Source organism: Luethyella okanaganae, from assembly GCF_042660285.1.
GTDB classification, from domain to species: domain Bacteria; phylum Actinomycetota; class Actinomycetes; order Actinomycetales; family Microbacteriaceae; genus Luethyella; species Luethyella okanaganae.
The window spans coordinates 929,812-986,667 of sequence record NZ_JBHSTP010000001.1 but is presented as its reverse complement, the minus strand read 5'-3'; the positions used below and the strand labels follow the sequence as shown (position 1 = coordinate 986,667).

Annotated in this window: 51 protein-coding genes, 2 tRNA genes and 1 pseudogene (1 of these 54 only partly in view); 20 read left to right on the top strand and 34 right to left on the bottom strand. The window is 65.9% G+C overall.

All coding sequences use genetic code 11. The annotated features are described in order from the left end of the window. Positions 1–174: 174 nt before the first annotated feature. Both ACFQB0_RS04620 and ACFQB0_RS04615 read right to left on the bottom strand, forming a co-directional pair. Entirely contained in the window at positions 175–1,110 is a 936-nt protein-coding gene (locus ACFQB0_RS04620) for a transketolase family protein (protein ID WP_386728149.1), read from the bottom strand. Further along, positions 1,107–2,000 carry a transketolase gene (locus ACFQB0_RS04615; protein WP_386728147.1) on the bottom strand — a complete coding sequence of 298 codons (894 nt, stop codon included), beginning with the start codon at positions 1,998–2,000 and terminating at the stop codon, positions 1,107–1,109. The genes ACFQB0_RS04620 and ACFQB0_RS04615 overlap by 4 nt, the downstream gene beginning before the upstream one ends. Before the next feature lie 155 nt (positions 2,001–2,155). Here ACFQB0_RS04615 and ACFQB0_RS04610 point away from each other — a divergent pair, with 155 nt between their 5' ends. Together ACFQB0_RS04610 and ACFQB0_RS04605 are read left to right on the top strand one after the other, a co-directional pair. Further along, complete coding sequence (locus ACFQB0_RS04610; protein ID WP_386728144.1) at positions 2,156–2,938, top strand: IclR family transcriptional regulator; 783 nt, start codon at positions 2,156–2,158, stop codon at positions 2,936–2,938. Beyond that, entirely contained in the window at positions 2,935–3,693 is a 759-nt protein-coding gene (locus ACFQB0_RS04605; RefSeq protein ID WP_386728141.1) for an IclR family transcriptional regulator, read from the top strand. Before ACFQB0_RS04610 ends, ACFQB0_RS04605 begins: the two co-directional genes overlap by 4 nt. A 100-nt stretch (positions 3,694–3,793) precedes the next feature. On the opposite strand, the gene ACFQB0_RS04600 is transcribed toward ACFQB0_RS04605, so the two are convergent. The 4 genes from ACFQB0_RS04600 to zapE all read right to left on the bottom strand — a co-directional run bounded on the left by ACFQB0_RS04600 (position 3,794) and on the right by zapE (position 8,204). Next, positions 3,794–4,336, bottom strand: a complete 543-nt coding sequence (locus ACFQB0_RS04600) for a type II toxin-antitoxin system PemK/MazF family toxin (RefSeq protein ID WP_386728139.1) — start codon at positions 4,334–4,336, stop codon at positions 3,794–3,796. Between the two features lie 40 nt (positions 4,337–4,376). Further along, positions 4,377–5,549 (bottom strand): ammonium transporter, encoded by a 1,173-nt coding sequence (locus ACFQB0_RS04595; RefSeq protein ID WP_386728137.1) that lies wholly within the window; start codon positions 5,547–5,549, stop codon positions 4,377–4,379. Between the two features lie 181 nt (positions 5,550–5,730). Next, positions 5,731–6,987: an ammonium transporter gene (locus tag ACFQB0_RS04590; RefSeq protein WP_386728135.1), complete on the bottom strand. Its 1,257-nt coding sequence runs from the start codon at positions 6,985–6,987 to the stop codon at positions 5,731–5,733. A gap of 155 nt (positions 6,988–7,142) precedes the next feature. After that, positions 7,143–8,204, bottom strand: coding sequence for a cell division protein ZapE (gene zapE / locus ACFQB0_RS04585; RefSeq protein WP_386728132.1), 1,062 nt, complete (start codon positions 8,202–8,204; stop codon positions 7,143–7,145). Positions 8,205–8,392: 188 nt separating this feature from the next. Between zapE and ACFQB0_RS04580 the strand changes: the two genes are divergently transcribed. Further along, the gene (locus tag ACFQB0_RS04580) at positions 8,393–9,292 is read left to right on the top strand and encodes a sulfurtransferase (RefSeq protein ID WP_386728130.1); all 900 of its coding nucleotides are present in this window, start codon (positions 8,393–8,395) and stop codon (positions 9,290–9,292) included. 39 nt (positions 9,293–9,331) lie between these two features. Continuing rightward, on the top strand, positions 9,332–9,772 hold the full coding sequence (locus ACFQB0_RS04575; RefSeq protein WP_386728128.1) for a SufE family protein: 441 nt from the start codon (positions 9,332–9,334) through the stop codon (positions 9,770–9,772). Positions 9,773–9,774: 2 nt separating this feature from the next. Here the strand turns inward: ACFQB0_RS04575 and ACFQB0_RS04570 are convergent, their stop codons facing one another. Next, positions 9,775–10,938 carry an alpha/beta hydrolase family protein gene (locus ACFQB0_RS04570; protein WP_386728126.1) on the bottom strand — a complete coding sequence of 388 codons (1,164 nt, stop codon included), beginning with the start codon at positions 10,936–10,938 and terminating at the stop codon, positions 9,775–9,777. Between the two features lie 117 nt (positions 10,939–11,055). On the opposite strand from ACFQB0_RS04570, the gene ACFQB0_RS04565 reads away from it, so the two are divergent. From ACFQB0_RS04565 to ACFQB0_RS04550, 4 genes are all read left to right on the top strand, one after another. Then, entirely contained in the window at positions 11,056–11,652 is a 597-nt protein-coding gene (locus ACFQB0_RS04565; protein ID WP_386728124.1) for a DUF3000 domain-containing protein, read from the top strand. After that, positions 11,645–12,856, top strand: a complete 1,212-nt coding sequence (locus ACFQB0_RS04560; RefSeq protein ID WP_386728122.1) for an HRDC domain-containing protein — start codon at positions 11,645–11,647, stop codon at positions 12,854–12,856. The genes ACFQB0_RS04565 and ACFQB0_RS04560 overlap by 8 nt, the downstream gene beginning before the upstream one ends. Positions 12,857–12,934: 78 nt before the next feature. Next, positions 12,935–14,140: a thiolase family protein gene (locus tag ACFQB0_RS04555; protein WP_386728119.1), complete on the top strand. Its 1,206-nt coding sequence runs from the start codon at positions 12,935–12,937 to the stop codon at positions 14,138–14,140. Between the two features lie 7 nt (positions 14,141–14,147). Then, positions 14,148–16,286, top strand: a complete 2,139-nt coding sequence (locus ACFQB0_RS04550) for a 3-hydroxyacyl-CoA dehydrogenase NAD-binding domain-containing protein (protein ID WP_386728117.1) — start codon at positions 14,148–14,150, stop codon at positions 16,284–16,286. Between the two features lie 121 nt (positions 16,287–16,407). Here ACFQB0_RS04550 and ACFQB0_RS04545 read toward each other — a convergent pair whose 3' ends face one another. The 7 genes from ACFQB0_RS04545 to dut form a co-directional block, all read right to left on the bottom strand. Then, positions 16,408–17,394, bottom strand: a complete 987-nt coding sequence (locus tag ACFQB0_RS04545) for an aldo/keto reductase (protein ID WP_386728115.1) — start codon at positions 17,392–17,394, stop codon at positions 16,408–16,410. 55 nt (positions 17,395–17,449) lie between these two features. Next, complete coding sequence (gene dxs / locus ACFQB0_RS04540) at positions 17,450–19,366, bottom strand: 1-deoxy-D-xylulose-5-phosphate synthase (protein WP_386728114.1); 1,917 nt, start codon at positions 19,364–19,366, stop codon at positions 17,450–17,452. A 114-nt stretch (positions 19,367–19,480) separates the two neighbouring features. Continuing rightward, entirely contained in the window at positions 19,481–22,327 is a 2,847-nt protein-coding gene (gene acnA, locus ACFQB0_RS04535) for an aconitate hydratase AcnA (protein WP_386729651.1), read from the bottom strand. Positions 22,328–22,526: 199 nt separating this feature from the next. Further along, entirely contained in the window at positions 22,527–24,920 is a 2,394-nt protein-coding gene (locus ACFQB0_RS04530) for an HAD-IC family P-type ATPase (RefSeq protein WP_386728111.1), read from the bottom strand. A gap of 2 nt (positions 24,921–24,922) precedes the next feature. Next, positions 24,923–25,702 carry a DUF3159 domain-containing protein gene (locus tag ACFQB0_RS04525; RefSeq protein WP_386728109.1) on the bottom strand — a complete coding sequence of 260 codons (780 nt, stop codon included), beginning with the start codon at positions 25,700–25,702 and terminating at the stop codon, positions 24,923–24,925. Between the two features lie 17 nt (positions 25,703–25,719). Beyond that, the gene (locus ACFQB0_RS04520) at positions 25,720–26,349 is read right to left on the bottom strand and encodes a DUF3710 domain-containing protein (protein WP_386728106.1); all 630 of its coding nucleotides are present in this window, start codon (positions 26,347–26,349) and stop codon (positions 25,720–25,722) included. Further along, positions 26,346–26,834, bottom strand: a complete 489-nt coding sequence (gene dut, locus ACFQB0_RS04515) for a dUTP diphosphatase (RefSeq protein ID WP_386728104.1) — start codon at positions 26,832–26,834, stop codon at positions 26,346–26,348. The genes ACFQB0_RS04520 and dut overlap by 4 nt, the downstream gene beginning before the upstream one ends. A gap of 38 nt (positions 26,835–26,872) precedes the next feature. On the opposite strand from dut, the gene ACFQB0_RS04510 reads away from it, so the two are divergent. Continuing rightward, entirely contained in the window at positions 26,873–27,319 is a 447-nt protein-coding gene (locus tag ACFQB0_RS04510) for a DUF3093 domain-containing protein (RefSeq protein ID WP_386728102.1), read from the top strand. Positions 27,320–27,491: 172 nt separating this feature from the next. On the opposite strand, the gene ACFQB0_RS04505 is transcribed toward ACFQB0_RS04510, so the two are convergent. Further along, on the bottom strand, positions 27,492–27,785 hold the full coding sequence (locus ACFQB0_RS04505; protein WP_386729648.1) for a DUF4193 domain-containing protein: 294 nt from the start codon (positions 27,783–27,785) through the stop codon (positions 27,492–27,494). A gap of 201 nt (positions 27,786–27,986) precedes the next feature. On the opposite strand from ACFQB0_RS04505, the gene sepH reads away from it, so the two are divergent. Next, positions 27,987–29,120 (top strand): septation protein SepH, encoded by a 1,134-nt coding sequence (gene sepH / locus ACFQB0_RS04500; protein ID WP_386728099.1) that lies wholly within the window; start codon positions 27,987–27,989, stop codon positions 29,118–29,120. Positions 29,121–29,216: 96 nt separating this feature from the next. Here sepH and ACFQB0_RS04495 read toward each other — a convergent pair whose 3' ends face one another. Then, entirely contained in the window at positions 29,217–29,588 is a 372-nt protein-coding gene (locus ACFQB0_RS04495; protein WP_386728096.1) for a hypothetical protein, read from the bottom strand. A gap of 119 nt (positions 29,589–29,707) precedes the next feature. Here ACFQB0_RS04495 and ACFQB0_RS04490 point away from each other — a divergent pair, with 119 nt between their 5' ends. Beyond that, positions 29,708–29,851, top strand: a complete 144-nt coding sequence (locus ACFQB0_RS04490) for a hypothetical protein (protein ID WP_386728093.1) — start codon at positions 29,708–29,710, stop codon at positions 29,849–29,851. A gap of 115 nt (positions 29,852–29,966) precedes the next feature. On the opposite strand, the gene ACFQB0_RS04485 is transcribed toward ACFQB0_RS04490, so the two are convergent. Then, positions 29,967–31,067 (bottom strand): ROK family protein, encoded by a 1,101-nt coding sequence (locus ACFQB0_RS04485; protein ID WP_386728090.1) that lies wholly within the window; start codon positions 31,065–31,067, stop codon positions 29,967–29,969. Positions 31,068–31,249: 182 nt separating this feature from the next. Here ACFQB0_RS04485 and ACFQB0_RS04480 point away from each other — a divergent pair, with 182 nt between their 5' ends. Continuing rightward, positions 31,250–31,411, top strand: a complete 162-nt coding sequence (locus ACFQB0_RS04480) for a hypothetical protein (protein WP_386728087.1) — start codon at positions 31,250–31,252, stop codon at positions 31,409–31,411. A 38-nt stretch (positions 31,412–31,449) separates the two neighbouring features. Here the strand turns inward: ACFQB0_RS04480 and clpX are convergent, their stop codons facing one another. From clpX to ACFQB0_RS04450, 6 genes are all read right to left on the bottom strand, one after another. Then, positions 31,450–32,724, bottom strand: coding sequence for an ATP-dependent Clp protease ATP-binding subunit ClpX (gene clpX / locus ACFQB0_RS04475; protein ID WP_386728084.1), 1,275 nt, complete (start codon positions 32,722–32,724; stop codon positions 31,450–31,452). A 279-nt stretch (positions 32,725–33,003) separates the two neighbouring features. Beyond that, positions 33,004–33,672 (bottom strand): ATP-dependent Clp protease proteolytic subunit, encoded by a 669-nt coding sequence (locus tag ACFQB0_RS04470; protein ID WP_386728081.1) that lies wholly within the window; start codon positions 33,670–33,672, stop codon positions 33,004–33,006. Positions 33,673–33,701: 29 nt separating this feature from the next. Then, a complete protein-coding gene (locus ACFQB0_RS04465) occupies positions 33,702–34,289 on the bottom strand; it encodes an ATP-dependent Clp protease proteolytic subunit (RefSeq protein ID WP_386728079.1) in 588 nt (195 codons plus the stop codon). Between the two features lie 109 nt (positions 34,290–34,398). Continuing rightward, positions 34,399–34,893: a tetratricopeptide repeat protein gene (locus ACFQB0_RS04460; RefSeq protein WP_386728076.1), complete on the bottom strand. Its 495-nt coding sequence runs from the start codon at positions 34,891–34,893 to the stop codon at positions 34,399–34,401. Positions 34,894–34,977: 84 nt separating this feature from the next. Next, the gene (tig, locus tag ACFQB0_RS04455) at positions 34,978–36,390 is read right to left on the bottom strand and encodes a trigger factor (RefSeq protein ID WP_386728074.1); all 1,413 of its coding nucleotides are present in this window, start codon (positions 36,388–36,390) and stop codon (positions 34,978–34,980) included. Between the two features lie 49 nt (positions 36,391–36,439). Continuing rightward, positions 36,440–36,517: transfer RNA gene (locus ACFQB0_RS04450), tRNA-Pro, on the bottom strand. 168 nt (positions 36,518–36,685) lie between these two features. Here ACFQB0_RS04450 and ACFQB0_RS04445 point away from each other — a divergent pair. After that, positions 36,686–36,756: transfer RNA gene (locus ACFQB0_RS04445), tRNA-Gly, on the top strand. Positions 36,757–36,938: 182 nt separating this feature from the next. On the opposite strand, the pseudogene ACFQB0_RS04440 reads toward ACFQB0_RS04445, so the two are convergent. From ACFQB0_RS04440 to ACFQB0_RS04400, 9 genes and pseudogenes are all read right to left on the bottom strand, one after another. After that, positions 36,939–37,034, bottom strand: a pseudogene (locus ACFQB0_RS04440) (DNA-binding response regulator); the annotation flags it as partial. Between the two features lie 317 nt (positions 37,035–37,351). Beyond that, positions 37,352–38,035, bottom strand: coding sequence for a hypothetical protein (locus ACFQB0_RS04435; RefSeq protein ID WP_386728071.1), 684 nt, complete (start codon positions 38,033–38,035; stop codon positions 37,352–37,354). A 1,415-nt stretch (positions 38,036–39,450) separates the two neighbouring features. Next, entirely contained in the window at positions 39,451–40,131 is a 681-nt protein-coding gene (locus ACFQB0_RS04430) for a response regulator transcription factor (protein WP_386728068.1), read from the bottom strand. Between the two features lie 22 nt (positions 40,132–40,153). Next, positions 40,154–41,599 carry a sensor histidine kinase gene (locus ACFQB0_RS04425; protein WP_386728066.1) on the bottom strand — a complete coding sequence of 482 codons (1,446 nt, stop codon included), beginning with the start codon at positions 41,597–41,599 and terminating at the stop codon, positions 40,154–40,156. Further along, the gene (locus ACFQB0_RS04420; protein ID WP_386728063.1) at positions 41,589–41,744 is read right to left on the bottom strand and encodes a multicopper oxidase domain-containing protein; all 156 of its coding nucleotides are present in this window, start codon (positions 41,742–41,744) and stop codon (positions 41,589–41,591) included. The genes ACFQB0_RS04425 and ACFQB0_RS04420 overlap by 11 nt, the downstream gene beginning before the upstream one ends. A gap of 74 nt (positions 41,745–41,818) precedes the next feature. Beyond that, the gene (locus ACFQB0_RS04415) at positions 41,819–43,291 is read right to left on the bottom strand and encodes an amidohydrolase (protein ID WP_386728060.1); all 1,473 of its coding nucleotides are present in this window, start codon (positions 43,289–43,291) and stop codon (positions 41,819–41,821) included. Next, positions 43,288–43,920 (bottom strand): FMN-binding negative transcriptional regulator, encoded by a 633-nt coding sequence (locus tag ACFQB0_RS04410; RefSeq protein WP_386728058.1) that lies wholly within the window; start codon positions 43,918–43,920, stop codon positions 43,288–43,290. Before ACFQB0_RS04410 ends, ACFQB0_RS04415 begins: the two co-directional genes overlap by 4 nt. A 42-nt stretch (positions 43,921–43,962) precedes the next feature. Next, on the bottom strand, positions 43,963–44,982 hold the full coding sequence (locus ACFQB0_RS04405; protein ID WP_386728055.1) for an Fpg/Nei family DNA glycosylase: 1,020 nt from the start codon (positions 44,980–44,982) through the stop codon (positions 43,963–43,965). Between the two features lie 9 nt (positions 44,983–44,991). Next, positions 44,992–45,513, bottom strand: coding sequence for a ribose-5-phosphate isomerase (locus tag ACFQB0_RS04400; protein WP_386728053.1), 522 nt, complete (start codon positions 45,511–45,513; stop codon positions 44,992–44,994). A gap of 98 nt (positions 45,514–45,611) precedes the next feature. Here ACFQB0_RS04400 and ACFQB0_RS04395 point away from each other — a divergent pair, with 98 nt between their 5' ends. After that, on the top strand, positions 45,612–47,099 hold the full coding sequence (locus ACFQB0_RS04395; RefSeq protein WP_386728050.1) for an SDR family NAD(P)-dependent oxidoreductase: 1,488 nt from the start codon (positions 45,612–45,614) through the stop codon (positions 47,097–47,099). Positions 47,100–47,149: 50 nt separating this feature from the next. Here the strand turns inward: ACFQB0_RS04395 and ACFQB0_RS04390 are convergent, their stop codons facing one another. Beyond that, the gene (locus ACFQB0_RS04390; protein ID WP_386728047.1) at positions 47,150–48,229 is read right to left on the bottom strand and encodes an arsenic resistance protein; all 1,080 of its coding nucleotides are present in this window, start codon (positions 48,227–48,229) and stop codon (positions 47,150–47,152) included. Then, positions 48,223–49,350 (bottom strand): NAD(P)/FAD-dependent oxidoreductase, encoded by a 1,128-nt coding sequence (locus tag ACFQB0_RS04385; RefSeq protein ID WP_386728045.1) that lies wholly within the window; start codon positions 49,348–49,350, stop codon positions 48,223–48,225. Before ACFQB0_RS04385 ends, ACFQB0_RS04390 begins: the two co-directional genes overlap by 7 nt. Positions 49,351–49,586: 236 nt before the next feature. Here ACFQB0_RS04385 and pepN point away from each other — a divergent pair, with 236 nt between their 5' ends. The 6 genes from pepN to ACFQB0_RS04355 all read left to right on the top strand — a co-directional run. Beyond that, the gene (pepN, locus tag ACFQB0_RS04380) at positions 49,587–52,142 is read left to right on the top strand and encodes an aminopeptidase N (RefSeq protein WP_386728042.1); all 2,556 of its coding nucleotides are present in this window, start codon (positions 49,587–49,589) and stop codon (positions 52,140–52,142) included. A gap of 82 nt (positions 52,143–52,224) precedes the next feature. Further along, on the top strand, positions 52,225–53,136 hold the full coding sequence (locus tag ACFQB0_RS04375) for an ABC transporter ATP-binding protein (RefSeq protein WP_386728040.1): 912 nt from the start codon (positions 52,225–52,227) through the stop codon (positions 53,134–53,136). Then, complete coding sequence (locus ACFQB0_RS04370) at positions 53,133–53,969, top strand: ABC transporter permease (protein ID WP_386728037.1); 837 nt, start codon at positions 53,133–53,135, stop codon at positions 53,967–53,969. The genes ACFQB0_RS04375 and ACFQB0_RS04370 overlap by 4 nt, the downstream gene beginning before the upstream one ends. A 10-nt stretch (positions 53,970–53,979) precedes the next feature. Continuing rightward, the gene (locus ACFQB0_RS04365) at positions 53,980–55,287 is read left to right on the top strand and encodes a sensor histidine kinase (protein WP_386728034.1); all 1,308 of its coding nucleotides are present in this window, start codon (positions 53,980–53,982) and stop codon (positions 55,285–55,287) included. Beyond that, entirely contained in the window at positions 55,284–55,967 is a 684-nt protein-coding gene (locus ACFQB0_RS04360) for a response regulator (RefSeq protein WP_386728031.1), read from the top strand. The genes ACFQB0_RS04365 and ACFQB0_RS04360 overlap by 4 nt, the downstream gene beginning before the upstream one ends. Before the next feature lie 57 nt (positions 55,968–56,024). Then, positions 56,025–56,856, top strand: the 5' portion of a protein-coding gene (locus ACFQB0_RS04355; RefSeq protein WP_386728028.1) for a mechanosensitive ion channel family protein. 197 nt of this gene lie beyond the right edge of the window; only the first 832 of its 1,029 coding nucleotides appear in the window; it begins with the start codon at positions 56,025–56,027; its stop codon lies off the right edge, out of view.

Here is a 56,856-nt window from a genome sequence, read left to right as displayed (position 1 = left end):
CGCTCGCCGAGGACCCGACGAGCCGCAGCCAGGCTTCGAGGTCGAGTGCTGATGCCGATTGGTTGATGTTCGTGGAAGGGTTATTACAGGCATGGACCGTTGATGACGGCGAGCGAGTCTTCGCGGCTCCCTCCAGATAGAACTCAACTCTGGCGGCACGGTTGACAGGATTCCCTACGTCTCTACGAGCCCGAGGGCAGTGCGGACGCTGTCCGCGACGCGGCGCGGCGAGAGTCCGTACTTGTCTAGGAGGAAGTCGTTGGGGGCCGATTCCGACCACCGGTCGTCGAGGCCTATCCGCGACACCCGGAATCGACCGGCGGCGGCGGCGATCTCGGAAACGAGTCCGCCGAGGCCACCGATCCGGCTGTGGTCCTCGACGGTGACGACGTGCTTGGCGCCACCGATCATCGCGAGCAGCGCCACCTCGTCGAGCGGTTTGATCGAGGGCAGGTGGATGAGCTGCACTTGGATGCCGCCGGCCGCGAGCAGTTGCGCAGCCTCGAAGCTCCGCGAACTCTGCACGCCGGTGGAGATCAAGGTGACGTCCTCGCCTGCCAGCAGCTCGACCGGTTGAGCGGGGACGAAGTTGTAGCTGTCATCGAAGACAGGCTTGACGGCATCCCTGGCGAAGCGGATGTAGACGGGACCGTCGTATTCGGCGGCCCAGCGGATGATCGCAGCAGCCTCGAACTCGTCGGCGGGCGCGAGGACGGTCATGTTCGGCATCGCCCGCATGATGGCGAAGTCCTCGATGTCCTGGTGCGTCTTGCCGCTGGAGCCGTTCAAAAGACCACTGTAAGCAGCGGCGATTCGCACGGGTGCCTTGGTCTGCGAGACGAGCATACGGATCTGATCGAGAGAGCGGTGGGTGAGGAACACTCCGAAGGTGGACAGCCACGGACGGTAGCCGAGGGTCGACATCCCGAAGGCCATGCCAACCATGTTCTGTTCGGCGATGCCGATTTGGATGAATGCGTCCGGAGCCTTGTCGGCGACGATGTCAGCGCGAGTGGAAGTGGCGAGGTCGCCGTCGAGCACGACGACCCGGGAGTCGGTCAGAGCAAGTTCGGCGAGCGTCTCTCCCCAGACTTGGCGCTGAGCCTTCATGCGTACATTCCTGTCTCCGTGAGGCGCAACTCCGCGCGAGCGGTCTCGAGCTGTTCGGGGGTCGCAACACCGTTATGCCACTTGTAGGTTCCACTGGTGAACGAGATGCCATTCCCCTTAGTGGTGTTTCCGATGATGACCGTCGGCTTGCCGGAGAGGCCGCGGTGGGCCTCGGCTTTGGCGTAGCCGGGGAGGATGTCGTCGAAGTCGTGCCCGTCGATCGAAATGACGTTCCAGCCGAATCCGGCAAAGACGGCAGGGAGATCGACATGACCCATCGGCTCGCTGCGGTCGAAGCGGTCATTCTCGGCGGCGGGCCAGCCATACTGCTGCAGACCGTTCAGGTCGATGATCAACGTCAGATTGTCGAGCTCATAGCGCGGGGCGGCGATGATCGCCTCCCAGACCATCCCCTCCTCGATCTCACCGTCGCCGACCATGACCCAGGTGTGGAAGTCCTTGCCGAGTCGCTTCGCGGCAAGCGCCATTCCTGCGCCGGCAGAGAGCCCCTGGCCAAGCGATCCCGAGGAAGAGTCCACACCCGGAGTGATGAGCATATCCGGGTGTCCTTGCAGGCGGGAGTCGCCGTGATCGAAGGTCAGGAGCTCCTCGACGGGGAAATAGCCGCGCAACGCGAGCACCGAGTAGAGGCCGATGGCGCAATGCCCCTTGGAGAGGATGAACCGGTCACGGTTCGGGTCCTGCGGCGATGCCGGATCCACCTTCATCTGGCGGAAGTACAAGGCGACTAACATGTCGATCGCCGAAAGGGGGCCACCGATGTGACCAGCCTTGCTGGAGGTGACCGTCTCGATCACGCGCCAACGCGCTTCTTGGGCGATACCGGCCAACTCCACGGTGGTGAGTTCGTTGTCGATGTCTACGTTCATACTGCTCTCTCGTCTGGTGAGGGCGACGTTGCCTTGATAGTAAAACTACCGTAAAATGAACGGACTGTCTATTACGTGGGAAAATAAGAGAAAGTCAAAGATATCCCGGCCGATGACATAGCCGCTGCACTGTCCGGTGTGTGAGAAGATTATGTATGAGCATTGCTGTATCCGCCCCAGGGGGGCTGGAGATCCTGTCTAAGGCGGACTCAGTCGTTCAACTCCTGGAGCGGCACGGCGAGTTGACCGCGGCCGCAATCGCCGAGGGCGTCTGTGAGCCGGTAAGCTCCACCTACCGCCTTCTCACAAACCTCACGTCGATCGGCTGGATCGATCAAGGTTCGCGCCGAGGTCTGTTTCGACTGGGTGTGTACTTCATGCGCGTTGGAGGGCGCCTCGAGGATCGCATCAGTGTTCGCGATGCCTCCGTGCCGTCGCTGAAGTCCCTCCTCGCAGCAACGGGAGCGACGAGCTTCCTATGCTTGCGTCGCGGCATTCGAGCGGTGTGCGTCGAGCGATTCGAGGGGTCAGACGTCCGTTCTTTGGCACTGGCTCTCGGGGACTCCCTCCCCCTCTACCTCGGTGCAGCGCCAGTGGCGCTCTTCGCTCACTTGCCTGCCAGTGAACGGGAGGCCATCATCGATCAATTTGATGCTGCCCGGGCCGGGGACTCCGCCATCCCGAGCAGAGACGAACTCGCTCGAATCGCCGAGGAGACCCGTGCGCGCGGCTACTCCATCTCGGATGGGGATGTCACGCCCGGAATCGCGTCCGTCGGCGCTCCTGTGTTCAACCATCGTGGTGAGCTCGAGGCCGCCGTGTCGATCAGCGGCTTGCGAACCACGGTCCTCTCGAACACCGTTCCGACGGTGGCACTGGTGCTCGACGCAGCGCTGACCACCAGTCGGGCGTTGGGGTATCTCGGAGGGGAAGAATGAGCCCGGTCAAGCCGATCCGCGTCCTCGCGAACACCCGCGACCTGGTCGACCTGCTCTCACGGGTCGGGCCCCTCACGCCAGCGGAGATCGCCGAGAAGATCGACGTCCCGCGCCCGAGCGTATACCGCCTCGTCGACGGCCTCAATGCGATCAATCTCACCGAAACACTCTCAGATTCACGCGTCGCCCTGAGCCTGCGTTGGCTGCACATCGCCGACGAGACCCGGGCCGCGATGCAGGAGTGGTCCGGAGCGAAGGCGGCACTGACCGCCTTGGTCGACGCGACCGGCCAGACCGCGTTCCTCAGCGTACTGAGAGACGACAGCGCCGTGTGCATCGACTGGGTGCAGGGTCGCGGTATCGGAGTACTCATCCTGAAGCCAGGCAGAGCACTCCCTTTGTACGCCGGCGCCGCTGGACGACTCCTGTTGGCCTACGCCGCAGATGCCGACGCCTACCTCGAGAACGCTCCGTTCGAGCAACTGACGCCGTCCACCCTCACGTCGGCGGAAGAGTTGCGCAGGGACATCGCTGAGACGCTCGAGCAGGGGTTCACCGTCTCCGATGAGGACGCCACCGTCGGTATCGGGGCACTCGGCATGCCTATCCTGGAACCTTCCGGCACAGCTCGTGCCTGCGTGTCGATCGGCGGTCTCGCCGAGGACATCCGGACCAGGCGAGCCGAGTTCCTCTCTGCGCTGGGCACTGCCGCCGCTGTGCTCTCGGCCTCGGCCAACGCTATCGACCCGGAGTGAGTGACCGACGGCTGTTGCTCGCGGCTCAGACGCAGAGCGCATCAGCAGTCTCAGTTGTCCGGGGCGACCACGAGTCCAGTATCGCCCACCAGAGCACCCCTCAACGCCAGTTGTAGCGGTTGCGCAGCGCCTGGGCGACGAGCAGGAACCGTTCGGCGTCGAGCGACGCGGCCTCACGACGCATGCCATCCGGGTGCACCCGGAAGATGCGGTCGAGATTCACCCAGCTCGGTCTGCCCTCAGCATCCCACACGCCCCGCCCGAGCGAGACGAAGCCGCTCCGACCCGTGCGCTCCTTGCTCGTGAGCTGCGCGGCCAGCACGGTTCCGCCGCCTTCGGCCGCGACGATCACGACCGGACGGTCCTTTCCTCGGCCGTCGCGTTCTTCGAACGGGACCCAGGTCCATACGATCTCGCCCGGGTCCGGATCCCCGTCGACAACGGGCGAATAGCTCATGCGCACGCTTCCGACACGACGCGGATCGACCTCGACGGTCGCGCTCGCGCCGAAACGACCGGGCGACTCGATCTCTGCGGCATCCGGATCGACCACGCGCCGTACCGTGACATCCATCGACGCACGATCGTCGCTACGGAGCAACAGACGGGTGAGGGCGCCGAGGAAGGCGCTGGTGCGAGACACATCGGCACACTACACCAAGCCCAGGGCCGGGCGGTTGTCCTCAATCGAAAACGTCGCCGTCGCCCCTCCCCCGGAAACCCATCGTCTTCTCGATCGTGAAACCGATGAGGAGGGTCACGGTGAAGGAGTATACAAGCACGATCGCCGCCCCGAGCGCCTGCTTGCCTAACTGCGTCCAGTCCCCCGTGATGAGACCGCCGACATCGGTGCCGAGAAGCCCGATGAAAAGGGTCCCGACAAGGCCGCCGACGAGATGGATGCCCACGACCTCGCGGGCGCCGCCAGCGCGGTGACCGGACGTCACCGTGACCACGATCGCGCACGCGGCGCCGGCGACGAAACCGAGCACGATCGCCCAGAACGGAGTCAGCATGTTGCCTGCCGGCGTGATCGCGACAAGGCCGGCGACCGCTCCGGATGCCGCGCCGACCGCCGTCGCCCCGCCATGGTTGATCTTCTCAACCACGAGCCAGGCGAGAACGGCCGCGGCTGGGGCGGCGACCGTGTTGATGAAGACGAGCGCGGCGATGCCGTCGGCGACGGTCTCCGAGCCCGCGTTGAGGCCGAACCAGCCGAACCACAGGAGCGAGGCGCCGAGCAGTACGAAGGGAACGGCGTGCGGTTTCGAGACGTCTTCTCGACGGTCTGTCCTGCTGCCGAACACGAAGGCGAGAGCGAGAGCGGCGGCTCCCGCATTGATGTGCACGACCAGGCCCCCCGCGAAATCGTAGACGCCGAGGCCTGCTACGAGCCAGCCGTCGTCGAGGTTGAACACCCAGTAGGCCACGGGAAGGTAGACGAGGGTCGCCCATACGCCGGCGAAGATCATCCAGGCGCCGAACCGCGCCCGGTCGGCGATCGCGCCGGAGACGAGCGCGACGGTGACGATCGCGAACATCGCCTGGAAGGCCGCGAATGCGATCGCCGGGGAGGTGCCAGCCGGTTTCGCGGAATCCGGCAGCAAGCCGTCGAGGCCGAACAGAGACGGATCCCAGCCGAACCAGCCGACGACGCCGCCGTCGCCGAACACGATCGCGTAGCCGTAGAGCACCCACAGCACGGCGACGATGGCGAGGGCGCCGAAGCTCATCATCATCATGCTGACGACGCTCTTGGCCTTGACCAGGCCGCCGTAGAAGAACGCGAGTCCCGGTGTCATGAGCAGCACGAGCGCCGCGCATATCAGGACGAATGCGGTGTTGCCTTGATCCATCTCGAACCTCCCTCAGAAGTGCCAGGAGGTGCATCGGGCCCGCTCATCGGCTTCGAACAGCATAGGAGAATGGGCGGCGAAAGAGGCGTCGACACGAACATCGACACGCTCCCCGCCGCCCATCGCCGCCGGTTCCAGACGGCGTCGACCGCTGTGACGCGGCCGAGCGTGAGACCCGCCGCTAGATGCGGTCGAGCACGTAGCCCTCCTCGCCGTGCACCGTGGTGTCGATTCCGGCGATTTCATCCTCGTTCCTGACCCGGAAGCCGATCGTCTTCTGGATGACCCAGCCGATCGCGTAGCTCAGCACGAAGGAGTAGATGAGCACCGTGAAGGCCGCGATCGCCTGCTTGCCGAGCTGATCGAACGTGCCGCTGAAGACGAGTCCGACATCGGTGGCGAAGAAGCCGAGGTAGAGGGTTCCGATGAGACCGCCGACGAGGTGGATGCCGACCACGTCGAGCGAGTCGTCGAAGCCGAGCTTGAACTTCAGCTCGATCGCCAGGGCACAGACGACACCTGCGACGAGTCCGAGCACGATCGCCCACAGCGGGGTGACGTTCGCACAGGCCGGCGTGATCGCCACGAGACCGGCGACGGCACCGGAGGCAGCGCCGACCGAGGTGGCCTTGCCGTCCTTGAGCTTCTCCACGACAAGCCAGCCGAGCACGGCCGCTGCCGGAGCGGCGACGGTGTTGATGAATGCAAGCGCGGCGATGCCGTCCGCAGCGAGTTCGGAGCCGGCGTTGAAACCGAACCAGCCGAACCAGAGCAGGCCTGCACCGAGCAGCACGAACGGCGGATTGTGCGGAACGTGCACGCCCTTGCCGAAGCCGACGCGCTTGCCGAGCACGAGGGCGAGAGCGAGGGCGGCGGCACCGGCGTTGATGTGGACAGCGGTGCCACCCGCGAAGTCGATCGCGCCGACGTTGTAGGCGATCCAGCCGCCGTCGACGACGCCCCCATCACCGAGCGTGAAGTTGAACACCCAGCTCGCGACGGGAAAGTACACCACGGTCGCCCAGATACCGGCGAAGATGAGCCAGGAGCCGAACTTCGCGCGGTCGGCGATGGCTCCGGAGATGAGCGCGACGGTGATGATCGCGAATGTGGCCTGGAACGCGGCGAAGGCGAGCGGCGGGAACAAGGCGCCCTCCGGAGTGGTGAGGAGTCCCTGGAGGCCGAGATTCGCGGTGTCGATGCCGATCACACCGTCGATTCCGACGAAGGTGTCTGTTCCGCCGTTCGAGAAGGCGATCGCGTAGCCGTAGAGCACCCACAGCACGCCGATCAACCCCAGGGCGCCGAAGCTCATCATCATCATGCTGATGACGCTCTTGGCCTTGACCAGGCCGCCGTAGAAGAACGCGAGTCCCGGTGTCATGAGCAGCACGAGCGCCGCGCATATCAGGACGAATGCGGTGTTGCCTTGATCCATCTCGAACCTCTCTCAGAAGTGCCAGGAGGTGCATCCTGTGCGCTCATCTTCACCACAGCAGGTTTCGACGGCTGGCTCACCGTGTTTCGGTTGTGTTACACGGTGTCCCGCCGTGTAAAGAGCATGTTTCGCCGTACAGGAATCCCGCGTCGAACTCAGTCGTGCGGTGGCAGTTCGCCCGTCGTCAGCGCGATGAGGCGCGACATCGCACGCAGGTATTTCTTGCGGTAACCGCCACCGAGCATCTCGTCGTCGAACACCTCGCTGAGGGGGGTTCCGCTGGCGATGATCGGAATCTCGGCGTCGTAGACCCGGTCGATGAAGGCGACTAAGCGCAGCGCATCCGTCTGGTTGTGCAGGATATGAGCGTCGCGGAGCGCGATGATGTCGAGCCCGTCGATGAGTTTGATGTACTTCGACGGATGCACGGTCGAGAGATGCCGCATCAGCTCGTCGAAGCCATCTGCGGCGACCGTCTGACCGCGCGCTGCGAGCGCCGCGACCATATGGTCGAGGATTCCGGCGTCGACCGCGACGGCGTTCCCCTCGACGTTGCGGCGACGGTAGTCGAGGCCGTCGATGCGGATCGTCTCGAAGTTCGCAGCGAGCGCCTGGATCTCGCGCAGAAAGTCGACGGCGGCGAAACGCCCCTCGCCGAGCGAATTCGGCGGAGTGTTGGAGGTCGCGGCCACACGGGTGCCATTGGCCATGAGCTCCCCGAGCAACCGGGTCATGAGCATCGTGTCGCCCGGGTCATCCAGCTCGAACTCGTCGATGCAGACGAGGCGGGTCCCCGTGAGAAGCCTCACGGTCTCGGCGTAGCCGAGCGCGCCGACGAGCGCCGTGTACTCGATAAAGGTGCCGAAGTACTTCGGTCCGGGCGCCGCATGCCAGAGCGCGGCGAGCAGGTGGGTCTTGCCCACGCCGAAGCCGCCGTCGAGGTAGATGCCCGGCAGGGCGGACTTCGGCTTGCGATTGCGGGAGAAGAACCCTCCGGGGCGCTGCGCCCGCCAGAATCCGACGAACTCGTGCAGGCTCGCCACCGCCCCGGCCTGCGAAGGATAGTCGGGGTCCGGCCGGTACGACTCGAACGATGCGTGCTCGAACTGCGGTGGCGGCGTGAGCTCCGACGCGATCTCGGCGCCGCTGATGCTCGGGTTTCGGCTCGTCAGGCTCAGCACGGCGGTCTGCACATTGCTCTGGCTCTCCGGGGTCATGCGTGCCGTTCTGCTCTGGCCGACTCGGTGCTCTCGGCGTGTTCGATGTGGAAGGTTCTGTGTCAAAGGTTTACAAGACGACTGCTTAACGCAGCGGGGACGCGTAGATTCGTCATGTGGACAGGTGACAAGCCTAATCCGCTCCCCACCGCTCACTCCGCCCGATCGGGCGTCACTTGGAGGTTGCCATGCCCGTTGAGATCGACAACTCGGAGAAGTTCTTCGAGTACGCCCATCCCGAGCGTCTCGTCACGACCCAATGGGTGAAGGAGCACCTCGGCCAGCCGGGTCTCGTCGTCGTCGAATCCGACGAGGACGTGCTGCTCTATGAGACCGGCCACATTCCGGGAGCCGTCAAGATCGACTGGCACACCGACCTCAACGACCCCGTGGAACGCGACTACATCCAGGGCGAGGCATTCGCCGCCCTGCTCGGCTCCAAGGGCATCGCCCGCGACACGACCGTGGTCGTCTATGGCGACAAGAACAACTGGTGGGCGGCCTACGCGCTCTGGGTGTTCACGCTGTTCGGACACGAGGACGTGCGTCTCATCGACGGCGGCCGCGACCTCTGGATCGCCGAGGGGCGGGAGCTCACGACGGAGGTGCCGACCCCCGTGCCGGTCGAGTACCCGGTCGTCGAGCGCGACGACGTCGCGATCCGCGCATTCAAAGACGACGTCCTGGCGCACTTCGGCAATCCGCTCATAGACGTACGCTCCCCCGAGGAGTACAGCGGTGAGCGCACCACGATGCCGGCGTACCCCGAGGAGGGCGCGCTGCGCGGCGGGCACATCCCGACGGCCGCCTCGGTACCATGGGCACGCGCTGCCGCGCAGGACGCCACGTTCAAGACCCGCGCCGAGCTCGATGCGATCTACACGGGTGAGGCCGGCCTGGCCGAGGGAGACAACGTCATCGCCTACTGCCGGATCGGCGAGCGCTCGAGTCACACCTGGTTCGTGCTGACCCACCTGCTCGGTTTCGAAGGTGTGCGCAACTATGACGGCTCCTGGACCGAATGGGGAAGCGCCGTGCGTGTCCCCATCGTGAAGGGCACGGAACCCGGCGAGCTTTCCGCGCGCTGAGCGGTCGCCGAGCCGACACCGCGTGGGACAATGGAAGGGATGACCGAGCAGCAGCTACCAGCCCAACTCGCCGAGATCCGCGAGGACTTTCTCGCGCTCGAACAGCGCGATAGGCTGCAACTGCTGCTCGAGTTCTCGAACGAGCTGCCCGAACTGCCCGAACGTTACCGGGACCATCCAGACCTGTTGGAGCGCGTCGAGGAGTGCCAGGCGCCCGTCTTCATCTTCGTCGAGGTGGACGATGCCGAGACCGTGCACCTGTACGCGACGGCACCACCTGAGGCGCCGACGACCCGCGGCTTCGCCTCGATCCTCGCCCACGGTCTGGACGGGCTGAACGTCGCCGAGGTGCTCGCGATCCCCGACGACTATCCTCAATCGATCGGACTCACCGAGGCCGTGTCGCCGTTGCGCATCCGGGGTATGACGGCCATGCTCGGGCGTACGAAACGTCAGTTGCGCGCTCGAGCCGCCGCGTAAGGCTATCGCGCACCCCGCCCGGCAAGCAGCTCGAGCCAGGAGGCGATCGCGCCGTTCCATCGTTCGGGATCGTAGTTCCACAGCTTGGTGTGACGGGCGACCGTGAACTCCTCGAATGTGACGATGTCTGGTCGCGCCTCGGCAAGGGCACGCGATCCGTCCGCCGGCACATAGCCGTCGTCGTCGCTGTGCATGAGCAGGATGGGACGTTGCAGCGCCGCGGCATTTGCGACGACGTCGAGCCGTGCGAAGTCGATCGGTTCCGCGAGACCCGTCGCCACCCGTCCCCAAGGCTCTCCGATCGTTCGTATGACCGCCTGCCTCATGAGCGACGGCAACCCATAGCCGGCGCCCTGGAAATCGAGGATGTCCACCCAGTCCACGGCGGGAGAGTCGAGCACGATCCCACGCACGACATCGCGCAGCTCCGAGCGCGCGACGAGCTGCATCACGATCGCGCCGCCCATCGACCAGCCCATGAGCACGATGTGCCGCGCACCGCGATCGAGCGCGAAGCGGATCCCCGCCTCAACGTCGAGCCACTCGGTGTCGCCGAGGCCATAGCGGCCGTCGTCGCTCTCGGGCGCCTCCCCGTCGTTGCGGTAGGAGACGAGAAGCGAGTGGTATCCGGCGGCGTGGAAGACCGGAACGGCGCGCAGGCACTCTTGACGGCGCACCGCGCGACCGTGAACCTGGATCACCCAGCGCTCGTCCGCGACGCCGGCCGGAACCCACCAGGCCGGTGCCGGGCCGACGGGGCTGTCGATCGTGACGTTCTCGAACGGCAGTTCGAGTTCCCAGGGACCGAGGTAGAACCAGCCCCCGAAACGGCCTCGGCGCGCCGACACGAAGTCACCGAAGTCGACGGCGAGGATGCGCCGGGTGACGGTGTCCGGGGTGCTCGTGACGATCTCGCCGAGACGCGCGTGACCGGAGTCCCCCGTGAACCAGAAGCTGTAGTCACCGGGAAGGCACGCATCGGCGCTCGCGCCGAGAACAACGGTTCCCGCGGCGAGGTCCACGACATGCACCTCGGTGTCTTCGCTGCGTTTGCGCGGCGGTATGACGACGGCACGCGCGAAGAGCGCCGTGACCAGTGTTGCGAGGGCAACGAGCACGAGCACGAGCCCCGCGAGACCCGCCGCGACGACACCGATCACCCTCATCGATCCGTAATGCCGCGCGCTGCGTCCGGTCCCTCGCGAGTTCACCGTCACCTCCGTCACCCCCGATGGTCGGCGTGCCTGAGAGACAGCGCCCGTAAAAAACTCTAGTCTGCACTCGTGCCCGAATCACGGTCTGAGCAATCTCTCCCGCCGGAGTTCGGTGCGGCGCTCGATGCGGTGCGCCAGGCGAAGACCCGCCCGGAGCTCGTCATCAACGAGATCGCCGCACCGTCGAGTCTCGCCCCGCACGCCATAGCCCTGGCGGCGGATGTCTCGCCTGCACGGCACGGCAGCGACTCCGAGCTCGGTACTGGACGGTTCATCCTGCTCTACGACCCGGATGAGCCCGAGGCCTGGGGCGGCCGGTTCCGCGTCGTGTGCTTCGCGCAGGCTCCTCTCGAGACCGAGATCGGCCTCGACCCGTTTCTCGCGGATGTCACCTGGTCGTGGCTCATCGACGCGCTCGACGCTCGCGGCGCCACGTACACGGCTGCCTCGGGGACGGCGACGAAGATCCTCTCCACGGGTTTCGGGGAACTCGCCGCACAGGGCGACGGAGCGCAGATCGAGTTGCGCGCCTCCTGGACGCCGCTCGACCACGACGTCACCTCGCACGTCGAAGGCTGGGGCGAGTTGTTGTGCATGCTCGCCGGTCTGCCACCGACCGGCGAGGGCGTGCGGCTGCTGTCACCGCGACGGAGCAAGCGTGGCTGACGACTCCCCCGCTTCACGTCAGGTCATCGAGACGCGCTCCGCCTATCTCGACGCCATCGCGGCGATCGCCGCTGGGAACGGCCCCATCGCCATCGATGCCGAGCGGGCGAGCGGCTTCCGCTACTCCCAACGCGCCTATCTGATCCAGGTGTACAGACGCGACGTCGGCGTCGTCCTCTTCGACCCGCCGGCCGTCGGAGCTTTCACGGAGTTGCAGGCTGCGATCCACGACGTCGAGTGGGTGCTGCACGCCGCGAGCCAGGATCTCGCCTGCCTGCGCGAGGTCGGCCTCGACCCCGCACGGATCTTCGACACCGAGCTCGCCGCTCGCCTGCTGGGGTTCCCCAGGGTCGGGCTCGGAACCGTCGTCGAGGAGCTTCTCGGCACCCACCTCGCGAAGGAGCACTCGGCAGCCGACTGGTCGACGCGGCCCCTTCCGCAATCATGGCTCGAATACGCGGCGCTCGACGTCGAATTGCTCGTCGACCTGCGCGATGCTATGGCGACGATGCTCGCGGATGCCGGCAAGTCCGACATCGCGGAGCAGGAGTTCCAGGCTGTGCTCGAAAAGGACTCGAAGCTCGTGCGTGCCGATCCCTGGCGCCGGCTCTCCGGCATCCACTCGGTGCGTGGACTGCGGAATCTCGCGGTCGCCCGAGAGCTCTGGCTCTCCCGTGACACGCTCGCCCGGGAGCTCGACATCGCACCCGGGCGTCTCGTGCCGGATGCCTCGCTCATCGCCGCGGCGAAGGCCATGCCTGCGACACGCCGGGTTCTCTCCGAGATGCGTGACTTCTCGGGGCGGGCGAGCCGCACGGAACTCGATCGCTGGTGGGCGGCCGTCGAGGCGGGTAGGACCACGACTGACCTCCCTGTCGTCCGTCAGAACGGCGACACGCTCCCGCCACCACGGGCCTGGTCGGATCGCAACCCTGAGGCGGATGCACGTCTGAAGGCTGCCCGCGCGGCTGTCTACACTCTCTCCGAGCAGCGTGCCATTCCCGTCGAGAACCTGCTCACCCCCGAGTTCTTGCGCCGCGTGGCGTGGAGACCACCGCAGACGATCGATGCGGCCTCCATCGGTGCGGCACTCGAGGAGCTCGGCGCACGCGCCTGGCAGATTGCGGAAACCTCACAGCTCATCGCCGAGGCCTTTGTGGAAGCCCACCAATCAATGGACGAGTCCGCCGAGTCTGCTTCGTAGGTTCCGCCAAACGATTCTGCTCCGCATTTTCCGCCTGCTTAAGATCGGAGCACCAGACAGGATTGATGGAGGCGCGAAGTGGCCGGAAGAGCAGAAGTCGTGTTCGTAGACGGTGTCCGCACCCCGTTCGGACGGGCCGGTGAGAAGGGCATGTACTGGAACACGCGTGCCGACGACCTGGTGGTGAAGGCCATCATCGGTCTCCTCGAGCGCAACCCGAGCGTGCCGAAGGACCGTATCGACGACGTGGCCATCGCGGCGACGACGCAGACGGGCGATCAGGGCCTGACCCTCGGCCGCACCGCTGCGCTCCTGGCCGGGCTCCCGAAGTCGGTCCCCGGCTTCGCGATCGACCGGATGTGCGCAGGGGCGATGACCTCGGTCACGACGATGGGTGCAGCCATCGGCTTCGGCCAGTACGACCTCGCCATCGCGGGCGGCGTCGAACACATGGGCCGCCACCCGATGGGTTTCGGCGCCGACCCGAACCCCCGCTTCCTTGCCGAAAAGCTCGTCGGCCAGGACGCCCTCGTCATGGGGGCGACGGCGGAACGCATCCACGACCGTTTCCCCCAGCTGACCAAGGAACGTTCAGACCGCTTCGCCCTGCGCAGCCAGCAGAAGGTCGCCGCGGCCTACGAGGCAGGCAAGATCCAGCCAGACCTCGTGCCCGTCGCCATCCGCAGCGAAAGCGGCTGGGGCCTCGCCACCCGCGACGAGGCTCCACGCCCCGACACCACCATGGAGGTCCTCGCCACCCTCAAGACCCCGTTCCGGCCGCACGGCCGCGTGACCGCGGGGAATGCATCAGGCTTGAACGACGGAGCGACCGCGGCCCTTGTCGCGAGCGCCGACGCCGTGAAGGAGTTCGGTCTCAGTGCCAAGATGACGATGGTGAGCTTCGCCTTCGCCGGTGTCGAGCCCGAGATCATGGGCATCGGACCCGTCCCGTCAACCGAGAAAGCCCTCAGAAAGGCGGGCCTGTCGATCACCGACATCGGGCTGTTCGAGCTCAACGAGGCGTTCGCCGTGCAGGTACTCAGCTTCCTCGACCACTTCGGCATCGACGACGACGACCCTCGTGTGAACGAATACGGCGGCGCGATCGCGATCGGCCATCCGCTCGCCTCCTCCGGCGTTCGCCTGATGAGCCAACTCGCGCGCCAGTTCGAGGAGCACCCCGAGGTTCGCTACGGGCTCACGGCAATGTGCATCGGCCTCGGTCAGGGTGGAACCGTGATCTGGGAGAACCCGAAGTTCACCGGCAAGAAGAAGAAAGCCTAAGACGACGATGACCGACTACTCCACAATCGACTTCTCCGCACTGAAGCCACTCACGGCCGACGAGGTCGTCACGCACTCCTTCGTCCGCGATGTCCCCCTCTCCGACGGAAGGACACTCGCGCTCGTCACTCTCGACAACGGTCGCGACCACACGCGTCCGAACACGTTCGGCCCAGCCAGCCTGCTCGAACTCGGACGCAGCTACGACGAGCTCGCCACAAGGGCCTCCCGAGGCGAGATCCATGCGGTCGCGACGACGGGCAAGCCGTTCATCCTCGCGGCAGGCGCCGATCTCTCCAAGGTCGGCGAGATCCCGAGCCGTGAGATCGCCAAGCAGATGGCACAGCTCGGGCATCTCGTTCTAAGCAAGCAGGCGAAACTCGGCGTGCCCTCCTTCGTGTTCATCAACGGGCTCGCCCTCGGCGGCGGCCTCGAGCTCCCGCTCAACGCCGACTATCGCACGGTCGACGCCTCCGCTCCCGCGCTGGCGTTACCGGAGGTGTTCCTCGGTCTCATCCCCGGCTGGGGCGGCACCTACCTGCTGCCGAACCTCGTCGGAATCGAGAACGCGCTCAAGGTGGTCATCGAGAACCCGCTCAAGCAGAACCGCACGCTGAAGGCCCAGGATGCTCTCGAGCTCGGCATCGCGGATGCCCTGTTTCCTTCGGTGAACTTTCTCGAGGACTCGATCCGCTGGGCCGATGCAGTCGTCAGCGGCACCGTCAAGGTCGAGCGGAAGAACACGCCGAGCAAGATCGAGCGCATGGTCAAATGGGACGCTGCGATCGGCATCGCCCGTAAGATGCTCGAGGACCGCATCGGGACCGTCGCGAAGTCCCCCTATGCAGCGCTCGAGTTGCTGAAAGCGGCCAAGAACGGCAGCAAGGAGGAGTGTTTCGCCCTGGAGGACGACGCGCTCGCCGACCTCATCGCCGGCGACCAGCTCCAGGCCAGCATCTATGCTTTCAACCTTGTGCAGAAGCGTGCGAAGCGTCCGGCCGGCGCGCCCGATAAGGCGCTCGCCAAACCGGTCACGAAGGTCGGTGTCCTCGGCGCAGGGTATATGGCGAGCCAGTTCGCCCTGCTCTTCCTCCGCCGCCTGCAGGTACCGGTCGTGATCACAGACCTCGACCAGGCGCGGGTCGACAAGGGTGTCGGCTATATCCACGACGAGGTCGGCAAGCTCGCCGAGAAGGGGCGCATCTCATCCGACGAAGCGAACCGACTCCGCGCGCTCGTCACGGGCACGACGGACAAGGCCGACTTCTTCGACTGCGACTGGGTCATCGAGGCCGTCTTCGAGGAGCTCTCGATCAAGCAGGATGTCTTCGCCGAGGTGGAGAAGTTCATCTCACCCGACGCCGTGCTCGCCACGAACACCTCGTCGCTCTCCGTCGAGCGGATCGGCGCGAAACTCGAACATCCCGAGCGGGTCGTCGGCTTCCATTTCTTCACCCCGGTTGCGGTCATGCCGCTCATCGAGGTCGTGAAGACGCTGCACACCGATGAGGCAACGCTCTCGACAGCCATGGTCACGGCGGCGAATCTCAGGAAGAACGCGGTCATCACGGCCGACACCCCCGGCTTCGTCGTCAACCGGGTGCTCGCCAAGCTGCTCGGCGAGGCCATGCATGCCGTCGACAGCGGCACCTCCTTCGAGACCGTCGACAAGGCGATGGCGCCGCTCGGCCTTCCGATGCCGCCGTCGATGCTGCTCGACCTCGTCGGCCTGAAGGTCGGCGCGCATGTGCTCGACACCCATCATGCGGCTTTCCCCGACCGTTTCTACCGCAGCGAGAACCTGCACAAGCTCGCCGAATACGGAACGCTTCTCGAAAAGGACGCGAAGGGTAAGGTCAAAGGCTTCGACAAGGGGGCACTCAAGATCCTCGCCGGCGGCAAGAGCCCGATGAAGGAGACCGAGATCCTGCGCCGCCTCGAAAACGGCCTCGCCGACGAGATCCATCGTATGCTCGAGAACGAGGTCGTCGCAGCGGTCGAGGACATCGACCTCTGCATGATCCTCGGCGCGGGGTGGCCGTTCCAGATGGGCGGCGCCACACCGTACCTCGACCGTGTCGGTGCGAGCGAGCGAGTGTTCGGCGACACCTTCCATCACCCGCCTATCACGGGCGTCGGAGCCTAGATCGCCACTCGGACGCATCTCGAAGACCCAGTACTACGTCGCCACCTCGACGAGATGCTGGTGACGCTCATGCCCGTCGTTCTCGGAGCCGGGCGACCGCTGCCGCCGTTCACACCGCCCCTTAGCGATTGACGGTCGACATATCCGCATAGCGGTCGCCGACGCCGGGCTCGATGGCGCCGAGCGTCACAAGCTGCTCGGCGGAGAGTATGAGCCTCTCCGCCGCGACGTTCTCCTCCAGGCGTTCGATCCGCTTGGTTCCCGGGATCGGCGCGAGGTCGTCGCCCTGGGCGAGAAGCCACGCGAGTGCGACCTGGGCGGGCGTCGCACCGGCCTCCCGCGCCACCGCGTCGACCTGTTCGACGATGCGGATGTTGGCATCGAGGTTCTCTCCCACGAAACGCGGATTGCTGCGTCGGAAGTCCTTCTCGTCGAGTTGATCGAGCGAGCGGATCTCCCCCGTCAGGAATCCGCGGCCGAGTGGCGAGTAAGGCACGAAGCCGATCCCGAGCTCGCGGACGAGCGGCAGGATCTCTGCCTCGGGATCGCGCGTCCACAGCGAGTACTCGGTCTGCAGTGCCGTCACCGGGTGCACGGCGTGCGCACGCCTGATAGTGGTCGGTGCGGCCTCCGAGAGACCGTAGTGGCGGATCTTTCCCTCGATGATGAGCTCCGCGAGCGCACCCACCGTGTCTTCCACGGGAACACCGGGATCCATTCGATGCTGATAGTAAAGGTCGATGTGGTCGGTGCCGAGCCGGGCGAGCGAACCCTCGACCGAGAGGCGCACGTTCTCGGGGCTTCCGTCGAGACCGTACGAGCCATCGGTGCGGTGCCGCAGGGTGCCGAACTTGGTCGCGAGGACGAGCTGATCGCGTTTTCCGGCGAGCGCTCTTCCCAGCAGCTCCTCGTTGAGGTAGGGACCGTAGATCTCGGCCGTGTCGAAGAAGGTGATGCCCAGGTCGATGGCCCGGTGCAGCGTGCGGACCGACGCCGCGTCGTCCGCTCTCGCACCCGAGTAGAACGCGGACATGCCCATGCAGCCGAGGCCGAGGCGTGAGACGTCGAGACCGGACGAGTCTCCCGAGCCGAGTGTGACGTGTTTCATGATCGTGCGATCCTTTCGGTGGGGAGGGAGATCTTTAGCGCGGGCGCGCTCTACGTCAAACGGCGGCGTCTTCGGGCAACGGGCGCGCATGCGGGAGCTTGCTGCCCGAGATCATGGCGGTCACGTCGAGGGCGACCTGCTGCGGCGTGAGGCCGACCCGTTCGAGGATCTGGCTGCGGGAGGCGTGGTCGAGAAACTCGTCGGGCAGTCCGAGTTCCGTCACGGCGGTGTCGACGCCCGCCTCACGCAGATCCTGCCGGATACGGGTCCCTATTCCGCCGACGCGGATACCGTCCTCGATGCTCACGACGATGCGGTGCTCCGAGGCGAGCTCGATGATGCTCTTCGGCACGGGCACCACCCAGCGCGGGTCGACGACAGTGGCTCCGATACCCTGCGCGGACAGACGGTCGGCAACGTCGAGTGCGAGACCGGCCATCGATCCGACCGCGACGAGAAGCACGTCCTTGCCCGACTCGCACAGCACGTCGACACCGTCGCCCGTGCGGCGCACCGCGTCGAACTCGACACCGACACCACCTTTGGGAAAGCGCAGCACGGTCGGCCCGTCTTCGACGACGACGGCCTCGGCGAGTTCCTCCCGCAGCCGGGTGGCATCCCGCGGGGCAGCGAGCCGGATGCCGGGAACGACCTGCAGAATCGCGAGATCCCACATGCCGTGGTGGCTGGGACCGTCCGGTCCCGTCACTCCGGCCCGGTCGAGCACGAAGGTGACACCAGCCTTGTGGAGTGCGACATCCATGAGCACCTGGTCGAAGGCCCTGTTCATGAAGGTCGCGTAGATGGCGACGACGGGGTGCAGCCCGCCGAAGGCCAGACCGGCCGCGGAGGTCACGGCGTGCTGCTCGGCGATGCCGACGTCGTGCACCCGGTCTGGAAAGCGCTCGGCCATGCGGTGCAGGCCGGTCGGGCGGAGCATCGCCGCCGTGATTCCGACGAGACGTTCGTTCTGGGTCGCGAGGGTTACCATCTCGTCGGCGAAGACCGAGGTCCACGACGCGGCCGTGGACGACTCCAGCGACTCGCCGGTCTCTGGGTCGATCTGACCCACGGCATGGAACTGATCGGCATAATCCTTGAGGGCGGGCTCGTAACCGCGGCCCTTCTCCGTGATCGTGTGCACGATCACGGGGGCGCCGTAGCCCTTCGCCTGCCGCAGCGCCTCCTCCATCGCCGCCACGTCGTGTCCCTGAACGGGGCCGATGTACTTGATGTCGAGGTTCGAGTAGAGCGCCTCATTGTTCGAGAAACGGCTGAGAAAACCGTGCATGCCGCCGCGGATGCCCCGGTAGACCGCTCGGCCGGGCGCACCAAGCCGGTCGAACGCCCTGCGGCTGCTCAAATACAGGCTGCGATAGCTACGACGCGTGCGCATCGTGTTGAGAAAGCGCGCCATGCCGCCGATCGTCGGCGCGTAAGAGCGGCCATTGTCGTTGACGATGATGATGAGGCGGCGGGTGTTGTCGTCGCTGATGTTGTTGAGCGCCTCCCACGTCATCCCACCCGTGAGGGCGCCGTCGCCGACGACCGCGACGACATGCCGGTCCCCCTGGCCGGTCATCGCGAAGGCGCGAGAGATACCGTCGGCCCACGAAAGCGAGCTCGAGGCGTGCGAGCTCTCGACGATGTCATGCTCCGACTCGGATCGCTGCGGATAGCCAGCCAGGCCGTGCTGCTGACGCAGCGTTGAGAAGTTCTGGCGCCCCGTGAGCAGTTTGTGCACATAGGACTGGTGCCCGGTGTCGAAGATCATCGCGTCGCGCGGCGACTCGAAGACGCGGTGCATGGCGATCGTCATCTCGACGACACCGAGGTTCGGTCCGAGGTGTCCGCCGGTCTTCGAGACCTCGGTCACGAGGAACTCGCGAATCTCGGCGGCCAGTTGCACGAGCTGTTCCTTCGAGAGAGAGTCGAGGTCTCGCGGACCCCTGATCGTCTCAAGAAGGGTCATTCCCGACCGCCTTTCCTGTGGTCACCGTCGTACTCCGGCGGCTTCCAATGAGTTTACGCGCTCATGACTGAGAGCGACCGCCCGAGCCGGTCGCTCTCCGTCGAAGCCCGCGCGTTAGGCGACGAGCGAACGCAGCACGTACTGCAGAATGCCGCCGTTGCGGTAGTAGTCCGCTTCACCCGGCGTGTCGATACGCACGACCGCGTCGAACTCGATCGTCTGCCTGCCTGCGGGCGAGTGCTCGCTCGGGAGGGCGGTGACGCGCACGGTCTTGGGCGTGACGCCCTCGTTCAGCTTCTCGATACCGGAGATCGAGACGATCTCGGTGCCGTCGAGGCCGAGTGACGCCCAGCTCTCGCCGGCCGGGAACTGCAGCGGGACGACTCCCATGCCAATGAGATTGGAGCGATGGATGCGCTCGAAGCTCTCGGTGATGACGGCCTTGACACCGAGGAGGCTCGTGCCTTTCGCGGCCCAGTCGCGGGACGAACCGGAGCCGTACTCCTTGCCGCCGAAGATGACGAGCGGGGTGCCGGCTGCCTGGTAGTGCTGGCTGGCGTCATAGATGAACGACTGCGGAGCGTCTGCCTGCGTAAAGTCACGCGTATAGCCTCCCTCGACGCCATTGCCGTTGTTGAACCCTCCGAGAAGCTGGTTCTTCAGACGGATGTTCGCGAAGGTTCCACGGATCATGACCTCGTGGTTGCCGCGGCGGGAGCCGTAGGAGTTGAAGTCCTTGCGCCCGACGCCGTGCGATTCGAGGTACTGACCGGCTGGGCTGTCCGCCTTGATGTTGCCGGCCGGGCTGATGTGGTCGGTCGTGACCGAGTCGCCGAGCGTCGCGAGCACCCGGGCGCCGACGATGTCGGTGACCGGAGTGGTCTCCATGGTCATACCGTCGAAGTACGGAGGCTTTCGCACGTAGGTGGACGCATCGTCCCATTCGAAGATGGAGCCTTCGGGCGTCTGCAGCGAGCGCCAGCGCTCGTCGCCTTCGAACACGCTCGCGTACTGGTGCGTGAACATGTCCTTGTTGATCGAGGTGTCGATCGTGGACTGCACCTCGGCCGTGTCTGGCCAGATATCTCTGAGGAAGACGTCGTTGCCTTCGGTGTCCGTGCCGAGCGCATCGGTCTCGAAGTCGAAGTTCATCGACCCGGCGAGGGCGTAGGCGATCACGAGCGGTGGGCTCGCGAGGTAGTTCATCTTCACGTCGGGATTGATGCGACCCTCGAAGTTGCGGTTTCCGGAGAGCACGGCGGTGACCGCGAGATCCTTCTCGTTGACGGCCGCGGAGATCTCCTCGATCAGCGGGCCCGAGTTGCCGATGCACGTGGTGCACCCGTAGCCGACCGTGTAGAAGCCGAGGTCTTCGAGATACGGAGTGAGGCCGGCCTTCTCGTAGTAGTCGGTGACGACCTTGGAGCCCGGCGCGAGTGTGGTCTTGACCCACGGCTTGACCTTGAGGCCCTTCTTGGCCGCGTTCCGTGCCAGCAGACCGGCGGCGAGCATGACGGAGGGGTTCGAGGTGTTGGTGCACGAAGTGATCGCTGCGATGGCGACGGCACCGTGGTTGAGCGTGAACGTCTGGCCATCGGCCAGGCTCACGGGCGTCGGGTTCGACGCGGTGGCCGGAACGTGGCTGTGATGGTGGTGCGCGTGGTGACTGTGCTCGTCCTCCGGCGAGTTTCCGGGCGGGTCGGAGGCCGGGAACGATTCAGCGGTCTCGAGGTCTACCAAGTCGTGGTCGACCTCCGCGTAGTTGAGCAAGTCCTTCTCGAAGGTGGATTTCGCCACGCTCAGCTCGATGCGGTCTTGCGGGCGCTTCGGGCCGGCGATCGAGGGCACGACGGTGCCGAGGTCGAGCTCCATGTACTCGCTGAAGACCGGCTCGCTCTCCGGGTCGTGCCAGAGCGTCTGCAACCTCGAGTAGGCCTCGACGAGAGCGATCTGTTCCTCGCTGCGGCCGGTGAGGCGCAGATAGTCGAGCGTGACGTCATCGATCGGGAACATGGCGGCGGTCGAGCCGAACTCTGGACTCATGTTGCCGATGGTGGCACGGTTGGCGAGGGGCACGGACGCCACGCCGGAGCCGTAGAACTCGACGAACTTGCCGACCACACCGTGCTTGCGCAGCATGTCGGTGATCGTGAGGACCACATCCGTCGCGGTCACGCCGGCGGGGATCGAACCGGAGAGCTTGAAGCCGACGACCTTGGGGATGAGCATGGAGACGGGTTGGCCGAGCATGGCCGCCTCGGCCTCGATCCCGCCGACGCCCCAGCCAAGCACGCCGAGACCGTTGACCATGGTCGTGTGCGAATCGGTGCCGACACAGGTGTCGGGGTAGGCGCGGAGCACTTCTCCACCTTCTGAATCGCGTACAGTGCGCGTGAAGGTGACCTTCGCGAGGTGCTCGATGTTGACCTGATGGACGATACCGGTCCCCGGGGGCACGACCTTGAAGTCCTCGAAGGCGGTCTGCCCCCAGCGCAAGAACTGGTAGCGCTCGCCGTTGCGCTCGTATTCGATCTCGACGTTGCGCTCGAGGGCGTTCTCGGTGCCGAAGAGGTCGGCGATAACGGAGTGGTCGATGACCATCTCAGCCGGAGCGAGGGGGTTGATCTTGTTAGGGTCGCCGCCGAGCGACGACACTGCCTCGCGCATGGTTGCCAGGTCGACGATGCAGGGGACGCCGGTGAAGTCCTGCATGACCACGCGAGCCGGCGTGAACTGGATCTCGGTGTCGGGCTCTGCGGTGGGGTCCCACGAGCCGAGTGCACGGATGTGGGCGTCGGTGATGTTGGCGCCATCCTCGGTGCGGAGCAGATTCTCCAGCAGCACCTTGAGGCTGAAGGGGAGCTTCTCGTAGCCGGCGACCGCGTCGACACGAAAGATCTCGTAGTCCGTCTCGCCGATCCGGAGGGTGTCCTTTGCTCCAAAGCTGTTCACTGCAGACACGTAGCCCTCTCCTTTGCTGGACACCGCCGGATTCACGGCGGCAATCATCAATCCTTGTGGCCAGACCGAGCGTCCTGCCAGCAAGGTTAGCCTAAGTCGCCCGTCGCATGGCAGCCGCGTCCGGTGTCGATATTTATCTTGATGTCGAGATAACTTTAGCACAGCGAACGATCCGGCCCTCGCCATCCGGCAGGCCTGGTCACATGCGGTCGAACACGAGGGCGCGATGCTTCGCGAACCGATACATGACCTCGATGCAGCCTGCGCCGAGAAGCCCGACACCGAGTCCCCATAGCAGCGCAGGATCCAGCTCCAGCTCGAGCGCGAAGAACGCTCGCGAAAACGGGACGGTGCAGGCCAGCAGCATCGCAACCGCGACGCTCAGCACAAGAGCAAGGCGAGGGCCGCTCAGAGGGCGGGCGAGCACGCAGAGGATCCAGAGCGACACGATGAAGAGTGCGACGGTCGTGACGCTGCGCGCCTGGCCGAGAGGAACCATCCCCCGTATGGGAAGGTACGTGACGACACATGTCGCTGCGGCGATGACGCCCGTCGGGATCGCGTAGGAGACGATGCGGCGCAGCACCCCGGGCGTGTAGATGCGCCGGTTCGGTGCAAGTGCCAGAAAGAACGAAGGGATGCCGATTGCGAGCGTCGACACGAGCGTGAGCTGTCTCGGTAGGAACGGGAACGGAACGACGAGGGCCGTCGCGGCGAGGGCGAGCACGATGCCGTAGACCGTCTTCGAGAGGAAGAGGTTCGCGACACGCTCGACGTTGGCGATGACCCGACGGCCGAGTCCGAGCACATCGGGAAGCCTGTCGAAACGATTGTCGAGCAGCACGATGCGCGAGACCGCTTTCGTCGCTGGCGTCGCGGTTCCCATCGCGATCCCGAGATCGGCGTCCTTGATCGCCATCGCGTCGTTGACCCCGTCGCCGGTCATAGCGACTGTACGGCCCTGCGCCTGCAGGATCGCTACGGCCCGGCGCTTCTGATCGGGACTCACACGGCCGAGGACGCTCGCGTGGGCGAGGGCCTCCTCGAGGGCGTCGTCATCGGAGAGTGCCGAGGCGTCGACGGCCGACTCGTCAAGGCCGAGGTGGCGTCCGAGGGCCGAGACAGTCACCGGGTTGTCGCCGGACATCACTATGACGCGCACGCCCTGCTCGGCGAAATAACGCAGCGTGTCCTGGGCGTCCTCACGGATCTCCTCGCGGAAGACCACGAGGGCGGCCGGCTGAGTGTCGAGCCGGGACGGGTTGTCCGGCGGGATCGCGGGGAGCGGACCGTCCATTCGAACGAGCGCGAGGGTACGCCGGCCCTCCGCCGCGATCGCCGTCGCGGATTCCAGAGCCACCGGATGTCGTCCGAGCAGCCGCTCTGGCGCACCGAACAGCCACGCCGTGATCCCGTCGTCGTCTTCGAGCTGTACCCCGCTGTACTTCGTCGTCGAGCTGAACGGCAACCGGGCGGCGACGCGGGCGGCGCGATTCTCGTCGGATGCGGCGCCGAAATGCGCGGCGAGCACCCGAGCAGTCGCATTGGCCGCGTCATCCGCACCGAACGCGGCCAGGGCGACCTCGCTCTGGGCGGAGAGATGCGGTGCAAGCTGTTCGAGTCGGTCGAAGTCGAGCTCCCCGCTCGTGAGCGTGCCCGTCTTGTCGAGGCAGAGTACGTCGACGCGGGCGAGCACCTCGACGGCGGCGAGTTCCTGCACGAGCACTTTGTGCCGCGCCAGCTGGATCGCTGCGACCCCGAAAGCAAGGCTGATGAGGAGCACCAGGCCCTCCGGGATCATCCCGACGACGCTCGCGACCGAGTCGAGCAGAGCACGCCGCCACATGCCGTCGCCGAAATCGTTGATCACGTGGATTCCGCCGTAGGCGACGACACGACCGATCAGAGTGATCACGATGACGGGTCCGAGAATCCAGCTCAGCCAGACGAGGATGCGGTTCGTCGCCGCCCGGAGCTCGGAGTGCACGAGCGAGTGTCGCTTGATCTCGGAGGTGAGCTTGTTGGCGTAGGAGTTCGCTCCGACGGCCGTCACGACACCGTAGCCGGTTCCGCCGACGACATGCGACCCGGAAAGCAGGGGGGCTTTGACGTTCTTGGCAACGGGTTCGGACTCCCCCGTGAGCAGGGACTCGTCGACGAGGAGTCCCGTGCTCCGAAAGACGACGGCGTCGGCCGGGAGCTGGTCGCCAGGGCGCAACACGAGGAGATCGTCGATGACCACCCGATCGAGCGGGATCGTCAGCACTGCCCCGTCGCGCTTGACCGCCACCTCGGGCGAGGCCAGAAGAGCCAGCCGGTCGAGCACGAACTTGGCTCGCAGCTCCTGGACGATGCCGATGAGCGCGTTCGCCACGACGACGCCGTAGAACAGGCCGTCGCGCAGATCGCCGAGAACGAGCACGGCGATGAAGCACGCGGTGAGGATGGCGTTGAAAAGCGTGAAGACGTTCTCACGCATGATGTCCCACACCGAGCGGGAGGTCGGCTGGTTAGCCCTGTTTCCCTGGCCGGCGGCAAGCCGTCGTGCGACATCCTCTGTGGTGAGCCCCGCAACCACGTCGACGACCGTCATGATCAGGACTCTCCGGGCTCCTGAGGGGTGAGCTTGTGATAGAACGACCGCACGAACAACCACGACACGATCAACAGGATGCCGTAGAGGGGCACACCCATGAGGAGTCGAGTCGCTCCGAGAGCGTCGACGTCGCCCGCGAAGTACAGCGGTAGCTGAACGAGGAGACGCAGGGCGAAGAGTCCCGCCCAGCAGAGGGTGAGAAGCTGCATCGCCCGCCTTTTGGCACGGTCCTTACGCCAGGCGAGGCCGTCGCCCATGAGGAAGCCGACGGCGAGACCGACGAGGGGCCAGCCGACGAGCACCGAGATCACGAGGGCGACGAGATAGCCGGCGTTGGTCCAGAAGCCCGGAACATAGTAGTCCTCGGCTTTCCCCGAGAGCAGCGAGAGCACCGCACACACCGCGATGCCGACAAGGCCGCCGACCGCCTGAGTCAGCGGCTGCTTCTGAGCGAGACGGAGACCGGCCAACACCACGCCTATGACGACGGGGGCGATGAGCGAGACGACGAGGTTCCGGGTGAAGGTGAATGCGAGCAGGAAGAGCAGCCCGGGCAGGATCGCCTCGACGATGCCGCGCACGCCGCCCATCGCCGCGAGCAGCGCGACACCGGTCAGCGGCTCGCCGTCTGCGGCTGCGCCGAGGCCCGCCTTGCGCGCGGCGGCAGCCATGCCCCCGGCGAGAGTCGCGGGGTTCGCGGAGTTCGCATCAGGCAGCCCAGGACCATCGGGGCTCGCCCGGTAGCCGGCGGGTGCGCCGGACTCGTCGTGATCGCTCATCGAGGGGACCTCTACCATCAGACGACGACGGGCTGGTCGCCGCTGGCAGGGGCGGGCGGCATCCGCAGCGGAATGAGATCGCGAGGCGGCATGGGCGTCGTGCCGCGCACGACGACGATGCTGCGGAAGAGGTCTTCGACCGCTGCGGCCGCATCCGGATTGACGGCCGCTTCTCCGGCGATGACACCGCGGAGGAACCAACGCGGCCCGTCGACGCCGATGAATCGGGCCAGACGGGTGCTCCCGGCCGTGCCCGAGGCTGCGGCGACGGGGATCTGCGCGAGCAGCTCCGGACCGAAGGATCCCTCGCGCAAGGTCGTCGTGCCGCCCTGACGGGCGATCTGCTCCGCGATCTGCTCGCGGATCTCGTGCCAGAGGCCGCTCGAGCGGGGTGCCGCGAACGGCTGTACCTGGAGGGTTGAGTTCACGTAGTCGAGGCCGATGGCGACGACGCGCTTGCTCTCCTCCTCGATCTCGAGCCGCAGGTGGAGTCCCTCCCTCGGGAGGATCTTGACGCCGCCGAGGTCGACATACGGGCGAACCGGATTCGCTTCGCCGTCGTCGAGTGGCCCTTCGATTGCCCGGTCTTCCGGGGCAGACTTGGGATGCTCAACCGGAACGTCTCCGATGCCTTCGAATTCACTCACGAGTGCTCTCCTGTCTTGCTGCCGTCGAAACGATTGCTCGCGCCGTTCGAGGCGCCGAATCCCGTCGAGCCGAATCCACCGTCACCGCGATCGCTCCCGGGGAGGCGCTCGACCTCGATGAAGGTGGCCCTGGTCACGGGCATCACGATCAACTGGGCTATGCGATCGCCTGCAGCGATGGAATATGCAGCGCTGCCGTCGGTGTTGAGCAGAGCCACCTTGATTTCGCCCCGGTAACCGGCGTCGACCGTTCCCGGGCTGTTCACGATCGTGATGCCGTGTTTCGAAGCGAGGCCGCTGCGCGGCACGACGAAGGCCGCGTAGCCGTCGGGAAGGGCGATCGAGACGCCGGTGCCGACCGTGGCACGCTTCCCGGGGCCGAGCACGACGGCCTCGGCCGCATGCAGATCCGCACCCGCATCGCCAGGATGCGCATAACGGGGGACGATGGACGCAGTGATCAATACTTCGACGCTTTCAGCCACGTGTCGAGGGTAGTGCAGAAGTCTGATCGAATAGGGACATGCCTGCATACCGCGAGAAACTCTGGCCCAGTCCGTGGGTCTTCATCGTTACGGCCCTCGTCATGCCGGCCAGCGTCCTCGTGCTCGCGCCTATCTCACTCGTCGCCGGCTTCGTGACCGCCGTCGCGCTCTATGCGGGATGCGTCACCCTGCTGACGATCGCGTCACCCGTCGTCGAGGTCTCCAACGGGACGCTCGGGGCCGGACGGGCGCGTATCGCCGTCGAGTTTCTCGGCGAGGCCGTGCCGTTCTCCGGCGTTGGTGCCACTGAACAGCGTGGGACGGCTCTCGACGTCCGTGCGTGGCTGCTCATCCGCGGCTGGGTACACCCCGTCGTCAAAATACCGCTCCGCGATCCGTCCGATCCGACCCCGTACTGGCTGATCTCGAGCAGGAGACCGAAGGACTTGGCCGCTGCGATCAACGGATCGCGTCCCCCCACCTGACTTCCCCCACCCGACTTCTCCCCCCAACTTCTCCCCCCGGCTGCTCTCCCGAGACTGCGTGAATCGTCGAAATAGCGGTTCTATTCGACGATTCACGCAGTCTCGCAGAGAGAAGAGAGAGGAGACGGCCCAGGGGGCGGGGGCGAATCGAGCCCCCGCTCGGATCACCCGGTCAGGACGCGCACTCCAGACAAATCGGCCCGAGCTTCTCCTCGTGGTCGATCTGAGAGCGGTGCTTCACGAGGAAGCAGCTCACACAGGTGAACTCGTCCGCCTGCGGCGGCAGAACGACCACATCGAGGTCGAGATCCGAGAGGTCTGCGCCCGGCAGCTCAAACCCGCCAGGGTTGTCGGCGTCGTCGACGTCTACGACGCCGGACATCTTGTCGGGTACACGCTCCTTAAGCGCCTCGATCGAATCAGAATCGTCGTCGGTCTTTCGCGGTGCGTCGTAATCCGTTGCCATGCCCCATCCACTTCCGTAATCGCCGTCACAACATAAATCGGCGGCCATAGTTTGCATCAAAGCGCGGTGAATAGCAAACCATCCCGCTCGCCCGTATTTCCGGCGTGCGTGATAACTTGCGGCGCGCCTGCGTTATTCCCGGGAAAAGCAGCTCGGCCGTGACATCCTGGCAACGACACTGAGCGCGAAAGGGCTTCCGCGATGCAGGAATTGAAGGTTATCGGAGTCGAGAACGGGGCACTCCTCGCAGCCTCGGACGAGGGCGACCGTTTCCGGATCGCCATCGACGAGGTGCTGCAGTCTCGACTCCGTCAGGCGCAACCCGAGCCGGCCAATGGCCCCAAGCTCTCGCCGCGCGAGGTGCAGGCGTACATCCGCTCCGGCATGTCTGCCGACGACGTCGCAGCGGTGACGGGCGCATCGCTCGAGTACATCCAGCGCTTCGAGGGTCCCGTCATCGCCGAGCGCGAACACATGGTCACGTCCGCCCTGAGCGTTCCCGTCCACACCGCCATCGATCCGGAGCCCGACGCGGATGCGGCCACCTTCGGAAACGTCATTCGCGGACGCCTCGGCTCCCTCGGCGCCTTCGACGAGCGCTGGGCGAGTTGGAAGGATCCGGCCGGCGGGTGGATCATCAAGCTCGCTTTCACGGCCGACGAGATCGACCACGACGCGCGCTGGGGCTTCGAGCCGAAGAAGCAGACCCTCTCGCCTCTCAACAGCGAAGCTGTGACGCTCTCGCAGCGAGGCGAGATCAAAGGCTCTCTGATCCCGCGCCTGCGCGCCGTCGGCAACGACGTCGCATCGATCGACGAGTCCCGCTTCGACAGCGGCGCGTTCACGTTCAAAGACTCCCTCGACGACGAGAACGACACCGCTCCCCACCTCGAGCCCGTGCCATACGGGCGCGCTGTGACGACGACCTCGAGTCCTGCCGCCACGCGCGCCGCGATCAAGCGGGCGGATGAGCCACCGCAGAGCCCGAGCGAGACCGCCGATCTGCTCGACGCACTGCGCCGCCGGCGTGGGGAACGAGAGACAGCCTCGTTCGAGGACGACGACACATCGCGTCGAGAGCCGACGGCCCGCACAGGCGATGTCCCTCTCGACACTTTCGACGACACGATCGAGCCGGTCGCTCCGTCGATCACGTCTCCTCCGGTTTCCCCGGCTCCGGCGAAGGGCTTGTGGGGCGGCCGGAACAGCAGCCAGAACGCTTCCGCTGCGGCATCCGCCGCGCCTCCCGCACGCGCCGCGAAGAAGGGACGGGCGTCCATGCCGAGCTGGGACGAGATCGTCTTCGGCGCCCGCACGGACGACGATCTGGCTTAGCCCGACACATCGCTCGACCATCAAACCGTGCTCACGGGTGTGCCTGCCGGAGTGCGCTCACACCCCATGACTTTGCCGTCGGCCATGCCGACCCCGTCAATTCTCCGTCTCCCAGACGTCGCGGAGACGCTCCCAGGCCACGGAACGTGCGAAAACAGGGATACGTTCGAGCGGCGCGGCGGCGTCGACGACGGCTCCCCCGTCGAAGGACTCCCCCGTCCACACGTCCACCCAGCTACCGGCAGGCAGGTAGACAGGCCACCTCGACCGTCCCGGCTCCAGAACCGGAGCCACGAGAAGGTCATCCCCGAGCAGCCACTGCAGCGGGTGTTCCCATACGGCGTCGTCGTGCGGGTGGTCGAAGTAGAGCGCCCGCATGAGCGGCGCACCCGACTGGACGGCGCGCCGCACCTGCTCGACAAGATAGGGCACGAGTCGCTCGCGAAGACGGGCATAGGAGCGGAACATTGAGTGCGAGTGCGAGCGCGAGGCCGCCGACATAGACGAGCGGTAGGTATCCGACGATGTAATAGACGGTGTGGAGGAACACGTCAGCGGTCCGCGGGTCGGCGAGCAGGGAGGCGTAGTTGCCGAGCCCGACCCACTTCGCCGGTGCGAGCAGGTTCCACTCGGTCATGCTGATCCACGCCGCCGCGACCATGGGGCCGAGCACGAAGAGCACGAGTGGAACGGCACTCGGGAGCAGGAAGGCGAGCACCGTCAGCGTGTAGCCCAGGCGTCGTGCGCGTGAACCGGGACGGCGGCTTGTATGGAGAGACGGCCGCATCGCGGCGTCCTTCGCATCGAGACCCTCGGCGGCGAGGGCGGTGCCGGGGAGGACCGTCATCATGGTCGTGACGGCTCCTGCGGCGCCGACTGCTCCACGAGGCGCTCACGCACGAGCCTGCCTTGCTCGCCGGCAATGCCCTCGGCATCGAACGGTGTCGCGAGCACGAGGGCGGCGGCTCCCTGAGCCCAGCTCTCGTCCTGCCAGGTCTCGACCTCGACCGCGAGACCGCGACGACTGGGGATGAGCGACGATCGCAGGCTCAGCTCGAAGCCGAACGACCAGTGCTTCCAGGCCGCGGTCCCCTCGCCGAGCACGATGACCGTCTCCGGGTCGAGGGTGTGCACGATGCCGGCCAGTGCCCGCCCGAACAGATGGCCGGCTGAGCTGAAGACATCGGCGGCGAGGGGATTTCCCGCATCCGCTTCGGCGCGCAAGGATGCCATGCCGGCTTGTTCGCCGATGACGCCGAGTTCCCGCGCCTGGGCGACGAGCGCCGCCTCGCCGATGAACGCCTCGAGGCAGCCATGGTTTCCGCAGCCGCAGGCGGGACCGTCCATCGCCACAGGGATGTGACCGATCTCGCCGGCTCCTCCGGCGTTCCCCCGGAGAACGACCCCGTCGACGACGATGCCGGCGCCGACACCCGTGCCGATGGTGACGACGAGGAAGTTGTCGTAGCGACGTCCGATCCCGTAGAGCCGTTCCGCCATGGCGAGGGCGTTGACATTGTTCTCGACGAGCACGGGCAGGGCGAGCGCGCGGCGCAACGTGGCTCCGAGAGGAACGTGCTGCCAGCCGAGCTGGGTCGAGTCGACAAGGCCGTTGCCTTGCCGGTCGACGCTCCCCGGGACGCCGACACCGACACCGAGCAAAGGGACGTCGCTGCCGCCCGCGATGAAGCGGCGGAGCAGCATGGTGAGGTCGGTGAGCACGGTCGCCGTCGCGGCATCGAACGGCTCGCTCGCCGAACGCAGGACCGTTCCGTCGATGCCGACCTCGACGAAGGCGATGTGGTCTGCGACGACCTTGACACCGACGGCCCGGCCGGCGGAGGTCACGAGACCGAGCATGCGCGCCGGACGCCCACCCTGCGACGGAGCCTGTTCGAGCTCCTGCAACAGGCCGTCGGCAAGCAGATCCTTGGTGAGTTGGGTCATCAGTGCAGGCGAGACGTCGAGAGCCCGTGCGAGGTCCGCACGTGAAGCGGGTCCGTGCGCGCCCAGATGAGCGAGGATCGCAGACCGGTTGACATCGGTTCGAGCGGTGGGGCCTCGTCAAGCGACTCTCGAACACCGCTCCCTCACTCACCGTCGAGAAAACCGTCGAGAAAGAAGACGCGATGTCTTACCTCTCGCCGAACGGCCAGGATCCGGAGGACCGCGCCATCCGCGTCTTCATGGCGAAGCTCGTGATCGGCGCCGTGCGGGCACGCCGCGGCCAGGCACTGGAAAAGGACCGGAGGGCTGCGCATGCGCGCTCCTCGAGTCGAGCGACCGTCTGATCGCGGGCCGACATCCGAATGCCGACGGGCCAACCGACCTAAGCCGACTTCTCCTCACGACGCGCCTTGTGAGGGACGATCGTCGGAGCAGCGTTGTCGAGCACGGCTTCGCGCGTCACGACGACCCGGGCGACCTCGTTGCTCGAGGGGACCTCGAACATGATAGGCCCGAGCACCTCCTCCATGATCGCCCGCAGGCCGCGCGCGCCCGTCTGACGCAGCACTGCAAGATCGGCGATCGACTCGAGCGCGCCCCGGTCGAACTCGAGCTCGACCCCGTCGATCTCGAACATGCGCTGGTATTGCTTGACGAGCGCGTTCTTCGGTTCAGTGAGGATCTCCATGAGCGCCACCTGGTCGAGCGGTGTCACGGTCGTCACGACGGGGAGACGGCCGATGAACTCTGGGATGAGGCCGAACTTGTGCAGGTCCTCCGGAAGCACCTCGCTGAACAGGTTGACGTCGTCGCCCTTGCTGTGCAGCGGAGCACCGAAGCCGATCCCCTTCTTGCCCGCACGCGATGAGATGATGTCCTCAAGCCCCGCGAACGCACCGGCGACAATGAACAGCACGTTCGTCGTGTCGATCTGGATGAACTCCTGGTGCGGATGCTTGCGGCCCCCCTGCGGCGGAACCGATGCGACCGTGCCCTCGAGTATCTTGAGCAGCGCCTGCTGAACGCCCTCGCCCGAGACGTCACGGGTGATCGACGGGTTCTCGGCCTTGCGGGCGATCTTGTCAACCTCGTCGATGTAGATAATCCCGGTCTCGGCACGCTTGACGTCGTAGTCGGCGGCCTGGATGAGCTTGAGCAGGATGTTCTCGACGTCTTCGCCGACGTAGCCGGCCTCGGTCAGCGCGGTGGCATCGGCGACGGCGAAGGGCACATTGAGGCGCTTGGCCAAGGTCTGCGCGAGGTAGGTCTTGCCACATCCGGTCGGGCCGATGAGCAGGATGTTCGACTTGGCGATCTCGATATCGTCGATCACGTCAGCCGGACCGATGGTGTTGCGGGCGCGTACACGCTTGTAGTGGTTGTAGACGGCGACGGCGAGGGCGCGCTTCGCCGCCTCCTGCCCGATGACGTACTCCTCGAGGAAGGCGAAGATCTCCTTCGGCTTGGGCAACTCGAACTCGCCGGTCTCTTCCTCGCCGGCTTCGGCGAGACGTTCCTCGATGATCTCGTTGCACAGCTCGACGCACTCGTCACAGATGTAGACGCCCGGTCCCGCGATGAGCTGCTGCACCTGCTTCTGGCTTTTGCCGCAGAAGGAGCACTTGAGCAGATCGGCGCTTTCGCCTATCCGAGCCATCCGTCAGCCTCCTTCGTAGGTAACACCTGGTTCGAGCCTAGCCGGTGTGGCCGACAAGATCGCGTATCCCACGTCTCAATCTGTGTCGAACAGATGACGCAGATAGCGGCCGGGCGAATCGAGGTACAACGGGCAATGCTCGACGGTCTCGAACTCGTCCAAGCAGCTCTCCCGGATGCCCGACGGCGGATACGCGGAACGCGGCGGATGGGCCGACTGTCCGTCAGCCAGCCGTCCGCCGTGTCCGCCGCTTCGCCACCGCTCGTCGAGAGCGATCCGCTACTTGGTGAGTGCCGGGAGGCTCTTGCGCGAGGTGAGCACCTGGTCGATGAGGCCGTATTCGAGAGCCTCGTCCGCACTGAGGATCTTGTCTCGATCGATGTCCTTGTTCACCTGGGCCTGGTCTCGGTTGGAGTGCTTCGCGAGCGTCTGCTCGAGCCATGTGCGCATGCGCATGATCTCGTTCGCCTGGATCTCGATGTCCGATGCCTGGCCTCGTCCGGCCTCGCCGACGGCGGGCTGGTGGATGAGGATGCGTGCGTTCGGCAACGCGAGGCGCTTGCCAGGGGTTCCAGCGGCGGTGAGCACGGCGGCGGCGGAGGCGGCCTGGCCGAGCACGACGGTCTGGATCTGCGGGCGGATGTACTGCATGGTGTCGTAGATCGCCGTCATCGCTGTGAACGAGCCACCGGGCGAGTTGATGTACATGACGATGTCGCGATCCGGGTCCATGCTCTCGAGCACGAGCAGCTGAGCCATGATGTCGTCGGCCGACGCATCGTCGACCTGCACGCCGAGGAAGATGATACGGTCCTCGAACAGTTTGGCGTACGGGTCCTGGCGTTTGTAGCCGTACGCCGTGCGCTCCTCGAAGCTCGGCAGGATGTAGCGGGAACCGGGAGCCCCGACGTTCGAGAACGCCGTGCCGCCGAAGCTGGGGATAGTCATAGTCGTCTCTTCGTCTCTCGTCGGTGGTCTCAGGCTGCTTCTGTTCCGCCGCCGCCCGCGACGTCGAGCGCGGACTCGCGGATGTGGTCGACGAAGCCGTACTCGAGCGCTTCCTGGGCGTTGAACCAGCGGTCGCGGTCGCCGTCGGCGTTGATCTGTTCGACGGTCTTGCCCGTCTGCGCCGCCGTAATCTCGGCGAGACGTTTCTTCATGTCGAGAATGAGCTGCGCCTGGGTCTGGATGTCGCTCGCCGTTCCGCCGAAGCCTCCGTGGGGCTGGTGCAGCAGCACGCGAGCGTTCGGAGTGATGTAGCGCTTGCCCTTGGTGCCCGCGGTGAGGAGGAGCTGACCCATCGAGGCCGCCATGCCGATGCCGACCGTGACGATGTCGTTCGGCACGAACTGCATCGTGTCGTAGATCGCCATTCCAGCGGTGATGGAGCCACCGGGCGAGTTGATATAGAGGTAGATGTCGCGTTTGGAGTCCTCGGCCGCCAGTAGCAGCAGCTTGGCGGCGATCTCGTTGGCGTTGTCGTCTCGCACCTCAGAACCGAGCCAGATGATGCGGTCTTTCAGCAGTCTGTCAAAAACGCTGGTGGCCACCAGTGGTTCAGCCATGTTGTCGCTCCGTTTCCGTTGTCGCAGTATGTCGAATCTATCTGAGCCGACCCGCGCGAACCGGCCTGTTCGCCGTGAGCAGAGCGGGTGTCGAACGACCAGCGCCGGCTCAGGGTCGCGGATCGAGCAGCTCGGCCGCGTAACCGCGCACGGAACGCTGATACCGCGGCAGGTGCGCCGCGAGCGTGGTGAGCGCGAGCGATAGCCCCTCGATGGCCTCACCACGGCTGGCGAGGGCGAGCGCAAGAAACGCGGACGTCGCGTCGGCGAGTTGGCCGTCGGGGTGGGTCTCGCGTTCCCGGCGCAGCAACTCGATGCTCTCGTCGAGCTTGCCGAGGTTGCGGATGGTGCTGGCGAGTTGAATGACGGCACGCGAGCGTTGCCCGGGCGGAAGGCCGAGGTCCAGGGCCTGCCGGTAGAGTTGCTCGGCCTCCGCCTCGAAGCCGGCCGAGTCGCGGGCTCCGGCCGCTTCGAACAGGGCGATCGCGTCATCCGCTGGTCGTTCGGCGACGAGGACGTCGATCAGACGCACGACCTCGAGCTCGTCGAGGGTGTCGTCGCCCCAGACGGCGTCGACGCGTTCTTGCCAGCTCTGTCCGGGCATCCGGTTCTCCTCGATCGGTGGTGGTACCGATGAATCGAGGGCCGGGCGCACGGCACCCGGCCCTCGAACGTGACTCGTCGACCGCTACTCGGCGTCGGCCTTCTTGGCCGGCTTCTTCGTTGCCGGCTTCTTGGCGGGTTTCTTGGCCATGGGCTTCTCGTCAACGACCTCATCGTTCTCGTCGGCGGCGGACTCGTCGGCGGCGTCCGTGTCGTCACCTGCGACGGCGGTGAACTCACTGAGGTCGACCCTCTTGCCGTTGGCATCGGTCACGACAGCCTTGCCGAGCACGATCGCGAGGGCCTTGTTGCGGGCGACCTCACCGACCATCGAGGGGATCTGGCCGTTACCGCTGAGCACCTGGACGAACTCGTTCGGGTCCATGCCGTACTGCGCAGCACCCTGGACGAGGTACTGCGAGAGCTCATCCTGGCTGACCGTGACCTTCTCGGCCTCGGCGATCGCGTCGAGCAGCAGCTGAGTGCGGAAGGTCTTCTCGCTCGACTCGGTCACCTCAGCGCGGTGCTCCTCGTCCTCGAGGCGGTCTTCGCCCTCGAGGTGGCGGAGCACCTCGTCTTCGATGAGAGCGGCGGGAACGGGAACTTCGACAAGCTCGGTGAGCTTCTCGATAAGCAGTTCGCGGGCCTGGCCGCCCTGGCCGAACGCCTTGGAACGCTCGACCTGGCCGGTGAGACTCGCCTTGAGCTCGTCGATCGTGTCGAACTCGCTCGCGATCTGCGCGAAGTCATCGTCGGCCGCAGGAAGCTCGCGTTCCTTCACGGCTGTGACGGTCACGGTGATCTCGGCGGTCTCGCCCTCGTGGTCACCGCCCAGCAGCTTGGACTCGAAGCTCGTGGTCTCACCGGCGCTGAGCGAGTCGAGAGCCTCGTCGATGCCCTCGATCAGATCGCCGGAGCCGACCTCGTAGGAGATGCCACTCGCGTTGTCGACCTCGGAGTCTCCGATCGTCGCGACCAGGTCAATCGTCACGAAGTCGCCGGACTTGGCCGGGCGATCGACGGAGATGAGGGTGCCGAAGCGGCTGCGCAGGCGGTCGAGCTCCTCGACGACCTCGTCATCCGTCACCTCGACGGCGTCGACGGTGAGCGCGATGCCTTCGTATGCGGGAAGGGTGATCTCAGGGCGCACGTCGACCTCGATGGCGAGCAGGAGGTCGCCGGAGAAGTCCTTGTCGCTGGGCCACTCGACGATGTCGGCCTCTGGACGGCCGAGCGGACGCAGCTCGTGCTCTTCGACGGCGGCACGGTAGAAGCTGTCGAGGCCCTCGTTCACGGCGTGCTCAAGCACGGCGCCCTTGCCGACCCGCTGGTCGATGATGGGCGGCGGAACCTTGCCCTTGCGGAAGCCAGGAACGTTGACCTGCTCGGCGATGTGGCCGTAGGCGTGAGTGATGCTGGGCTTCAGCTCTTCCGGCGTCACCGTGATGGTGAGTTTGGCACGCGTCGGGCTGAGCTTCTCAACCGTGGTGGTTGGCATTGTGGGAATTCTCCTGTAAGTGAAAGTTCTGCTCGGACATACGACGACATGGTCGGGGCGACAGGATTCGAACCTGCGACCTCCCGCTCCCAAAGCGGGCGCTCTAGCCACGCTGAGCTACGCCCCGAGTCGCTGCCTCAACCCGTCAGATCATCCTCTCAGACGCTCGTGCGAACGCGCGTTTGACGGATTGACCTCGGCAAGTCTACTGCACGGCTCAGGATGCCGTGGCGCAGGATGCGTGGTCGACCCGAGAAGCTGTACTACGATATTCGAGTGCCCAAAATGGGCGCGCGGGGATGTAGCTCAATGGTAGAGCCTCAGTCTTCCAAACTGATTACGCGGGTTCGATTCCCGTCATCCCCTCCCCGTCTGGACGCGTCGACACTGGCCGCATCAACACTGGGCGCGTCAGCACTGGGCGCGTCGACACTGGCCGAAACCTTTTCATGCGACCAAGCGCGTCTCACGTGCCGATAGCGCTCGTCCGCACGAGCGGCGATAAGGCGCTCACAAGGCGAACGCCCGCACACAGCGCTTGCTCGGTACTGCAGGAACGCGAGCACGGCGAGCACACGCCGGTGATCGGATCCGGAGTCCTCGAACTGCAGCTTCTGGAAGATCGAGGTGACACTCTTCTCCACCGGGCGGGATCGAGCAGCTGTACTACCCTGACCTCGAATCAACCCACCTGGCAACAACCGGGCCACAATAACGACAATAAAAGAACCCAAGGCGAATCTGGCATATTGTTTCCCACCCCTAAACATGTATGGCGGCGACCTGACACGACGCCACTCCCCCCAAACAGATATCGGCCTCAATCCTATTCAGGTTCCAAACATCGAATCAAGGTCCCGCGTTGACCCATAGAGAACCTCCGCGTAGCGGCGTGGCCTGCGTGAGTTCACCGCCAGACCCCATCTATCGGCTCTGCGAACTTCTACCAATCGCCGCTAGTTCAGTTGGTTGTTGCGGAGTAGTCCCTCACGTCCAAGAAGAGACGCGTGGTTCCTGATCCTGCGCCTGACCAATATGCGACAACTCCGACACGCGCGGCAAGCGAGCCCATCTGAGCCAGACGTGTAACCTCAAGCGTCGGTCCCGTGCAGGTGAGTGGGAATACACATCCCACCGTCGGCGCCCAGTAGTTGTTGATCCGGGCGTCCTCAACCGTGCCCAGCTTGTAGTCTGCGAGGAATGAAAGCGATACGCCGGTGAACCATCCGCTGACCTTGCAGTTTGTGTGGATCCGACCAGCACCCGACATCGAGCAACCCGAAACTCCTCGGGTCCGGTCTCCTCCCCACTCAGGCACTGCAGGTCGTTCCAGAGTCAAGACGGCTATCGATCCGTCCGAATATGTAGAGACCTTCTCTAAGGTCCCCTCTACTTCGCTCTCTCCGACAAAGACGGGCGCGGCGCCTGTGCCCATAGCTTCGACGGGCTCACCAGCCTTCAATTTTGTCAGCAAGGACTCCTGCGTTGCGGCCGAGACACCATGCGCGTTCCACACGGTCGTCACCTCAGTCACGAACTCGGAAGGAAGCTCCTGAGTATCAGCAGCGGCTTGCGTCAGTCCTAAACCGGACACGAGTATTGCCGCAGCTGAAACCGCAAAAAAATAGCTCATTTTTCTTGCCATGTCATCTCCCTGAATATGGAGCGCAGCGTCGAAACATGACGTCGTTCCCCCAAACGAATATTGGCATCGACCCTATTCTCGTTCTGAGCATCGAATCAAGATCCCAACTCTGAATGCGACTTCAGCGCATGCGTCACCGGCGTCCGACCCAGCTAGAACAGTGCTTCTGTGTCACCAGAGCGCGGGTGGGGCCAGCAGGTGCTTTTTCGGCGCCACCATGAGTCACTTGTGCAGGATGGGCACGTCCCGAGTTGACCGCCTGAACCTTAGCGTACCCAGCATCCAGGCGCCATCAATGCTCTTGACGTATGGCGCAATTCGATATGGCCGTCGGTGAGGTTCACATCGCGGATGCGCAGACCGGCAATCTCGGCAGCCTCTCATGCGGCAAGCGCGTCTCACCTACGGATAGTGCTCGTCCGCGCGAGAGGCGAGAAGGCGCCTCACAAAACGAACGCCCATTTCACAGCGCCCGCTCAGCGCCGCAGGAACGCGAGCACGGCGAGCAACTTGGCTCAGTCGGTAGCGTCCGGATTCACGATGAGGAAATCACTGAGCCTCACCCAACCGGGGGAACCTCTTTGTCGCTCTTCACGACTTCGGCTCCGCCGCAAGGTATCCAGCACACCGACTTCTCTGCTGGACTCCGCGTCTATTCCGTCAGCCTCGGGAATGGAAGGAAGAACGTCCTGGGCTGACCTCTTGCGGAACGGCGCGCTCCCGGCAGGCCGTGGGGATTGAAGCCGAGCAGGTTTCTCCCGAGGCTAGACGGCTCGGAGAACCGTCTAGCAAGCTATGGTCGCTATATCGTTTTAACAAAGCTCAATGGAGAGGGATTCATGCGGCCCGCGCCGAGAAGGCGTCGGACGCAAGCCTGACTGCCGTAGCCGCGACACGAGCAACTGGTTCCGGAGGTCTTCGATGTCTTCATACCAACTCCGCTCGTAGCCGCCTTGGAGCGCAGTCCGTAATATGGGGAAAAGACGAAGATTGCTATGAAGGTAAAGATGGGCGTTGTTCGCGTCGTGGCTCTCGTGCTATTGACGGGGTTGGGCTTGTACTTCTCGCTCCTCGTCCCCGCTCTGACATTGAGTTGGCTTTCGCTACCCGTTGGGCTCGTGTTGCTGATTGCGGCTGTCGTTCTTCTGGTCGACATTCTTCGCCGCCGCCGTAACTCCCCGTCGCCCACGCTCTCTGGGCACTAGCCCGAAACAGCTCTTCGCTGGGGCGCGGCGTCATCGCCCTCTGGATCGTCGCGATTCTCATTCCTGCCGTCGGTCGGCTCCATCGCATGGCTGATCTATCTACAAATCCTGCGACCTTCCACCAACTCCAATAAGAGATGAACGATCACTTACACAAAGCAGAGCGCTACTCCGGGATATCGGGGGGAACGCCTGCCGAACGCCGGTTGCTCAGTGCTGCAGGAACGCGAGCACGGCGAGCACACGCCGGTGATCGGATCCTGAGTCCTCGAGCTGGAGCTTCTGGAAGATCGAGGTGACGTTCTTCTCCACCGCTCCCACGCCGATCACGAGGCGCTGGGCGATACCCGTGTTCGTGCGACCCTCGGCCATGAGCTCGAGCACCTCGCGCTCGCGCGGCGTGAGCGCGGCGAGCGGATCGACCCGGCGGGCGAGCAGCTCGCGCACCACCTGCGGGTCGAGCACCGTTCCGCCGCTGCTGACACGGGCCACGGCATCCTGCAGCTCTTCGAGGGATGCGACGCGGTCCTTGAGCAGATAGCCCATTCCGCCCTCCCCCGACGAGAGCAGCTCGTGCGCGTAGGTTCCCTCGACGTACTGACTGAGCAGCAGGATGCCGATCCCCGGCAGCCTGCGCCGCAGCTCGAGCGCGGCCCGCACGCCCTCGTCGCGGAACGACGGCGGCATGCGCACGTCGAGCACTGCAAGATCCGGTCGCACCTCATCGACCTCGGCGAGCAGGGAGTCGGCGTCGCCATAGGCCGCGACGGTAGTGAAACCGGCCTCGTCGAAGAGCCGCACGAGCCCCTCACGCAGCAGCATCGAGTCTTCGGCCAGCACGAGCCGCAGTTGCCGGACTGACGGCGCGGCGGAGTCCGAGGGGGTGATCACCCCCTCAGACTATGACCGTCGATCACGGTCGCGCAGAAGGACTCGCGATAGTGCCCGTGAGGTAGCCGCTCACCGGGATGTGCGCCCCGATCGTCGTCGGACCGCCGGCCGGGCTGTCGAGCGAGAGGACACCCCGCAGGCCGTGCACCCGCTCGTTCAGCCCGCTGAGTCCATGGCCACCGCGCAGCACGGCGCCGCCCACGCCGTTGTCGATGACCCAGACGTCGAGCCAGCTCTCGTCGCGCCCAGGCCCACGCCGCAGAGCGACATGCAGGCGGATGTCGCTGGCGCCCGAGTGCTTCGCGGCGTTCGTCAGCAGTTCCGCCGCGACGAAGTAGGCACTCCGCTCGATCTCCGACGGCAGGCGCACATCCGGGTCGAGGCGCAGTTCGAGCCGCACCGGGATGATACTGCGCGCGGCCAGAGACTCGAGTCCGGTGACGAGACCACGATCCTGCAGGATAGGCGGCGCGAAGCCACGCGAGAGAGCCCGGAGTTCCTCGAGAGTGTCTCGCGCCTGCTCACGTGCCTCTGCGAGCATCGTCTTCGCGGCATCCGGATCGCTGTCGAGCTTGCGTTCTGCGCTCGCGAGATCCATCTGCAACCGCACGAGCCGCTGCTGCGGCCCGTCATGGATGTCTCGTTCGAGGCGGCGCAGCGACTGGTCCTCGGCGATGAGGGCCGCACCCCGTGATGCGCTGAGGTCCGCGACCTCCTGGGTGAGTGCTTCGGAACGCCAGGTAGCCAGCATCCCCTTGGCCACGCCGTAGTGCAGCATCGTGAAGACCCGGGTGATGAACGGGAGCGTCACCAGGAACAGCAGGCCGACCAGGAGCTGAAAGACGTTCTCGCCGAGGATCGGGTCGATGCCCCAGGTGTCGCCCGGGAACAGGAAGTCGAGAACGACCTGGTGCGGCCAGAACTCCCTGTCCCCCCTGTTGGGCAGGAAGAGCATCCACGTCCACGATGTCCCGATCGACAGCCACACCACGGTGACCGTCCAGCTCAGCACGCTGATGACCGGTGCGACGACCATGCCGTGCAAGAGATAGAGCCAGCAGTGGCCGTTGACGAACGGTCCGAGCACCCCGCGCACGAATCCGACCGCACGGTCGGGCGGCTCCCACTGCGGAGGGGTGATCGCTGGGCGGCCCGCCCAGCGGAGCCGTTCGAGTTCGAACGCGCCGAAACCACGGGCCAGGTACAGCGCGGCGACCAAGACCAAGAAACCGACGACGAGCGCTATCGTGCCAACGCCGGTGAAGAACACTGCGCTGAGCACCGACAGCGAGACGACCGCCATCGGCAGACCGAGCAGCAGGAACCCGAGCTCCTGCGGCACGCGAACCCACAGAGAGCCGTAGCCCCGCCTCCTAGCCGGCGCGACGTGCTCGGTGACGGTCGTCACGATGGTGCTCGCTTCCTGTTCGCGGGTGTCGGGATCGGTGGTTGCGGATTCAGTGGTCATGGTGTGCTCCTGACATTGTGACCTGTTGGCCGGGTCTCACGACGACGAACTGCCCCATCATTCCGTCGTCCTCCTGCCAGAGCAGGTGACAGCGATACAGGGATTGTCCGTGTCGGCGTAGTCGCTGAGCAGGTTTCCGAAGCATGGTTCCAGCTTCGCAAGACCCGGCTGGGCTCCCCAGCCGATGCACAACCCAATGCGTCGGGGGGATATCCCCCGCTAGAGGGCGTTATGGGTGAATCGTCCTGCGAGGAGGGTCGCGGCAACGGGCATCCGTCGCAGTTCTTCCACAGACGCCATGGTCGGGTCGGTCTCGACCGCGACGAGGTCGGCGACCTCTCCCGCTGCGACGGTCCCCCGGGTGGAGGCGGCGAGCGCGGTCGGCCTCGAGAGCGCCTGCTCCGGATGCCACGGCTCGCGCCCGTCCCGGGTGCGCCCGACCGCGGCAGCGATGGTGACCCACGGGTCGAGGGGCGCGACCGGCGCGTCCGAGCCGAGCACGAGACTGGCACCGCTCGCCTCAAGATCTGCGAGCATGAATGCGCGATCCGTGCGACCGCTCCAATACCGCTCGGCGACGTCCCGGTCGTCCAGGGCGTGTTCGGGTTGCACGCTCGCCGTCACACCGAGGGCCGCGAACCGTCTCAGGTCGTGCTCGGTGAGAAGCTGAGCATGCTCGATGCTCCCCGCACAGCCCACCTCCGCGAAGGCGTCAAGCGCGAGCGCATTGGCGTGATCGCCGATGGCGTGGACCGCCGGGCGGATCCCCGCCGTCGCCGCGCGCCTCATGAGCGGCACGAGCTCGCTCGGCGGAACCGTGAGCAATCCGAAAGCCTCGTCTGAGCCTTCGAGGCCCGGATACGGGTCGAAGCAGTAGGCGGTGCGTGTGTTGAGGGAACCGTCGATGATGACCTTGTACGGACCGACGGTCAGCATTCCGTGCGTTTCGCCGATGAGCTCCCCGCTGCGCAGCCCCTCGGCGATCGCCCGGTCGAGGTGCTGCGTGTACACACCGAATTCGACGCGCAGGAGGTCGTTGCCGGCTGCGATGCGCCGCCGCCACTCCCCGAGGTTCCAGGACATCTCGAGCTCGACGATTCCGACAACGCCGCGAGCGGCTGCGGCGCGCGCGGCGTCGGCGACCCAGGCATCCATCGTCGAGGTCGGCACGTTCTCCAGGCTCCTGACGACGGCGAAGCAGTCGTCCTCGCGCAGCAACCCGCTCGGGTGGTCGGCATGGCCATGCGCAGCGAGCGCCGCGGAGTTGAGCCACACGCTATGCAGGTCGCCGCTCACGAGCACGACGGGAACGGGACCGCTCACCGCGTCGAGGACGCCACGGCTCGGCGCGTCCGGCCAGAGCCCGTCGCGGAACCCGAAACCGACGACCTCGTCACCCCCGCCGCGGAGGCGCTCGCCCACGAGCGCGGCGGCCCCGGCCGCGGATTCGGCCCTGGCGACGTCGAGACGCCGCGCGGTCTGCGCCCACTGGGTGAAGTGCACGTGGTTGTCCCAGAGCCCGGGAACGAGCCAGCGCCCGCCGAGATCGACCGCCCGCCCCGAGAAGGATCCTTCGCTCGCCGGCGAGATCCTGGCGATGCGGCCGGCCGAGATCGTCACGTCGACGGCATCCGGGGAGCCCGAAAGGCGAGCCCGGCGAAGCAGGAGCTCGCCGCTGTCGTCGCCGGTCACAACGCCTCGCCCCTCGCCCGGCGCATCTCCCTCGCGAGCTCGGGGCTCGCATAGTGAGCGCCGTGCTCGAGTTCGTGGATGATGCGATCCACTGTCTCGGCCGGCCTGTTCTGGCTCATCTTGTTCTTGGCGGTGAACCGGTCGACACGCAGGCGGAATCCAACCGTCCCCGACACGATCCTCGCGGCGTACGCCGCGTTCTCCTCTGTTCCGTTCATGCGTCTCGGCACGGGCAGCCGGTCCTCGAAGTGGTCCACGAGTCTCTCGAGCACCCGCAGGTTCTCGGCATCCGGCAGCAGTTCCGGAATGCCGTAGAGATGCGCGGCCACGAAGTTCCACGTGGGAACGGCCGGGTTTGCGTCGTACCACCCGGGAGAGATGTAGCCGTGCGGCCCCTGGATCACCACCATCATCTCGTGGCGGCCGAGCTCATGCAGCCGCTCGTCGGGCCTGCCGACATGGCTGAGCAGCACGATGCCGTCGGCCTCCTCATCGAGGATCACCGGGTAGTGCGAGGCCACGAGCTCGCCGTCGTCGGTATGGCTCACCATGATGGCCCACGGGTTCTCGCGGATGACGCGCTTGACGCCGTCCTCGCTCGCGAGGGTGAAGCTCGGATTCTGGCGCATTTCTTCTTCCTCGGTCGGTGACTCTGCCCGGACGCGGCTGGATCAGGCCTGGCAGCTGGGGCACCAGTACAGCTTGCGAGCGCCCATCTCCTCGAGAGTGATGTGCGTGCCGCAGACGCGGCACGGAAGTCCCTCGCGTTTGTACACCCAGTGGCGGTCGGCGCGGCTGGCCATCGCCTTGACGTAATCGTCTCCCTCGAGGCCGTCCATCGTCATCATCTGCCCGGTCGCGACGCCGATGCGCAAGAGGTGCGCCCAATCTGTCCACAGAGCGCGCACGGCGTCGTCGGTGAGGAGTCTGCCGGGCGTGTGCGGGTTGAGGCGGGCCCGAAACAGCATCTCAGCCCGGTAGACGTTCCCGATGCCGCTCACCACCGTCTGGTCCATGAGGAGGAGCCCGATCGGAGTCGGCTTCTTGCGCACGACCGTGGTGAAGCGGTCCTCCGCGGCGGGACCGTCGTCGAGGATCGGGTCCGGCCCGAGCTTCGCGATGATCGCCTCGATCTGGGCAGGCTCGAGCACCTCGCACGCTGTCGGGCCGCGCAGGTCCGCGCAGACCGTGTCGGTGAGAAGTCTCGCCCGCACCTGGCCGACGGGCTCGGGCGGGAACGCCATGAGCTCATCAGTCTCCCTCTCGGATTCTGCCATCCGCACTCTGGTGCGACGGGGAGCTCCGATGCTGTGCAGGGAGTTCTCCCCCGCGTTGTCGAGGATCGCCCCATGCTCGATGGCCTCGTCGACTCCCGTGTTCTCGACGACTGTGCCGCGCTGGTTCGTCTGCCCCATGCGGCCGTTCGCCGAGGCGATCGTGGCATCCATCAGGATGTCGCCGGCGAAGTCCCACGCTCCGTACATGCCGAGATGTACACGCAGCCACAACTCGTTGTCGAACTCGAGGAACATCTGCTTGCCGACGGCCTTCGCATCGATCATGGTGCGGCCGTCGAGCCGGGCGGCACCCGCGGCGAACCGGCCCTGCGGACTGGAAAGGCGAACCTCGTGCCCCACATAGTTGCGAATGAACTGGCGGGTGATGCGGTGAACGGAATGACCCTCTGGCACGTGTCGCTCCTAGCCGTCGTGAGCGCGGCGCGGCGAGCCTGCCGATGCATCGACGCCTTTGCCCGCGATGTCTCCCGTGGTCTCGTACTCTGCGATCTGGGCGATGCGCCGCGCGTGACGCTCGTCGCCCGAGAACGGCTCGGCGATGAAGGCGTCGATGAACGACGTCGCGTCCTCGATGGTGTGCTCCCTGGCCCCGATCGAGATCACATTGGCGTCGTTGTGCTCGCGGGCGAGCTTCGCCGTGCTGAGGTTCCAGACGAGCGCGGCACGGATGCCGACGACCTTGTTGGCCGCTATCTGCTCGCCGTTGCCCGAACCGCCGAAGACGACTCCGAGTGCTTCGAGGCCGGCGTCCTGGTCGTCGGCGACTCCGAGCGCGGCATTGACGCAGAACGCCGGATAGTCGTCGAGCGCGTCATACTCGCGCGGACCATGGTCGACGATCTCGTGTCCCGCCGCGGTCAGGTGAGCGCGAAGGTGGTTACTGAAGTCGAGACCGGCGTGATCGGTGGCGATATGAATGCGCATTCCAGCAGTGTATTGAGTTGTCAGGCCCGGTGTCCTGGATCGACCGGAGTGCGAGCGCTCGCGCGGCCGTCGCAACATCCGCGCCGTAGACTTCTCAGGTGCCCCCGGCTCAGCACCCCGACCCCCCGACGTCAGCGACCCGAATCGATCCGCAGGATCTCGAGACCACGCTGCGCATCCTGGCGACCCTCAGCGAGCTCGACGAGACAGACCCGGATTTCGCCGCCGTGCGGCATGCGACCGCGAAGATGTTCAAGTCGGTCAAGGTCTCCCGGCGCACCGAGAAGCGTCGGGCGATCGCCGACGCCGATCGTTCCGTGATCGCGGCCACGGCCACCGGGGCTCCGACCCGGATCGACGACGAGACGCGGGGGGCAGAGCTCACCCGTAGCACGGATGCCCCGGTGGCCGGCGAACTTCTCATAGCCCGCCCCTGCTACATCTGCAAGCAGCGCTACACCCTCGTCGACGCGTTCTACCACCAGCTCTGCCCGAGCTGCGCCGCGATGAGCCATGCCAAGCGCGACGCACGCACCGACCTCACCGGCAAGCGCGCCCTGCTCACCGGCGGTCGCGCGAAGATCGGCATGTACATCGCGTTGCGCCTGCTGCGCGACGGCGCCCACACGACCATCACGACACGCTTTCCGCGGGACGCCGTGCGCAGGTTCGCCGCGATGACGGACTCCGGCGAGTGGATGCACCGGCTGCGGATCGTCGGAATCGACCTGCGCGACCCGGCTCAGGTGATCGGTCTCGCGGATTCCGTCGCCGAACAAGGTCCGCTCGACATCCTCATCAACAACGCCGCGCAGACGGTGCGCCGCTCCCCCGGCGCCTACTCGCCCCTCGTCGAGGCGGAGCGGTCGCCGCTGCCGGACGGGCCGCTGCCCGAACTCGTCACCTTCGGGCACACCAACGACGCGCATCCGCTCGCCCTCGCCGCATCGGTCGCCAGCCATCCGATCCTCGCGGCGGCCGGCGGCGGCGCCATGACCGCAGAGGACCTGACCAATCTCGCCATGTCGCACGGATCGAGTTCGCTGGATCGCTTGGCGGCCGGAACCGCGATCGACGCCGGCGGGCTCGTGCCCGACCTGCACGGGGTGAACAGCTGGACCGCGAACGTGCAGGATGTCGAACCGCTCGAGATGCTCGAGGTGCAACTCTGCAATACGACGGCGCCGTTCCTGCTGGTCAGCCGCCTCCGTGCCTCGCTGGTCGCCTCGAGCGCGCGCAGAACCTACATCGTCAACGTCTCCGCGATGGAGGGAGTCTTCACGCGCGGCTACAAGGGCCCGGGACATCCGCACACCAACATGGCGAAGGCGGCGCTCAACATGCTCACGCGCACGAGCGCGAAGGAACTGCTGAGCGATCGGATCCTGATGACGAGTGTCGACACCGGCTGGATCACCGATGAGCGCCCGCACCCGACCAAGGTTCGCCTCGCAGAGGAGGGATTCCACGCGCCGCTCGACCTCGTCGACGGTGCCGCGCGCGTCTACGACCCGATCGTGCGCGGCGAGGGCGGCGAAGACGTCCACGGCGTCTTCCTCAAGGACTACGAGCCCGCCGACTGGTAGCGGCCAAGGCCCAGGCCGGCGATCCGGGCTGCAGGCTTGGAGGCGTAGGCCTATGGACGAGGTTCGGCGAGCGATGCGACTCTCTTGCGGCGAGCCTGCCGAAGTTTCGAGGCAGGGCGGATGCGCTCACGCCTTCGGAGAAGCAACTGCGTGACAACGGTCAGGTGCGGAAACTCGACGAGCATTCCGATCACGATCGCCGCAGAGACCAGAGGCTGCCCCGGCAGAGCCACCGTGGTCACCGCGAGCATCAGCGGCGCGTTCCGCGCAGCCGTCGTCATCGTCAAGAGGGCGTGTTCCTGGTAGCCGAAATGGAACATCCGAGTCGTTCCCTCGCCAAGGAGATAGGAGAGGACGAAGAAGGCGCTGGCGGCGACCAGGATGATCGCGAACGCACCGGCATTGTTGAGAATCGTCCCGACGTTGACGGCGAAGATCAGCACGATAAGAGCCGCGATCACGAGCGGAGTCAGCCGGGCGACCACCAGGAGAAGACGGTCGAAGACGGCGGCGGGCAGTACCCGGGAGAGCACGGCCCGGCCGATCACGGCGATGAGCAGTGGAACGACGAACCACTGCAGAAGCGTCTGACCGATCACCACCGGGTCGATCTCGATGCGGGTGCGGGCGAACAACCAGAGGAACACCGGGAACAACAGCAGTTGACTGAGCATGTTGATCGGCAACAGCACCGCACCGAGCGTCGTGTTGCCGTTGGCGAGCCGGGTGAAGCCGAGGAACCAGTCCGTGCACGGCGAAACGAAGTAGATCATCGCCCCGACGAACAGCAACGGCATCCCTGACAAGAACAGGGAAGCGATCCCGAACCCGATGAGCGGGATGACGACGAAGTTCGCGAACCACGCGACGATGAGAAACCGCGGCGCCTGGAGAATCTGGGGCAGAGTGGTGAATCGAACCTCGAAGAAGAGCAGAGTGACGAGCAGGAGGACCGTCCCATCGACCCCGTACGAGGCGATGCCACCGATCGCCGGGCTGATCGCGCCGACCACCGATCCGAGGAGAATCGCGGCGAGGAACAGAGCGGTCGTGGCGAATGGGCCTCCGCCCTGCCACGAGAGCACACGACGGATGCGTGCAGGGGCGGGCTGATCGGGCGTTCTCAGCACGCGCATTCGACGCCGCAGCAACTGAGGTCGTCGGTCAGCATCCCCGCTTCCCGCCACGCTTCGAGACCGGCGCAGTCCTTGCCGAGACGTTCTCCGATGACGCGGGCGATGTGGGCGTAGCGCTGCCGGAACTTGTACACGAAACAGAACTTCAGGCCGCCATGGCGCACCGACGGGCCGCTCAGGAACAACCCGGGCGTCATTGTGGACTCGTCGTTGTCGTCCAGCAGTGGCCAGCCATCCTCGCGCCGGTCGAACAACCCGCTCACCGGCCCGAGTCCTGGACCGAACCCGGTCGCGAGGATCGGTCGCGAATCGGATGCGACCCCGCCGACGCCGCCCACCGATACCGCGAGACCTCCGCCGTGGACGGTCTTCACTCCGACGACTCGTCCAGCGCTCGACAACACAAGTCGCCCGGTCGCCTGGGCGGTGACGAGCCGCTGTCGGCTGCGTGGAGCGAGACGATACGAGGGATCCGAGCCGTCTCCAGCGTCCCAGGGATGATCCGGGTCGATGACGGTGACCTGGGCTCCTTGCTCGACGTGATGGCAGGCGATATCGATGCCGGACTCGTATCCTCCCACCACCACAAGGCGTCCGGACCGGTGAGACCAGGCGGCCGCGGTCGATGAATGATCCGTCAGTCCCCCGCCGACGAAGCGGGCTTGGCTGGGCTCGTGGAACTCACCCCCCGCCCACACCACCGTGCGCGCCTCGACCGTTCCACGGCTGGTTCGCACCGTGAAGCCGCCCGCGGATGGCACGACAGTGGTCACTTCGGTGTCCTGAAGCACCGGAACCGTGAAGTGCCGCACGACGCCGCCGAGATAGCGGGCATAGTCGCGCCCATTCGGATAGTCCAGCCCAAGCGAGAACGCCGGTGAGGTCTTGGGGTGCACGGCGTTCAGATCGGTCGCACCGAACCCGTTTCCGGTGAACGACGGCGTGAGGAACCGCTGCTCGGCTGGCCAGCGGCGAAAGGTCTCGCCGACCGTCCCGCGTTCGACGAGACCGTAGCGCAGCGTGTCGACGGCATCGAGGGCGAGGGCGATGCCGACACCGGCAGGGCCGGCCCCGACGACGAGGGTGTCGAGGACGTGCGTGGACCGACTCGTCATAAGCGATGGCCTTCTAAGCCGCACCCGCGGCAGTTATTGAGAACGAATCTCAATTATTGATCATCGCGGGCCCACTGCCTAATCGGCGGCCACGAGGTGATCCCGTGCGAACCCACGCTCGCACCTGAGCGAGCGGCACGGACATCGCCGACTAGGCTTTATCCTCGGACACGATCCAACGAGACCCCGTCTCAAGACAAGCCATAGGGTCTCAAGACAAGCCATAGGAGGCCGCGTTGCCCGGAGAGAACCTCACCCGCGTGGAAGCGAAAGAGCGCGCAGCGCTCATCAGCGTCGAAAGCTACGATGTGAGACTCGACCTCACCGCGGGGCCCGAGACCTTCCGCAGCGAGACCACCGTGACATTTCGGGCGAGGGCAGGGGCATCCACCTTCATAGACGCGATCACTCGCACCGTGCACTCGGTCACGCTCAACGGCGTCGAGCTCGACCCGGCGGTGAGCGACGGCGTGCGCATCCGGCTCGACGACCTCGCCGCCGACAACGTGCTCACGATCGTCGCCGACGCCCTCTATACGAACACCGGCGAAGGTCTGCACCGCTTCGTCGACCCCGTCGACGACGAGGTCTACCTCTATAGTCAGTTCGAGGTTCCCGATTCCCGTCGCATGTTCGCTGTCTTCGAACAACCCGACCTCAAAGCGACCTTCGCCTTCACCGTGACCGCACCGGGCCACTGGGAGGTCATCTCGAACTCTCCCACCCCCGAGCCAACGGACGCGGGCGGCGGCGCCAAGACGTGGGCGTTCGCCCCCACGCACCGCATCTCGAGCTACATCACCGCACTCGTCGCCGGTCCTTACTCCGTCGTGCGCAGCGAGCTCACGAGCCGCGACGGACGAGTCATCCCGCTCGGCGTATTCAGCCGCAAGAGCCTCTCCGAGTATCTGGACGCCGACTACATCTTCGAGAAGACCCGTCAGGGCTTCGCCTACTTCGAGGAGAAGTTCGACTACGCCTACCCGTTCGCCAAATACGACCAGCTGTTCGTTCCGGAGTTCAACGCCGGAGCGATGGAGAACGCCGGCGCTGTCACCTTCACCGAGACCTACGTCTTCCGTTCCAAGGTCACCGACGCCATCAGGGAGCGCCGTGTCGTCACGATCCTGCACGAGCTTGCGCACATGTGGTTCGGCGACCTCGTGACCATGAAATGGTGGAACGATCTCTGGCTCAACGAGTCCTTCGCCGAGTGGGCGTCGACGATCGCCACCGCGGAGGCGACCGAATGGAGGGAGGCTTGGACCACCTTTGCCGCGATGGAGAAGAGCTGGGCCTACAAGCAGGACCAGCTGCCGTCGACACACCCGATCGTCGCCACGATCAACGACCTCGAAGACGTGCAGGTGAACTTCGACGGCATCACCTACGCCAAGGGTGGATCGGTGCTGAAGCAGCTCGTCGCCTGGGTCGGCATCGACGCCTTCTTCGCCGGAGTCGCCGCCTACTTCGCGAAGAACGAGTGGGGCAACACCGAGCTCGTCGACCTGTTGAGCGAGCTCGAGGCCGCGAGTGGCCGTGATCTGACGGAGTGGTCGAAGCTGTGGCTCGAGACCGCTGGAGTGAACACGCTCCGTCCCGAGATCGAGACGGATGCCGCCGGCACGATCACCTCGTTCGCCGTGCTGCAGACCGCCGTCGCCGAGTACCCGACCATCCGTCCGCACCGCCTCGCGATCGGACTGTACTCGTTCGACACCCCGGGCAATTCTTCCGGCAAACTCGTGCGCATCCACCGCGTCGAGCTCGATGTCGACGGCGAGCGCACGGAGGTCGCCGAACTCGTCGGGCTGACCAGCCCCGACCTCGTGCTCCTCAACGACGACGACCTCGCCTACGCCAAGATCCGTCTCGACGAGTCGTCTCTCGCCGTCGCGATCGAGCACCTGGCAGCCATCGAGAGCCCGCTCGCCCGATCGCTCGTCTGGGGCTCGGTCTGGGACGCCACCCGCGATGCGGAGACAAGCGCGAACGACTTCGTCCGTCTGGTGCTCAGCAACATCGCTTCGGAGAGCGAGTCGACCACCCTTCGCACGGTGCTCGGTCAGCTCGTCCTCGCCGCCACGACATACACGGCCGAGGGTCACCGCGCACAGACGATCGCAGAGGTCGCCGACGCCCTGTGGGCACTCGCGCAGTCGGCACAGGCCGGAAGCGACGCTCAATTCCAGTTCGTCAAGTTCTTCGCCGGCGTGGCCGAGTCGTCGTCGCATCTCGACTCCGTCGTTGAGCTCCTCGACGGGACCGCGACGCTCGACGGCCTCGACATCGACACCGACCTCGGCTGGGAGCTGCTCACCGCCCTCGTCGCTGGAGGGGGTGCCGGTGAGATCGAGATCGCCACTCGGCTCGCGGAGGACAACACCGCGACGGGTCAGCAGGCCGCAGCGCAAGCACGCGCGGCGATTCCGACCGTCGAAGCCAAACAGGCCGCCTGGAGTTCCCTCGTCGACGTGGACACGGCGCCGAACACCATCGTGCGCGTCACCGCACTCGGCTTCCTGCGCGCAGCAGACGCCACGCTGCTGGAGCCGTTCGTCGACAGGTACTTCGCCATGCTGAACGACGTCTGGCGCACTCGCAGCTACTCCATCGCCGAGAAGCTCATCGTCGGGCTCTACCCCTCCCCGCTGGCCAATCCGCGGCTCGCGGAAGCCACCCGAGCCTGGCTCGAAGCGAACCCTGACACGCCGGCACTACGCCGACTCGTGACCGAGAACCTCGCAGGGGTCGATCGCGCCCTGGCCGCGCAGGCGCGCGACGCACGATAGAGAGGATCTCGTACCGCGGTACTACACCGGGCCATCCTCGCGGCCGATGCGCGCGACATCCCGGCTTCCCTAGCGTTGAAGCATGATCACCGCAGAAGGGCTCGTCAAGCGCTATGGCGCGAAGACAGCCGTCAACAACATCAGCTTCACCGTGCAGCCAGGACTGGTCACCGGCTTCCTCGGTCCCAACGGCGCCGGCAAGTCGACCACCATGCGCATGATCGTTGGCTTGGACCGGCCGAGCGCCGGGCGGGTGAACGTCAATGGCAGGCCCTACTCGGCACACAGCGCCCCGCTCCGCGAGGTGGGCGCACTCCTGGACGCCAAGGCCGTGCACACAGGTCGTAGCGCTTACAACCACCTGCTCGCGATGGCCGCTACCCACGGCATCGGCCCATCCCGGGTGCGCGAGGTCATCGAGCTCACGGGATTGCAATCCGTCGCGGGCAAGCGTGTCGGCGGGTTCTCACTCGGCATGGGGCAACGACTCGGCATCGCCGCTGCGCTGCTCGGCGATCCGGCGACCCTCATCCTCGACGAGCCCATCAACGGTCTCGACCCCGAAGGCGTGCTCTGGGTGCGTCAACTCGTGCGTACCCTCGCCGCCGAAGGACGCACCGTGCTTCTCTCCTCGCACCTGATGAGCGAGATGGCTTTGACCGCCGATCACCTCATCGTGCTCGGGCGTGGCGAGATCATCGCAGACGCCCCCGTTGCCGACATCGTCTCGGGCGCCACCCGCGCGAGCGTGCGCGTCAAGACCCCGCACGCGAGCGAACTCGCCCAGCTGCTCGCAACCCCCGATGTCGCCGTACTTCGTTCCGAGCTCGGCATCCTCGAGATCACGGGCCTCGCTGCACCGCAGATCGGCGAACTCGCCGCCCGACACGGTCTCGTGCTGCACGAGCTGACCCCGCAGAACGCGTCCCTCGAGGAGGCCTACATGGCCCTGACCCAAGACGCCGTCGAATACCGTACGGAGGCACTCCGATGAGCACCATCACCTCCGCGGTCCCCACCACCGTGCGCTCGAGAGCCCCGCTCTCAGCATTGAGCTTCGGCGGCATCCTGGGCTCGGAGTGGATCAAGCTCCGCAGCCTGCGCTCGACGGTCTGGTCCTACCTCATCACCATCGCGTTGTCACTCGGCATGGCTCCGGTCATGTTGCTCAGCGCGGTGAACGGCACGAACGACGACGCCGACACTTCGGGTGCACCCATCGAGCAAGTTCAGCTCCTGCTGCAATCGTCGACGTTCGGCATCTTCTTCGGCCAGCTCGTCGTCGCCGTGCTCGGAGTTCTCGTGATCAGCGGCGAGTACTCGACGGGGATGATCCGTTCGACTCTCACGGCCGTCCCCAGGCGGCTTCCGGCGCTCGCGGCGAAGGCCGTGGTCCTGTTCCTCGCGACGTTCGTCGTCGGAGCGACCGGCACGATCGGCGCGTTCTTCCTCTCCTCCGTGATCTTCAGACCGAACGGCGTCTCGGCGAGCCTCGTCGATCCGGCTGTCATCCTCCCCCTGCTCGGCGGAGCACTCTACCTCGCGATCGTGGCCGTGTTCGCGCTCGGAGTCGGCGCCATCCTGCGCAGCAGTGCCGGCGGGATCGCTGCGGTTCTCGGAGTCCTGCTGCTCCTGCCCGTGGTCCTGCGGATGATTCCGGCCGACTGGTCCCACGCCATGACCCCGTATCTCATCTCCAACGCAGGCGCGAACCTGTTCGCGACCACCGGTGGTCTGTCCACCTGGCAGAACCTCCTCATCGTGCTCGGCTGGATGGGGGCATCCATTGCCGGCGCGGGGATCCTCCTCAGGCAACGGGACGCGTAGAGTCCTGTCCATGATGGACGTTCCTCTCTCCCCCGGCTACCCGGCTTCGGTAGTCGGGGGAGAACTTCGTCTTCCAAAGCCCTCTGGGGTGATCCGGCAGTTCTGGACGCGGCATCCGTGGCTCACGGATTCCCTTGTCGCCGCGCTGTACTTCGTTCCGAGCTTCATCGGGAACCTCTCCCTCGGAGTCGCCGATGTCGCTCCCGTGGCACTCGCGCTGCAACTGGGCGCCATCGCCGTCACCGGTGGAGTCCTGCTCTTCCGCAGGCATCGACCTTGGCTCGTCCTCGGAGCGGTCTGGGCCTTCTTCCTCATCGTCTGCCTCTGGGGCACGATGGAGGTACTGCCCATTCTTATCGCCCTCTATGCGCTCGCCGTGTACCGCTCCACGAAGGCGGCCTGGGTTGGGCTGGGCGGCTCCGTCGTGGTGGCCACGTTCTGCGCCTACATCTCGACGTGGATCAACCGTTCCTCGCTCATCGCCCCGTCCGATGCTCCGGCGCCGACCTCCGGAGCGCAATTCGCGACCCTTATGTTCACTGCGACCCTCATGCTCACTGCGACCCTCATCGGAGTCACGGTCGGCAATAGGCGCCGATACGTGAACGCCCTGATCGGGCGTGCGCACGATCTCGCGAGGGAACGCGACCAGCAGGCCCAGCTCGCGACGGCGATCGAACGCTCGCGCATCGCCCGGGAGACGCACGACATCGTCTCGCATAGCCTGACCGTGATGGTCGCCCTCGCCGAGGGCTCGGCAGCGACCGTGGAGCGCAGCCCGGAGCGCGCGGCGGACGCCATGCGGCACGTCGCGGACACCGGACGCAGCGCCCTCGACGATATGCGCCGAATGCTCGGCGTGCTGGCTGAGCCGGTGTCCGTCCTACCAGCTCTGTCGCCCCAACCCGACTCCGCCGCGCTCCCCGAGCTGGTCGAAGGCTTTCAGGCGGCGGGGATGCCCGTGCGTCTGACGACCACCGGTGCGCCGGTCTCCGATCCGAATCTCCAGCTCACGATCTACCGAATCGTGCAAGAGGGGCTCACGAACGCCTTCCGCTATGCGGCGACGGCCGACCGGATCGACGTCTCCGTCGACCACCATGGCGACGGCGTGCGGGTAGAGGTCGTCGACGACGCGGTGTCGCCAACGACTCCGGCTCTGAAAGGCGGCGGATTCGGACTCATCGGCATGCGGGAACGCGTCGCGCTCTACCGTGGAACACTGGAAGTCGGGCCTCGACAAGGTCGCGGCTGGCGGCTCAGTGCGGTCTTGCACACCGACGACAACGCCCAGGAACGCACGGAGGGGACCACATGACAACCCCAGTTCGCCCCATCCGCGTCGCCATCGTCGATGATCAGGCTCTCGTGCGCGTCGGCTTCCGCATGGTTCTGGAGGCCGAGTCCGACTTCGACGTCGTCGGCGAGGCATCCGACGGACGTGCCGCGATCGAGCTCGTGCGCGACCATGATGTCGATGTCGTGCTCATGGACGTGCGCATGCCGGGTCTCGACGGTATCGCGGCGACCGAGGCGATCGTCGCCGTGGACGGTTCGCCGCACGTGATCGTGCTCACGACATTCGACCTCGACGAGCACGCCTTCGCGGCCCTGCGCTCCGGTGCGAGCGGATTCCTGCTCAAGGATGTGCGCCCGCAGGAGCTCATGGCCGCGATCCGCACGGTGCACGCGGGCGAAGCGGCCCTGGCCCCCCGCGTGACGCGGCGCATGATCGAGCTCTTCGCGACGGAACTCCCCTCCACGACGAGCCCACGGCCGACGGTTCACGCGAGCCTGGCCGCACTGACCCCGCGCGAACGCGAGATCCTCGTAACGATCGCGCAAGGGCTGAGCAATGCCGAGATCGCCGCACAGTTCTTCCTCTCCGAGTCGACGGTCAAGACACACGTCGGGCGCGTGCTGCAGAAGCTCGGGCTCCGGGACCGCGTACAGGCTGTCATCTTCGCCTACGAGAACAGGCTGCTGAACGCGAGCTGATCACGCACGGGACACCTTCAGCGCACGGACAGGCACCGTCGTTAGACTGGCCAGGATATGGATTGGAACGCATTCTGGGCCGGGGTCGCCGCCTTCTTCGACAACGGCAACAAGACCCCGTTAAGCGTGCTCGTCACGATCGTCATCATCGTCGCCCTCGCGTTCCTCGTGCGGTGGATCCTGCACTTCGTCATCCGGCGGATCGTCCGCCAGATCGTCAACGGCGTCAAGAAGAATCAGAACGTCGATGACACCCAGGCGCTCGTGGCATCGCCGTTGGCCGCGGTGCGGGTCGTGCAGCGCACACGCACCCTCGGTTCCGTGCTGACCAACATCGTGAACGTCACACTCTTCATCGTCGTCGTGCTCATGATCGTCAATACGATCGACTCCGGCATTCTCGGCTCCTTCGCCCTGCTCACAGCCGCCGTCGGCGCCGGCCTCGGTTTCGGCGCCCAGAACATCGTCAAAGACGCGCTCAACGGCCTGTTCATGGTCATGGAGGACCAGCTCGGCGTCGGTGACGTCGTCGACCTGGGCCCGGCAACCGGAGTCGTCGAATCTGTCGGCATCCGCATCACGCAGATCCGCGACGTCAACGGCACGCTGTGGTTCGTGCGCAATGGCGAGATCCTGCGCGTCGGCAACATGTCCCAGGGGTGGGCTCGTGTCATCATCGACCTCGCGGTGCCCTACGACACCGATGTCGACGAGGTCCAGGCGCTCATGCTCTCGACCGCAACGGAGATGGCAGGCACGGGCAAGTGGCGTTCGCGCATCCTCGAGAAGCCCGAGATCTGGGGACTCGAGTCGATCTCGGCCGAGGCGCTCGTCATTCGCATCGTCGTGAAGACCCGCACCTCCGCCAAGGACGACGTCGCCAGGGAAC

What these genes read in the sequence shown, in the direction of transcription:
- ACFQB0_RS04510 (WP_386728102.1), top strand. Translation starts at nt 26,873, where the DNA reads ATGCCTGCATACCGCGAGAAACTCTGGCCCAGTCCGTGGGTCTTCATC.
- ACFQB0_RS04605 (WP_386728141.1), top strand. Translation starts at nt 2,935, where the DNA reads ATGAGCCCGGTCAAGCCGATCCGCGTCCTCGCGAACACCCGCGACCTG.
- ACFQB0_RS04460 (WP_386728076.1), bottom strand. Translation starts at nt 34,893, where the DNA reads ATGCCCGGACAGAGCTGGCAAGAACGCGTCGACGCCGTCTGGGGCGAC.
- ACFQB0_RS04485 (WP_386728090.1), bottom strand. Translation starts at nt 31,067, where the DNA reads ATGACCCAACTCACCAAGGATCTGCTTGCCGACGGCCTGTTGCAGGAG.
- ACFQB0_RS04410 (WP_386728058.1), bottom strand. Translation starts at nt 43,920, where the DNA reads ATGCGCCAGAATCCGAGCTTCACCCTCGCGAGCGAGGACGGCGTCAAG.
- ACFQB0_RS04570 (WP_386728126.1), bottom strand. Translation starts at nt 10,938, where the DNA reads ATGAGGGTGATCGGTGTCGTCGCGGCGGGTCTCGCGGGGCTCGTGCTC.
- zapE (WP_386728132.1), bottom strand. Translation starts at nt 8,204, where the DNA reads ATGACCCCGGAGAGCCAGAGCAATGTGCAGACCGCCGTGCTGAGCCTG.
- ACFQB0_RS04575 (WP_386728128.1), top strand. Translation starts at nt 9,332, where the DNA reads ATGACCGAGCAGCAGCTACCAGCCCAACTCGCCGAGATCCGCGAGGAC.
- ACFQB0_RS04480 (WP_386728087.1), top strand. Translation starts at nt 31,250, where the DNA reads ATGTCTTACCTCTCGCCGAACGGCCAGGATCCGGAGGACCGCGCCATC.
- ACFQB0_RS04370 (WP_386728037.1), top strand. Translation starts at nt 53,133, where the DNA reads ATGAGCACCATCACCTCCGCGGTCCCCACCACCGTGCGCTCGAGAGCC.
- ACFQB0_RS04495 (WP_386728096.1), bottom strand. Translation starts at nt 29,588, where the DNA reads ATGTTCCGCTCCTATGCCCGTCTTCGCGAGCGACTCGTGCCCTATCTT.
- ACFQB0_RS04620 (WP_386728149.1), bottom strand. Translation starts at nt 1,110, where the DNA reads ATGAAGGCTCAGCGCCAAGTCTGGGGAGAGACGCTCGCCGAACTTGCT.
- ACFQB0_RS04360 (WP_386728031.1), top strand. Translation starts at nt 55,284, where the DNA reads ATGACAACCCCAGTTCGCCCCATCCGCGTCGCCATCGTCGATGATCAG.
- ACFQB0_RS04580 (WP_386728130.1), top strand. Translation starts at nt 8,393, where the DNA reads ATGCCCGTTGAGATCGACAACTCGGAGAAGTTCTTCGAGTACGCCCAT.
- ACFQB0_RS04530 (WP_386728111.1), bottom strand. Translation starts at nt 24,920, where the DNA reads ATGACGGTCGTCGACGTGGTTGCGGGGCTCACCACAGAGGATGTCGCA.
- dxs (WP_386728114.1), bottom strand. Translation starts at nt 19,366, where the DNA reads ATGACCCTTCTTGAGACGATCAGGGGTCCGCGAGACCTCGACTCTCTC.
- ACFQB0_RS04425 (WP_386728066.1), bottom strand. Translation starts at nt 41,599, where the DNA reads ATGACCACTGAATCCGCAACCACCGATCCCGACACCCGCGAACAGGAA.
- ACFQB0_RS04420 (WP_386728063.1), bottom strand. Translation starts at nt 41,744, where the DNA reads ATGCTTCGGAAACCTGCTCAGCGACTACGCCGACACGGACAATCCCTG.
- clpX (WP_386728084.1), bottom strand. Translation starts at nt 32,724, where the DNA reads ATGGCTCGGATAGGCGAAAGCGCCGATCTGCTCAAGTGCTCCTTCTGC.
- ACFQB0_RS04505 (WP_386729648.1), bottom strand. Translation starts at nt 27,785, where the DNA reads ATGGCAACGGATTACGACGCACCGCGAAAGACCGACGACGATTCTGAT.
- ACFQB0_RS04545 (WP_386728115.1), bottom strand. Translation starts at nt 17,394, where the DNA reads ATGAAACACGTCACACTCGGCTCGGGAGACTCGTCCGGTCTCGACGTC.
- ACFQB0_RS04590 (WP_386728135.1), bottom strand. Translation starts at nt 6,987, where the DNA reads ATGGATCAAGGCAACACCGCATTCGTCCTGATATGCGCGGCGCTCGTG.
- tig (WP_386728074.1), bottom strand. Translation starts at nt 36,390, where the DNA reads ATGCCAACCACCACGGTTGAGAAGCTCAGCCCGACGCGTGCCAAACTC.
- ACFQB0_RS04550 (WP_386728117.1), top strand. Translation starts at nt 14,148, where the DNA reads ATGACCGACTACTCCACAATCGACTTCTCCGCACTGAAGCCACTCACG.
- ACFQB0_RS04465 (WP_386728079.1), bottom strand. Translation starts at nt 34,289, where the DNA reads ATGGCTGAACCACTGGTGGCCACCAGCGTTTTTGACAGACTGCTGAAA.
- ACFQB0_RS04365 (WP_386728034.1), top strand. Translation starts at nt 53,980, where the DNA reads ATGATGGACGTTCCTCTCTCCCCCGGCTACCCGGCTTCGGTAGTCGGG.
- ACFQB0_RS04470 (WP_386728081.1), bottom strand. Translation starts at nt 33,672, where the DNA reads ATGACTATCCCCAGCTTCGGCGGCACGGCGTTCTCGAACGTCGGGGCT.
- sepH (WP_386728099.1), top strand. Translation starts at nt 27,987, where the DNA reads ATGCAGGAATTGAAGGTTATCGGAGTCGAGAACGGGGCACTCCTCGCA.
- ACFQB0_RS04615 (WP_386728147.1), bottom strand. Translation starts at nt 2,000, where the DNA reads ATGAACGTAGACATCGACAACGAACTCACCACCGTGGAGTTGGCCGGT.
- ACFQB0_RS04400 (WP_386728053.1), bottom strand. Translation starts at nt 45,513, where the DNA reads ATGCGCATTCATATCGCCACCGATCACGCCGGTCTCGACTTCAGTAAC.
- ACFQB0_RS04375 (WP_386728040.1), top strand. Translation starts at nt 52,225, where the DNA reads ATGATCACCGCAGAAGGGCTCGTCAAGCGCTATGGCGCGAAGACAGCC.
- ACFQB0_RS04435 (WP_386728071.1), bottom strand. Translation starts at nt 38,035, where the DNA reads ATGGCAAGAAAAATGAGCTATTTTTTTGCGGTTTCAGCTGCGGCAATA.
- ACFQB0_RS04385 (WP_386728045.1), bottom strand. Translation starts at nt 49,350, where the DNA reads ATGACGAGTCGGTCCACGCACGTCCTCGACACCCTCGTCGTCGGGGCC.
- ACFQB0_RS04610 (WP_386728144.1), top strand. Translation starts at nt 2,156, where the DNA reads ATGAGCATTGCTGTATCCGCCCCAGGGGGGCTGGAGATCCTGTCTAAG.
- ACFQB0_RS04595 (WP_386728137.1), bottom strand. Translation starts at nt 5,549, where the DNA reads ATGGATCAAGGCAACACCGCATTCGTCCTGATATGCGCGGCGCTCGTG.
- ACFQB0_RS04525 (WP_386728109.1), bottom strand. Translation starts at nt 25,702, where the DNA reads ATGAGCGATCACGACGAGTCCGGCGCACCCGCCGGCTACCGGGCGAGC.